Annotated in this window: 48 protein-coding genes and 1 tRNA gene (2 of these 49 cut by a window edge); 17 read left to right on the plus strand and 32 right to left on the minus strand. The window is 64.9% G+C overall.

The window, feature by feature from the left end; all coding sequences use genetic code 11:
* The 6 genes from rodA to HPTL_RS00555 form a co-directional block, all read left to right on the plus strand.
* Positions 1–119 carry the end of a rod shape-determining protein RodA gene (gene rodA, locus HPTL_RS00530; RefSeq protein ID WP_197713715.1) on the plus strand. The gene continues 1,012 nt to the left of window position 1, outside the view, so only the last 119 of its 1,131 coding nucleotides appear in the window; the start codon falls outside the window, past its left edge; it ends in the stop codon at positions 117–119.
* On the plus strand, positions 116–1,069 hold the full coding sequence (locus tag HPTL_RS00535; protein ID WP_119334228.1) for a septal ring lytic transglycosylase RlpA family protein: 954 nt from the start codon (positions 116–118) through the stop codon (positions 1,067–1,069). The genes rodA and HPTL_RS00535 overlap by 4 nt, the downstream gene beginning before the upstream one ends.
* 96 nt (positions 1,070–1,165) lie before the next feature.
* Positions 1,166–2,278, plus strand: coding sequence for a D-alanyl-D-alanine carboxypeptidase family protein (locus HPTL_RS00540; protein ID WP_119336001.1), 1,113 nt, complete (start codon positions 1,166–1,168; stop codon positions 2,276–2,278).
* A complete protein-coding gene (lipB, locus tag HPTL_RS00545; RefSeq protein ID WP_232000040.1) occupies positions 2,275–2,928 on the plus strand; it encodes a lipoyl(octanoyl) transferase LipB in 654 nt (217 codons plus the stop codon). The genes HPTL_RS00540 and lipB overlap by 4 nt, the downstream gene beginning before the upstream one ends.
* A gap of 39 nt (positions 2,929–2,967) precedes the next feature.
* On the plus strand, positions 2,968–3,969 hold the full coding sequence (gene lipA, locus HPTL_RS00550) for a lipoyl synthase (RefSeq protein WP_119334229.1): 1,002 nt from the start codon (positions 2,968–2,970) through the stop codon (positions 3,967–3,969).
* A 6-nt stretch (positions 3,970–3,975) separates the two neighbouring features.
* A complete protein-coding gene (locus tag HPTL_RS00555) occupies positions 3,976–5,976 on the plus strand; it encodes a UvrD-helicase domain-containing protein (RefSeq protein ID WP_119334230.1) in 2,001 nt (666 codons plus the stop codon).
* 109 nt (positions 5,977–6,085) lie between these two features.
* Here the strand turns inward: HPTL_RS00555 and HPTL_RS00560 are convergent, their stop codons facing one another.
* Complete coding sequence (locus tag HPTL_RS00560) at positions 6,086–6,508, minus strand: c-type cytochrome (RefSeq protein WP_119334231.1); 423 nt, start codon at positions 6,506–6,508, stop codon at positions 6,086–6,088.
* Between the two features lie 106 nt (positions 6,509–6,614).
* On the opposite strand from HPTL_RS00560, the gene HPTL_RS00565 reads away from it, so the two are divergent.
* Positions 6,615–6,690 (plus strand) — tRNA-Arg (locus HPTL_RS00565).
* Between the two features lie 4 nt (positions 6,691–6,694).
* A complete protein-coding gene (locus HPTL_RS00570) occupies positions 6,695–7,264 on the plus strand; it encodes a UbiX family flavin prenyltransferase (protein ID WP_269461299.1) in 570 nt (189 codons plus the stop codon).
* Here the strand turns inward: HPTL_RS00570 and HPTL_RS00575 are convergent.
* From HPTL_RS00575 to HPTL_RS11345, 11 genes are all read right to left on the minus strand, one after another.
* Entirely contained in the window at positions 7,253–9,685 is a 2,433-nt protein-coding gene (locus HPTL_RS00575) for an EAL domain-containing protein (protein WP_119334233.1), read from the minus strand. The two genes, HPTL_RS00570 and HPTL_RS00575, sit on opposite strands and share 12 nt — an antisense overlap.
* A complete protein-coding gene (locus HPTL_RS00580) occupies positions 9,682–10,578 on the minus strand; it encodes a phosphate/phosphite/phosphonate ABC transporter substrate-binding protein (RefSeq protein ID WP_119334234.1) in 897 nt (298 codons plus the stop codon). Before HPTL_RS00580 ends, HPTL_RS00575 begins: the two co-directional genes overlap by 4 nt.
* Before the next feature lie 66 nt (positions 10,579–10,644).
* Positions 10,645–11,730 carry an RsmB/NOP family class I SAM-dependent RNA methyltransferase gene (locus HPTL_RS00585; RefSeq protein WP_119334235.1) on the minus strand — a complete coding sequence of 362 codons (1,086 nt, stop codon included), beginning with the start codon at positions 11,728–11,730 and terminating at the stop codon, positions 10,645–10,647.
* On the minus strand, positions 11,705–12,265 hold the full coding sequence (locus HPTL_RS00590; RefSeq protein WP_119334236.1) for a YqaA family protein: 561 nt from the start codon (positions 12,263–12,265) through the stop codon (positions 11,705–11,707). The genes HPTL_RS00585 and HPTL_RS00590 overlap by 26 nt, the downstream gene beginning before the upstream one ends.
* A 24-nt stretch (positions 12,266–12,289) precedes the next feature.
* Complete coding sequence (gene sppA, locus HPTL_RS00595; protein ID WP_119334237.1) at positions 12,290–14,146, minus strand: signal peptide peptidase SppA; 1,857 nt, start codon at positions 14,144–14,146, stop codon at positions 12,290–12,292.
* 89 nt (positions 14,147–14,235) lie between these two features.
* Positions 14,236–14,574 carry a DUF4351 domain-containing protein gene (locus tag HPTL_RS00600; protein WP_119334238.1) on the minus strand — a complete coding sequence of 113 codons (339 nt, stop codon included), beginning with the start codon at positions 14,572–14,574 and terminating at the stop codon, positions 14,236–14,238.
* A 53-nt stretch (positions 14,575–14,627) separates the two neighbouring features.
* A complete protein-coding gene (gene trmB, locus HPTL_RS00605) occupies positions 14,628–15,359 on the minus strand; it encodes a tRNA (guanosine(46)-N7)-methyltransferase TrmB (protein ID WP_119334239.1) in 732 nt (243 codons plus the stop codon).
* A 64-nt stretch (positions 15,360–15,423) separates the two neighbouring features.
* The gene (locus HPTL_RS00610) at positions 15,424–16,245 is read right to left on the minus strand and encodes a thiazole synthase (protein WP_119334240.1); all 822 of its coding nucleotides are present in this window, start codon (positions 16,243–16,245) and stop codon (positions 15,424–15,426) included.
* A 25-nt stretch (positions 16,246–16,270) separates the two neighbouring features.
* The gene (gene thiS, locus HPTL_RS00615; protein WP_119334241.1) at positions 16,271–16,492 is read right to left on the minus strand and encodes a sulfur carrier protein ThiS; all 222 of its coding nucleotides are present in this window, start codon (positions 16,490–16,492) and stop codon (positions 16,271–16,273) included.
* Positions 16,493–17,467 (minus strand): Rpn family recombination-promoting nuclease/putative transposase, encoded by a 975-nt coding sequence (locus HPTL_RS00620; protein WP_119336003.1) that lies wholly within the window; start codon positions 17,465–17,467, stop codon positions 16,493–16,495.
* Between the two features lie 291 nt (positions 17,468–17,758).
* On the minus strand, positions 17,759–18,175 hold the full coding sequence (locus HPTL_RS11345; RefSeq protein WP_197713718.1) for a helix-turn-helix domain-containing protein: 417 nt from the start codon (positions 18,173–18,175) through the stop codon (positions 17,759–17,761).
* 313 nt (positions 18,176–18,488) lie between these two features.
* Here HPTL_RS11345 and HPTL_RS00630 point away from each other — a divergent pair, with 313 nt between their 5' ends.
* Entirely contained in the window at positions 18,489–20,042 is a 1,554-nt protein-coding gene (locus HPTL_RS00630) for an ATP-binding protein (RefSeq protein WP_119336004.1), read from the plus strand.
* Between the two features lie 69 nt (positions 20,043–20,111).
* Here HPTL_RS00630 and HPTL_RS11520 read toward each other — a convergent pair whose 3' ends face one another.
* The 7 genes from HPTL_RS11520 to HPTL_RS00665 all read right to left on the minus strand — a co-directional run bounded on the left by HPTL_RS11520 (position 20,112) and on the right by HPTL_RS00665 (position 31,876).
* Positions 20,112–23,666, minus strand: coding sequence for an EAL domain-containing protein (locus HPTL_RS11520; RefSeq protein WP_170141225.1), 3,555 nt, complete (start codon positions 23,664–23,666; stop codon positions 20,112–20,114).
* Positions 23,667–23,768: 102 nt separating this feature from the next.
* The gene (locus HPTL_RS00640; protein WP_119334243.1) at positions 23,769–24,560 is read right to left on the minus strand and encodes an ABC transporter permease; all 792 of its coding nucleotides are present in this window, start codon (positions 24,558–24,560) and stop codon (positions 23,769–23,771) included.
* Positions 24,553–25,620, minus strand: a complete 1,068-nt coding sequence (locus HPTL_RS00645) for an ATP-binding cassette domain-containing protein (RefSeq protein ID WP_119334244.1) — start codon at positions 25,618–25,620, stop codon at positions 24,553–24,555. Before HPTL_RS00645 ends, HPTL_RS00640 begins: the two co-directional genes overlap by 8 nt.
* Positions 25,621–25,638: 18 nt before the next feature.
* Positions 25,639–26,370: an alpha/beta hydrolase gene (locus HPTL_RS00650; protein ID WP_119334245.1), complete on the minus strand. Its 732-nt coding sequence runs from the start codon at positions 26,368–26,370 to the stop codon at positions 25,639–25,641.
* Between the two features lie 7 nt (positions 26,371–26,377).
* The gene (locus HPTL_RS00655; RefSeq protein ID WP_119334246.1) at positions 26,378–26,701 is read right to left on the minus strand and encodes a (2Fe-2S) ferredoxin domain-containing protein; all 324 of its coding nucleotides are present in this window, start codon (positions 26,699–26,701) and stop codon (positions 26,378–26,380) included.
* Positions 26,702–26,762: 61 nt separating this feature from the next.
* Complete coding sequence (gene gloA / locus HPTL_RS00660) at positions 26,763–27,152, minus strand: lactoylglutathione lyase (protein ID WP_119334247.1); 390 nt, start codon at positions 27,150–27,152, stop codon at positions 26,763–26,765.
* The gene (locus HPTL_RS00665; protein ID WP_170141226.1) at positions 27,152–31,876 is read right to left on the minus strand and encodes an EAL domain-containing protein; all 4,725 of its coding nucleotides are present in this window, start codon (positions 31,874–31,876) and stop codon (positions 27,152–27,154) included. The genes gloA and HPTL_RS00665 overlap by 1 nt, the downstream gene beginning before the upstream one ends.
* Positions 31,877–31,943: 67 nt before the next feature.
* On the opposite strand from HPTL_RS00665, the gene HPTL_RS00670 reads away from it, so the two are divergent.
* The 5 genes from HPTL_RS00670 to HPTL_RS00690 are packed head-to-tail and all read left to right on the plus strand — an operon-like array spanning position 31,944 to position 37,722.
* Positions 31,944–33,104, plus strand: a complete 1,161-nt coding sequence (locus HPTL_RS00670; RefSeq protein WP_197713719.1) for a class I SAM-dependent methyltransferase — start codon at positions 31,944–31,946, stop codon at positions 33,102–33,104.
* A gap of 38 nt (positions 33,105–33,142) precedes the next feature.
* Positions 33,143–34,960 carry an asparagine synthase-related protein gene (locus tag HPTL_RS00675; protein WP_119334249.1) on the plus strand — a complete coding sequence of 606 codons (1,818 nt, stop codon included), beginning with the start codon at positions 33,143–33,145 and terminating at the stop codon, positions 34,958–34,960.
* Entirely contained in the window at positions 34,957–35,817 is an 861-nt protein-coding gene (locus HPTL_RS00680; RefSeq protein WP_119334250.1) for a family 16 glycosylhydrolase, read from the plus strand. Before HPTL_RS00675 ends, HPTL_RS00680 begins: the two co-directional genes overlap by 4 nt.
* The gene (locus HPTL_RS11605; RefSeq protein ID WP_119334251.1) at positions 35,817–36,350 is read left to right on the plus strand and encodes an acyltransferase; all 534 of its coding nucleotides are present in this window, start codon (positions 35,817–35,819) and stop codon (positions 36,348–36,350) included. The genes HPTL_RS00680 and HPTL_RS11605 overlap by 1 nt, the downstream gene beginning before the upstream one ends.
* A 25-nt stretch (positions 36,351–36,375) precedes the next feature.
* Positions 36,376–37,722: an HAD-IIIC family phosphatase gene (locus HPTL_RS00690; protein ID WP_170141227.1), complete on the plus strand. Its 1,347-nt coding sequence runs from the start codon at positions 36,376–36,378 to the stop codon at positions 37,720–37,722.
* A gap of 24 nt (positions 37,723–37,746) precedes the next feature.
* Here HPTL_RS00690 and HPTL_RS00695 read toward each other — a convergent pair whose 3' ends face one another.
* The 4 genes from HPTL_RS00695 to HPTL_RS00710 are packed head-to-tail and all read right to left on the minus strand — an operon-like array spanning position 37,747 to position 42,941.
* Positions 37,747–38,535 carry an alpha/beta hydrolase gene (locus HPTL_RS00695; RefSeq protein ID WP_119334253.1) on the minus strand — a complete coding sequence of 263 codons (789 nt, stop codon included), beginning with the start codon at positions 38,533–38,535 and terminating at the stop codon, positions 37,747–37,749.
* Between the two features lie 15 nt (positions 38,536–38,550).
* Entirely contained in the window at positions 38,551–39,981 is a 1,431-nt protein-coding gene (locus tag HPTL_RS00700) for a multifunctional CCA addition/repair protein (RefSeq protein ID WP_119334254.1), read from the minus strand.
* Positions 39,982–40,959 carry a complex I NDUFA9 subunit family protein gene (locus HPTL_RS00705; RefSeq protein WP_119334255.1) on the minus strand — a complete coding sequence of 326 codons (978 nt, stop codon included), beginning with the start codon at positions 40,957–40,959 and terminating at the stop codon, positions 39,982–39,984.
* Between the two features lie 32 nt (positions 40,960–40,991).
* Positions 40,992–42,941: a lytic transglycosylase domain-containing protein gene (locus tag HPTL_RS00710; RefSeq protein ID WP_170141228.1), complete on the minus strand. Its 1,950-nt coding sequence runs from the start codon at positions 42,939–42,941 to the stop codon at positions 40,992–40,994.
* Between the two features lie 23 nt (positions 42,942–42,964).
* Between HPTL_RS00710 and HPTL_RS00715 the strand changes: the two genes are divergently transcribed.
* Positions 42,965–43,582 (plus strand): 5-formyltetrahydrofolate cyclo-ligase, encoded by a 618-nt coding sequence (locus HPTL_RS00715; protein WP_170141229.1) that lies wholly within the window; start codon positions 42,965–42,967, stop codon positions 43,580–43,582.
* Between the two features lie 40 nt (positions 43,583–43,622).
* Here HPTL_RS00715 and ilvA read toward each other — a convergent pair whose 3' ends face one another.
* Genes ilvA through recA form a run of 8 tightly spaced genes read right to left on the minus strand, consistent with a single transcriptional unit; the run spans position 43,623 to position 50,698 of the window.
* Positions 43,623–45,164, minus strand: a complete 1,542-nt coding sequence (gene ilvA / locus HPTL_RS00720) for a threonine ammonia-lyase, biosynthetic (protein WP_119334258.1) — start codon at positions 45,162–45,164, stop codon at positions 43,623–43,625.
* On the minus strand, positions 45,140–46,099 hold the full coding sequence (gene hprK / locus HPTL_RS00725) for an HPr(Ser) kinase/phosphatase (protein WP_119336006.1): 960 nt from the start codon (positions 46,097–46,099) through the stop codon (positions 45,140–45,142). The genes ilvA and hprK overlap by 25 nt, the downstream gene beginning before the upstream one ends.
* Positions 46,100–46,116: 17 nt before the next feature.
* On the minus strand, positions 46,117–46,572 hold the full coding sequence (locus HPTL_RS00730; protein ID WP_119334259.1) for a PTS sugar transporter subunit IIA: 456 nt from the start codon (positions 46,570–46,572) through the stop codon (positions 46,117–46,119).
* Positions 46,569–46,886 carry a ribosome hibernation-promoting factor, HPF/YfiA family gene (gene hpf / locus HPTL_RS00735; protein WP_119334260.1) on the minus strand — a complete coding sequence of 106 codons (318 nt, stop codon included), beginning with the start codon at positions 46,884–46,886 and terminating at the stop codon, positions 46,569–46,571. Before hpf ends, HPTL_RS00730 begins: the two co-directional genes overlap by 4 nt.
* Before the next feature lie 23 nt (positions 46,887–46,909).
* Complete coding sequence (gene rpoN / locus HPTL_RS00740) at positions 46,910–48,355, minus strand: RNA polymerase factor sigma-54 (protein WP_119334261.1); 1,446 nt, start codon at positions 48,353–48,355, stop codon at positions 46,910–46,912.
* Positions 48,352–49,074, minus strand: coding sequence for an LPS export ABC transporter ATP-binding protein (gene lptB, locus HPTL_RS00745; RefSeq protein WP_119336007.1), 723 nt, complete (start codon positions 49,072–49,074; stop codon positions 48,352–48,354). Before lptB ends, rpoN begins: the two co-directional genes overlap by 4 nt.
* A 4-nt stretch (positions 49,075–49,078) precedes the next feature.
* Positions 49,079–49,579, minus strand: coding sequence for a regulatory protein RecX (locus HPTL_RS00750; protein ID WP_119334262.1), 501 nt, complete (start codon positions 49,577–49,579; stop codon positions 49,079–49,081).
* Positions 49,580–49,618: 39 nt separating this feature from the next.
* Positions 49,619–50,698, minus strand: a complete 1,080-nt coding sequence (recA, locus tag HPTL_RS00755; protein WP_119334263.1) for a recombinase RecA — start codon at positions 50,696–50,698, stop codon at positions 49,619–49,621.
* Positions 50,699–50,833: 135 nt separating this feature from the next.
* Here recA and HPTL_RS00760 point away from each other — a divergent pair, with 135 nt between their 5' ends.
* Both HPTL_RS00760 and HPTL_RS00765 read left to right on the plus strand, forming a co-directional pair.
* A complete protein-coding gene (locus HPTL_RS00760; RefSeq protein WP_119334264.1) occupies positions 50,834–51,985 on the plus strand; it encodes an efflux RND transporter periplasmic adaptor subunit in 1,152 nt (383 codons plus the stop codon).
* Between the two features lie 4 nt (positions 51,986–51,989).
* Positions 51,990–55,103, plus strand: coding sequence for a multidrug efflux RND transporter permease subunit (locus tag HPTL_RS00765; RefSeq protein WP_119334265.1), 3,114 nt, complete (start codon positions 51,990–51,992; stop codon positions 55,101–55,103).
* Here the strand turns inward: HPTL_RS00765 and HPTL_RS11415 are convergent.
* Positions 55,031–56,918 carry the 3' portion of a putative bifunctional diguanylate cyclase/phosphodiesterase gene (locus HPTL_RS11415; protein ID WP_119334266.1) on the minus strand. Its footprint extends 674 nt past the window's final position, so 1,888 of the gene's 2,562 nt are visible here — the last part of the coding sequence; its start codon lies off the right edge, out of view; it ends in the stop codon at positions 55,031–55,033. The two genes, HPTL_RS00765 and HPTL_RS11415, sit on opposite strands and share 73 nt — an antisense overlap.

A 56,918-nucleotide genomic window follows, 5' to 3' on the forward strand; every position in this document is an offset into this window, starting at 1 on the left:
TCGGGGTGCCGTTGCCGTTCGTGAGCTACGGGGGAACGGCGCTCGTCAGTCTCTGTCTCATGTTGGGGGTGACCGCGAGCGCCGCGGCGGAACCGTTACGTGGCGGAGGACGACGATGAATGTCGTGCGACTGGTTGGGATGGTGACGGCTGCGATGGTGTTGGCTGCGTGCGGTTCGCCTCGGGTGAAAATCGACGTGCGCCGCGGCGCAGTGAATACCCCTGCCGTCGAACCTCGTGTCGAACCGTTGCGGCCTGCGAACGCACGGCCCTACACGGTGCTTGGGCGTACCTATTACCCGATGACCGACTTCGAACCCTATTGGGAGGAGGGGATCGCGTCGTGGTATGGGCGCGAATTCCACGGCAGACCGACCGCAAGCGGCGAGCCATATGACATGTTTACTCTGACCGCGGCGCATAAGATCCTACCGATACCGAGCTATGCGCGGGTGACGAACCTGGCGAATGGGCGACAGGTCGTCGTGCGCGTCAATGATCGCGGCCCATTCGTCGAAGGCCGGGTGATCGACCTTTCTTACGCCGCAGCCGAGGCGTTGGGGTTTGCCAACCAAGGAACGGCGCGGGTGCGCGTCGAGTTGCTGTTGCCGGACGAGATCGCCGCGATGCAAAAAGGGGCGGGACGTCCGAAGGCGGCAGCGGAAACCGCGCCGACCGCAGAAATGGCTTCGACAGCCACACCGCTGCGGGTAGTGGCGCGTCCGCAGGCGCGCGACGCAGCGGGCGCTGCGGCACCAGGCCCGGTAGCCGAAGGGGCTGTAGCGGTTGACGCAGCAACGACAGCGGAAACGGGCGCCACCGACGCGCTTTTCTACCTGCAATTGGGTGCGTTTGCGCAAACGGAAAATGCCGAAAATTTCGCGTCCCATTTGCGCGTGCAATTACCGAATTTGCCGGTCCGTTTGCTCAGCGCGGGCGCACTCGTACGGGTGGTGGCAGGCCCGTTTCGCGACGCGACCCTGGCGCAGCTCGCGGCCGATCAGGTCGTCGCCTTTCTGGGTGGGACGCCGCTCGTCGTTTCGGCGCGTGCGCTTGGGGCGCACCCCTGACCCGGCGGGCAAAAAGCGGTACACTTCGGCTTTGGTGTCCAACGGCTTCATCACAAGGAGAAAAGAGCGGTGCGATCAGCGGTTGTCAAAGGGATGATGGGGTTTCTGTTGTTGGTAGCGACGGCGGCGCACGCAGTGTCGATCCAGCTGCCAGCGAAACGGTGGTTCTTGCTCGATTTCACCACCGGTGAAGTGTTGACCGAACAGGGCGCCGACGAACCAGCGGAGCCTGCGTCGATCACCAAAGTGATGACCGCGTATCTCGTCTTCGAAGCGCTGCGCGACGGACGCCTCAAATGGGACCAGCGGGTCCCCGTTTCGGAAAAGGCGTGGAAGATGGGGGGGTCGCGGATGTTCATCGAGCCGCGGCACCAGCCAACCGTCGAGGAGTTGCTGCGCGGCTTGATCGTCGCATCGGGAAACGACGCCGCCGTGGCGCTTGCCGAAGCGGTTGCGGGCACAGAGGAGGCGTTCGTGGCGATGATGAACCAAACCGCGAAACGGTTGGGGATGACGAATACCCATTTCGTCGACGCCTCGGGCTGGCCCGACCCCGAACACAAGACCACCGCGCGCGATCTCGCGCTTCTGGCGCGCGCGCTGATTCGCGATTTTCCGAAGGAATACGCGCTCTTCAAAGAGAAAGAATTTACCTACAACGGCATTCGTCAACCCAACCGCAACCGTTTGTTGTGGCTCGATCCCACCGTCGATGGGATCAAGACGGGGCATACCGAAAGCGCGGGTTATTGTCTGCTTTCCTCCGCAGAGCGGGACGGCCGGCGATTGATCGCAGTGACGCTGGGCAGCGACTCGGACGCGCAGCGGGCCGAGGCGTCGCTGAAACTGCTCAATTACGGCTTCCAGAATTTCGCGCATTTCCGCGTCGCAAAAGGAAAGGAACCCGTCGCGAAGCTTCGCGTCTGGCAAGGGGTGCAACCCGAAGTGGCGGTGGGGTCACCGGATGACGTCGTCGTGACGCTGCCCCGTGACGCAGTCACGAAAGCCACGGCCCATTTCGTCGGGCAGCAACCGCTGATCGCCCCCGTCGAAGCGGGGCAGCAGGTGGGGCGAATCGATATCGTCGTCGATGGCGAGGTACGGCGTTCGGTTCCTGTGGTGGCGCTCGAGGGCGTTCCCCAAGCTGGCTGGTGGGGGCGTACCGTCGATGCCCTCACCTTGTGGTGGCAGAGCCTTTGGCAGCGGTGACCCTACGCGACGAAACCCACTACGCGGCGTGGTGGGGCAGAGTGCCGTACGAAGCGATGTGGCGGCGGATGCAGGCCTATACCGCGGCGTGTGACGACGCGAGCCCCGATTGGCTGTGGTGCGTCGAACACGATCCCGTCTATACCCTAGGGCTTGCGGGCCGCGAAACCCACCTCACCCCCGCGGCGCGCGCGAGCGGCACCCCGGTGGTGCGTTGCGATCGCGGCGGGCAAGTGACCTGGCACGGTCCGGGACAGCTCGTGGTCTACACCCTCTGGGATCTGCGCCGCCGTGGTCTCACCGTTCGGGCGTTGGTGGCGCTCCTTGAGGAAGCGGTGATTCGCTTGCTTGCGGATCACGGGATTCGCGGCGAACGCAAACCGGGCGCGCCGGGGGTCTATGTCGACGGGGCGAAGATTGCGGCGTTGGGACTCAAAGTGCGTCACGGGCGGTGTTACCACGGCTTGAGCCTCAACGTTGCGAACGATCTGGAACCCTTTGCCCGCATCGATCCGTGTGGTTACCCCGGGTTGGCGGTGACGCGCACGGCCGATTGGGGGTGGAACCCGCCGCTCACTGCCGCGGCAGAGGCGCTTGCCGATTATCTGCCGCCGGGGAATTGGACGTGGTGTGCGCCGCCAGCGATCTGATAACCGCAGCGCGGCTTGATTCAGGAAAAGGAAGAGACGATGGCTTTGCAACCCGGGGTGAAATTGCGCAGCGCCGAAAAGACGGCGCGCATTCCTGTGAAGATCGTGCCCAAACCGAAACTGGCGAAACCGGAGTGGATCCGAACGCGCTTACCGGCGGGGACGTCACTCGAACGGTTCCACCGAGTGAAGGAGATTTTGCGCGCGCAGGGGCTGCACACGGTGTGCGAAGAGGCTACTTGCCCGAACATCCACGAATGTTTCGGCAAGGGAACCGCCACCTTCATGATTCTTGGCGATATCTGTACCCGTCGCTGCCCTTTCTGTGACGTCGCGCACGGGCGACCGCTGCCACCCGACCCGCAAGAGCCGGAACGGCTGGCCCGCACGGTCGCGGCGTTGGGGCTGCGCTATGTGGTGATCACGAGCGTCGACCGGGACGACCTGCCCGATGGCGGTGCGGAACAGTTCGTGCGCTGCATCGCGGCGATTCGGGAAGCGAGCCCGGCCACGCGGATCGAAGTGCTGGTTCCCGATTTCCGCGGTCGGATGGATCGGGCACTCACGGCATTTGCCGCGGCGCTTCCCGACGTGATGAACCACAATCTGGAAACCGTTCCCCGTCTCTATCGCGCTGCGCGGCCCGGGGCCGATTACGCCCATTCCCTGCGTCTGTTGGCCGAATTCAAGGCGCGTTACCCCAACGTGGTCACCAAGTCGGGGTTGATGGTAGGGCTAGGCGAAACCGACGAAGAGATCCTAGCGGTGATGCGGGACCTGCGTGCGCACGACTGTGAGATGCTCACGATCGGCCAATACCTGCAACCCTCTGCGGCCCATCTGCCCGTCGAGCGTTTCGTCGCGCCCGAGACCTTTGCCGCCTTTGAACGCGAGGCGCTCGCGATGGGCTTCATGCACGCTGCGTGCGGCCCAATGGTGCGCTCCTCCTATTGGGCGGACCGGCAAGCGGAAGCGGCGGGGGTGGTGGCTACCGCTGCGCAGACACCCGTGGGCGAGCCGATCACGAATTCCGGAGGGTGACGCGCGGTGCGGCTCGACGGGCTCAATCCGGCCCAGCAGGAGGCCGTCCGGTATCTCGACGGACCGTGTCTGGTGCTTGCGGGCGCGGGCAGCGGCAAGACGCGGGTGATCACCCACAAGATTGCCTATTTGATCGAGACGGCCGGGTTCGCGCCGCGCCACATCGCTGCGATTACCTTCACCAACAAAGCGGCGCGGGAAATGCAGGAGCGGGTGTCCAGCCTTCTGGGCGGTCGGGCACCTTCGGGACTGACCGTCTGCACCTTTCACGCGCTCGGGGTGCAAATCCTGCGTGCGGAGAGCGCACGGCTTGCGTTGAAACCGCGCTTTTCGATCCTGGACCCGACCGACGTGCGCACCCTTCTGGCCGAACTGGTGAAAGAGGCCGACCGCGGGTGGCTGCAAGCGCTGCAGGGGCAAATCTCGCAGTGGAAGAACCAAGGCGTTTTGCCCGACGCCGCGGAGGCAGTGGCCAACGACGAACTCACCTCGCAGGCGGCGCGCGTCTATCGCGACTACGAACGGGCACTGGCGGCGTATCATGCGGTCGATTTCGACGATCTCATCTTGAAACCCCTGTTGCTCTTCGAACGCGACCCAGAGGCGCGCGAAGCGTGGCAACGGCGGCTGCGCTATCTGCTGGTCGACGAGTACCAGGATACCAACCGCACCCAGTATCGGTTGTTGCGCGCGCTCGCTGGCGTGCGCGGCGCCTTCACCGCGGTGGGCGACGACGACCAGGCGATCTACGCGTGGCGCGGCGCCGACGTCGAGAACTTGCGCCTGTTGCAAACCGACTACCCGCAGCTCAAGGTGATCAAGCTGGAGCAGAACTACCGCAGCACCCGCACGATCCTCAACGCCGCGAACACGCTGATCGCGAACAACGACAAACTCTTCGTGAAACGGCTCTGGTCGTTGCACGGGGTGGGCAGTCCGATCGTGGTCCGCCCGTGTCGCGACCCCGAAGCCGAAGCAGAGTGGGTGGTGGCAACGCTCGACGCGAAGCGTTTCGAGCTCGGCGCGAAATGGTCCGACTTCGCGATCCTCTACCGCGGCAACCACCAGGCGCGCCTCTTCGAGCAGGCGCTCCGGGCCCACCGGATTCCCTATGTGATTTCGGGCGGAGGATCGTTCTTCGACCGGACCGAAATCCGCGACGCGATGGCCTATTTGCGGCTGCTGGTGAACGAGGACGACGATCCGGCGTTCGTGCGGGCGATCACCACGCCGCGCCGTGGCGTCGGGGCAACGAGCTTGGAAGCGCTTTCCCGTTATGCGGGCGCGCGCCATTTGAGCCTCTTTGCCGCGCTCTTTGAGACCGGTGCCGAGGCGCATGTGCCTGCAGCGCCGCTTGCGGCGATGCGCGAATTCGCGGCGTTCCTCAACCGTTTTCGCTACCGGGCCGAACGCGAACCTGCGGGTCGGGTGGCACGGGAGCTCTTTGCCGCGGTCGGTCTCGACGACCACTATTTGACCACGATGGAACCCCGCGAAGCGGAACAGCGCACCCGTTCGCTCGACGAGTTTCTGGGTTGGATCGAGCGGCGCGGCGAAGCGGACGGCACCGATCTTTTGAACATCGTGCAGACGATCACGCTGATTGCGCGGCTCGAGCGCGACGACGAAACGCCCGACGCGGTGCAACTGGCGACGCTGCACGCCGCAAAGGGGTTGGAGTTCCCCCACGTCTTTCTGGTGGGGGTGGAAGAAGGGCTGTTGCCGCACCAGTCGAGCATCGACGCCGGAGACATCGAAGAGGAGCGGCGCCTGATGTACGTCGGGATCACGCGCGCGCAGCGCTCGCTCACGATCACCTACTGCGAAAAACGACGCGACGGTAAAGAGTGGCGCAGCGTCGAGCCCTCACGCTTCATCGCTGAGATGGGGAGCGACGGCGTGACCGTGAAAGGTCGCGATCACCCCGTACCGAAAGAAGAGGCGAAAGCGCGGCTTGCGCAATTGCGGGCGCTGTTGGAACGGGCGCCCGCAGTTGCCGACGAGTAGCGATTGGGAACGGGCAGGCGCAGTGCTCAGCCGCTAGCCCGCGAGCGGCTTCATGAGGTCACGTGCAGTATGGGTACTACCAGACGCGCGCCGTTTGCGCCGCGTGCCGTCACTCCACAGGCGGCGGCGTGAAGTTCGCGCCGGCCTGGTTGGCCAGATAGGCCACTGCACGCGCGATCTCGGCGTCGGTGAGGTCCGCGGCGCCCCCTTTGGGCGGCATCTGCCCGATCCCGTTCGTTGCGCTTTGGATGAGTGCGTCGAACCCTTTGGCGATGCGCGGCGCCCACGCTGCGGTATCGCCCGTTTTGGGGCTTCCGAGCGCCCCCACTTCGTGGCAGCTCTTACAGACCGCCTGGTAGATCTGCTCGCCGGTGCGCTTGCCGGGTTCGACCGTTTGGAACTTGAGGTTGACCTGCGCAACCGGCAGGATCGCCGCGAGCGTGGCGTTTTCGTCAGGCTTCTGTTCCTGGGAACAGGCAACCGCCAGCGTGGTTGCGCCAACTGCCAGGAAAAGGCGTGCGATGCGATGCATGGTATCGTCCTTGATACGGGAAATGACAATTGGATGCATCGATTATAACGCAGGGCAGATGCGTCTTGCCGAATCTGTGCTATCATGCGCGCTTCACGCAGTACAGGCGCCCGTAGCTCAGTGGATAGAGCGTTGGCCTCCGAAGCCAAAGGTCGCAGGTTCGATTCCTGCCGGGCGCGCCATCGTTTGATTGTTGCCGTGACTGGCGCTTCCGGTGCGATCCTCGCGGAGCGGTTCCTGCTGCGCGCGCGGGAAGTGGCCGAAATCGAACTGCACCTGATCCTGTCGCCCGCAGCGCTCCTCACGGCACAACTGGAACTGGGCAAAAAGCGCCGCGACTGGACCACGCTTGCCGACACCATCTATCGCCACGACGATCTCGCCGCACCGCTTGCGAGCGGCTCTTTTCCCACAGCGGGCATGGTAATCATCCCCTGCAGCATGAAGACGCTTGCCGCGGTGGCGCACGGTTTTTCCGACAACCTCATTACGCGCGCCGCCGAAGTAACGCTCAAAGAGCGGCGGCGTCTGGTGCTCGCGGTGCGCGAAACGCCGCTTTCGCTCGTGCATCTGCGCAACATGATGCTTGCCACCGAAGCGGGCGCAGTGGTGATGCCCCCGGTGCCGGCCTTTTACGCGGGGGTGACGACGATCGAAGCCGCAGCCGACCAGTTCGCGTGTCGGGTGCTCGACCTTCTGGGGTGGTCCCATCCGAATGCAGTGCGGTGGTCGGGGGGGGACGAGCTAGGGGTGTGACAGCGCTGTCCCGGCGCTGTTGCGGCACTGCGGCGGTGTCGGGGTCGGTTTGCCCAGATGGTACCCTTGCGCCGCATCGATTCCCAACCGCTTGAGCAGATCGAGCGTCTCTTGATCTTCGACGAATTCCGCGACCGTGGTTTTGCCCAGCCCACGTGCCACTTCGGCAATCGCACGCACGATCAGGCGGTTGCTTTCGTCCTGCGTGAGATCGCGAATGAATTGCCCGTCGATTTTGACGACATCGGCCGGGATGTATTTGAGATAGCTGAAGGAGCTGAAACCGGTACCGAAATCGTCGAGGCAGAGCGCCGCACCGAGTTTATGCACCAGATGGGCAAAGCGGATCGCCTCTTGGAGGTCGCCGATCGCTGCGGTTTCGGTGATCTCAAAGAGCAGTCGCCGGGCGTGCGGCGGGGCTTGGTGCCATCGGTTTTCCAGCCACATCGCAAACCCGGGGTCGGAGAGCGTGCGGCCCGAAAGGTTCACTGCGATGCGTGGCGCGTCGCGGTGCTCGCTGAGTGTTCGTAATGCGTGTTCGATCACCCAGCGATCGATCTCGCGAATTTTTCCACTCTTTTCGGCAGCGGGGATGAAATGGGTCGGGGAAACCAGACGCGTGGGGTCTTCGGGGTCGCGCATGCGAATGAGCGCTTCGACGTGGGTCAGCGTTCCGTCCAGACGAAACACCCCCTGATAATGGAGCTCGAACAACCCTTCGGCAAGTGCCTGTTCGATCCGCTGGTTCCAGTTGAGTTGGGTGGGGCTTCCTGCTGCGAAGGCGTCGGTGCTGTAGCACCGCCAGGTGTTGCGTCCCGCGTTTTTCGCCTGATACATCGCGATGTCGGCCGCGACGACGAGCTCGTCTGGGTTGCTCCCATGTTCTGGGAACAGGGCAATGCCAAGGCTCACCGTGATCCCGATCCGCTGCCCGTCGAAGTCGAACGGAATGCGCGCCAGGGCGCGGATGATCCGCTCCGCAAGCTGCTGAGGTTCGCTGCGGTTTTGGTAGGCGGGCAACAAGATCGCGAATTCGTCGCCACCCAGCCGCCCGACGATCTCGTTGCTGCGGGTGATCGCGGTGAGTTCGCTGGCGATGCGCGCCAGGAGCGCGTCGCCGGCGCGATGTCCGAAGGTGTCGTTGAGCTGTTTGAATTCGTCGATGTCAAAGAGCAGGAGCGCGGCTGTACGACGTTGGCGGAGCGCTTCGTTGAGTTTCTCTTCCAGCAGTTCGGCAAACCGTCGCCGGTTGTAAAGTCCGGTGAGTCCATCCCGTTCGGCCAGATAGATGAGCTGTTCGGCAGAGCGGCGTTCGCGGGTGATGTCCTCATAGAGCCAGAGGCGACCGATCAACCGTTGGTGGCTGTCGCGCACCGGGAAACAGAGTTGCAGCAGGATGCGTCCGTCGATGAGGTGGATCTCGGTGCTGTCGGAGATCTCTTGCGTACCGGGTACCGTGAGGAGCAATTGGGAGAAGTGGTCCGGTTCGGCGCAGAGGGTGTCGCTGAGCCGCATTACGTCCCGCGCGTTCTGTCCCACGAGCGATGCTTCGGCAGGGATGTGCCAGAGACGCCGCAGCGCGCTGTTGGCGAAGACCACGCGGTCGGAGGTATCGACCAGCAAAACACCGAGACGCATCGCTTCGAGTAGTGCCGTGAGTTGCGCATGCTCGGCTTCGAGGGTGTCGAGCGTCGCTTCGGTTTCGCGCTCGGCAATGGTCAATGCCGTCAGGCGTTCGGCCAGTTCGTCGGCCATGCGGTTGAACGCGTTGCCCAGGCGCGCGATTTCGTCGTGCGTGCCTTCGGGGGCTCGGATACGGAGGTTCCCTGCGGCAATCTGTTCCGCAGTACGCTCGATTGCGCCCAAGCGTTTCGCGACGCGAAAGAAAAAGCCGAGATAGAGCGCGAACGTAAGTAGCGTCGTACCCCCGATCACGAGGATTCCCGTTTCGGCGAAGCGATCGATCAGACCGATGAGGGGTTGGGGCGAGTACCCTACCTGCACGGCACCACTGATGAGCGGCAGGCGGACGTCGAAACGGTTCGGCAACCTCGTTTCGGCCGCAGAGAGTGCTGCTAGGGTTTTCCCGTCAGGAAGCGACGTTTCGGCAGATGCGCCCACGAGCACCAAGCGTTCGTCCGCGCCGTCGAAGATCGCCAAATAGGCGATTTCGCCGTTTTGAACCAATGCTTCGGCAATCTCACGCAGCGTGGGGATGTCGCGCTCCAGGAGCGGACCTTGGAGTGCCGCGGCCAGTTCGAGTTGGAGGGTGTGCAGCCGTTGCAACGCCAACGTGTTCGCGGCGCTTTGCGCTTCACGCCAAAAAAAAGCGCCGAATGCGGCAAAGAGCAGCAGCTGCACGAGGAGGAGCCACGGAACCCAGCGGCTGAAGAGCGAACGACGAAAGATCGGTAGGTTCATGCGTGCCCGCCAGCGACGAGTTGATCGAAATCGGCGACGAACGGGTCGAGCGCGTCCCAGTCCGCGTCGGTGATGGGTTGCAAGGTGCCGTGCCCCAGCCGCGCGAAGACTGCTTGCCCTTCCTGTGCGCTCCAGGCAAGGAGCGCACGGCGTAACTGCGCGAGGCGGGATTCGCCCAAACGGCGGTGGGCGAGATAGAGGAGCGGTGGCGATGGCGGAAAGCGATACAGGATGCGGTAACGGTCTGCCGCCAAGTTGAGCTGCGTGATCGCGGTGACCGAAACGACGGCAGCGTCGGCAAGACCTTGTTGGAGATGGGCGAACGAGTTCGCATGGCTGCCCGTGGGTTCGAGATAGAGATCCCGCCCGATTACCCATCCTTGCTCGCGAAAGAGGCGACGTGCCGCCAACGTGAGGTTGGCCCACGGGTCACTGGTCGCGATTTTCCGTCCCTTGAGGTCGGAGAGGGTGCGAATCGGGCTTTGCGGCAACACGATGAGAAGCGGCTCCAACGGGGTCGAGGGGCGAGCCAGTCCCACCATGCCGTGGCGTTGCTGCGCGATGCGACCGAAGTAGGGGCTGGTGGCGATGAAGTCGTACTCACCGCCCGCGGTGCGGGCGAAGTGCGCCCGATAGTCGGGCGCCGATTCGAGCGTCACGGGTTGCGCCAAGGTCGCGGCGAACCAGGCGCGGATCGGTTCGTAGAGTTGGGCGAGTTTGCGCGCGGAAAGGTAGGGTACGACACCAAAAACCAGGGGTGGGTCGGACGAGCGCGAACGCACCGGAAAGGGTGCCGTGGCCGTGGTCACGAACAGTGCACCCAGCGCGCGCAGGAGGTTGCGGCGGGGCCGGAGGGGAGTGGATGCAGTCGTCGGTTCGCGAACAGTGGCCATGGGTAGCCCCTTTCGTGCGGAGCATCGACGGTGCGATTCTAGCACCAACTGGGTGGTTCCATTTGCTTACGCGTGGGCGTCATCGGCAAGGGTTTGGTGGTGTTTGAAGAGCACCGCGGCAAAGAACCCAGTGAAGCCTTGCGCGGGCAACACGCGGCGGGTATGGCCGAGCTGCGCCGCATGCGCAGGAGTGAGATCTGGGAGACGGCGTGGCGAGCAGGTCGCGGGAATCGCGTCCGACGCAAGTCCCGGTATCGCGCACGGGGGCGACCAGCGGGGGGGTACGACTTCGGCCTCTGGGGCTTCGGCAAGGAGCTGTGCGACCACCCATTCGTTTTCTTCTGGCGCGTAGCTGCAGGTGCTGTAGACGAGCGTACCGCCCGGGGCGAGTGCCTGCCACGCGGCGCGTAGGAGCGCGAGCTGCTTGCGCGCGGCTTCGCGCACCTTGCGCGGTTTCCAGTGCTGCCAGGTGTCGGGGGCCGCAAAACGGATGCGCGCTTCCGACGAACACGGGGCGTCCAAAAGGACGCGCGCGAAGCGCTGCGGCGTTTTGTGCCCGATGGTGCGCCCGTCCGCGAGGTAGGTCTGCGCACAGGTGACCCCCAGCCGCGCCAGTTCCGCGCGGAGTTTGAAGTAGCGCGGTTTCACCGCTTCTACCGCTGCGATGCGTCCGCGGTTGGCGATCGCCGCGGCAATCAGCGCGGTTTTGCCGCCAGGTGCCGCGGCGAGGTCGAGCACTTCTTCTCCCGGCTGCGGATCGAGCAACCAGACGGCCCATTGACTGGAGAGGCTTTGCAGCGTGATCGTGCCGTCCTGAAACGGGGCGCTGTGGGTGAGGGTTGTCCGTGCGTGCGGTTCGGCAACGAAACTCCACGCGGCCAGCGGATGGGGCAGCGGGGCGCCTGCGGCAAAAGCGGGGCGAATCGGCAGCGCGAAGGTTGCGGCGGCGCGGGTCACCGCTTCGCCGTCTGGCTCCGGTTCCCCTTGCGCGGTGCGTAACGGGTTGATTCGCCCGGCAAGCGGTTGCGGTTCCCAAAAGCTCGCCCACCACGCTTCGCGTGCTGCTTCCGGAAGAGTGAGGGCCTCGGTAAGGGCCTCCAGACGCGCGACGAACGGCGCGAGCGGTTCAGGAAAAGAGGCCAAGACCGGCATGGATCACGCCGTAGTAGATGAAAAATCTGGGGATGCGAAAGAGACACGCGGCGGCCACGTGCGTCAAGGGCAGTTGAAGCATTCCCGCCGTCCAGGTGGTGACCGAAAAGGGAAGTGGCGTGGTGGCGCCGAGCACGACCCACCAGAAGCCATATTTGCGCAGCTGCGGCCCGTGCTCGTCACGAAAACGGCCGAAGACGCGGTGGAGCGTCGGAAAGTGTTCGAGCCAGCGGCCGATGAAATAACCTTGGATACCCGCCCAGGCCGAAACCGCTCCGATTCCGAAAACGTAGAGCCACCAGTTGGCTGCCATATGGCTACGGCTGACGACGACGAGCATCGAATCGGGCGGGAAGGGCAGGACGAACGAATCGCCGATCAGGATCACGAGCGCGATCCCAGGGAAACCCAGATGGTTCGCGACCCATTCCGCCGCGGCGACGAGCTCTTTTTGAAAGGCCCAGCCGAGCGCCCCCATGAGCAACAGGAGGCCGACGATCGCGATCACGGTTTTCTTGAGGGTCTCTTCGATCATCTGGGCGGCTCCGATGGATGGCGATCAGGGCGCGACACACAGGCAGTGGGCCCAGACCGGGGGCAGCGCCGTAGTAGGTTCGGTGAGCGAGCGCAACAGCGGCGCAAGCGGGCGCAAGGGGGCAGTGAGCCAGGCAAGCGGTGGTGCCAAAGCGGACGTTTCACTGCCGAAAATAAGGCGACGGACCACTTCGCGCGGCGCAAGTGACGACGTTGGCCAGTGCACTTCTGCGTCCGGGGCGTTGGCGCGTTCGCGGGCGAGCGCGATCGCCGTCTCCAACCCGCCCAGGCGGTCGACCAGCCCAAGCTTTGCCGCAGCGGTGCCCAACCAGACCCGCCCTTCCGCGACCGGCTCGAGCTCCGCTTGCGGAATCCCCCGCCCTTCGCTCACCACGGCAAGGAAACGGCGGTAGGTGTGTCCCACCGAGGCGTCGAGTGCGCGGCGCACCGCATCGGGGAGCGGCCGGCGCGGGTCGAGCGGCGCGGCGAAGGGGCCCGTACGGACGCCATCGGTGGTGAGGTCGAGCTTTTCCATGAGGGGCGCGGCGTTGGGAATGAGCGCGAAGACGCCGATCGACCCGGTGAGCGTCTCGGGGCGGGCGACGATCGCGTCGGCGGCGCTCGCAACCCAGTAGCCTCCCGAGGCGGCAACGCCCGCAAAACTGGCGATCACCGGCTTGCCAGCGTCGCGTACCGCGCGCACTGCGCGGCGGAGCGCTTCGGCAGCAAACGCGCTCCCCCCGGGCGAGTCGATGCGCAGCACCACGGCGCGCACCGTGTCGTCGTCACGGGCCGCTTCGAGTTCGGCCACCAGCCGGTCGCTGCTTGCGGTCGCGTCGTTTCCGTCGTCCATTTCGGTGATCGTCCCTTCGAGCGTGATCACCCGAATTTCGCCATTGCCGTTCGCCAAAAGGCGCTTCGCTTCGTGCGCGGCGTGGTAGCGCTGCCAGGAGACGAAGTCGTGGTCGCGATCGGCGAGCTGGGCTGCGGTCAATACCTGCGTCTGCCAGTCGGTGAATGGAGCAAGGGTATCGACGAGCCCTTGCGCTTTCGCGGCTGCGGCGCCGTCGCCATCGTGCGCGGCCAGGATTTCGTCGAACGCGGCGTGGTAGCGTTCGATTGCTTCTACCGGGCGCTTGCGTGCCGCAGCGATCGCGTCGCGAATCTGGCCCCACAGGCCGAGCATGAGGTCGGTCGCGGCGGCTCGTTCGCGCTCCGACATGTTGGTCCGGGTGAAGGGTTCGACGAACGACTTGTACCGGCCCGCCCGGAAGGCGTGGACGGTGATCCCGACGCGGTCGAGCGCCGCTTTGAAATAGGTGGGTTCCAGCGCCAACCCCGGTAAGAGCACAAATCCTTCGGGGTCGAGCGTCACGGTGTCGGCCACCGACGCGAGGAAATAGCTTTTCTGATCGTAGCGGTCGGCGAACGCGAAGACCGGTTTGCCCGCTTGGCGCAGGCGCCCGAGCGCGTCGCGCAGTTCCGCGAGTTGGGCGTAGCTTGCGCCCGGAAAGCGGCTGAGGTCGAGCGCGACCGCCGCGACGCGCGGGTCTTCAGCGGCGTTATCGAGCGTGGTCAGCAGGGTGCCGAGATGGATCGGCTGCGGATCGTCCCAAAGCGGCAACGGTGTTTCGAGCGACGGGGTTTCGGTAAGCGGTGCGTCGAGCGTGAGCGCGAGCACGAAACGGCTGGGCAGCACCGGCGCTGCGGGCGGCGCGGCGTGCCACGCGAAAAGGAGTGCGACCACTACTGCGACGCCGATTCCGAGTGCGACCGCGCCCAGGACCGCACGCCCGATCCATTCGAGCACCGCGAGAAGGCGCGCGATGAGGCGAATAGGCCAAAGCAGGAGCGCCTTGAAGAGCAAGATGAGTGGTTTCATGCGGCAAATGGCATTATGTGGGTAGAGAAAGGTGGTTGCCGCCGTTGTCGTGTTCGAGGTTCAACGCAGCGGTGGAGAATTTGTGTGCGCTATTCCTCATCGAGCAGCTCTGCCAACGTTTGCGCGTCGAGCACCCGGTCGAGCCAGCGCTCGATCTCCTCGCGGCTTGCGGTGCTCAGGCGCACCTGCACCGCTTCCGGCAGCGGCCCGAAGCGTTTGGTGAGCAGCCGCTGCAAGGTTTGCAGCTCACCGAGGTAGAAACCCTTCTCCTCACCTTGCTGCAACCCCTGCTGCAACCCCTGCTGCAACCCCTGCTGCAACCCCTGCTCCCACCACTCCTTGGTCCAACTCTCGATGCGTTCGGCCAACATCGTATCGACCTCCAGTAAGTCCGAGACGTCAGGCACCTCGACCGTGCCTTTCTCCATTTTACGCCCCGGTGTCGTGCTCTTGGGTCATTGCGGAAACCCCGCCGCGGTCACTACTCAGAGGGTAAGGAATCGACTGGCGCGGCGCGCCGTCGATAGACCAGGTCCCAAACGGGGTGGCCGAGGTTTTGCCCGCGCTGTTCGAATTTGGTGCGCGGCCGCCATGCGGGTCGCGGCTGCGCAAAAGCGCTTGCGGGATAGTCGTTCGTCAGCAGGGGCTCCGCGTCGAGCACTTCGCGCATCCAGTGGGCGTACTCTTCCCAATCGGTGGCGCAGTGCAGATAACCCCCGGGCTTGAGACGCGAAACCATCAGCGCGACAAGCGCCGGTTGCACGATGCGGCGTTTGTGGTGCTGTTTCTTCGGCCACGGGTCGGGGAAGAAGAGGTGGATCGCCGAGAGCGACGATTCGGGGATGACGCGCTCGAGGACTTCGATCGCGTCGTGGCGCAGCACCCGCAGGTTGGTGAGTCCGCGCGCCTCGATCAGTTTGAGGAGGTTACCGACCCCTGGCCCGTGCACTTCGACCGCGAGGAAGTCGATGTCGGGGTTCGCTTCGGCGATCGCAGCGGTAGCATCCCCCATCCCGGAGCCGATTTCGAGGACGACCGGGGCGGTGCGATCAAAGATCGCAGCGAAGTCGAGCGGTGCGTCGGGGTTCCACGCAATGCCCCATTTGGGGTAGAGGGTGGCGAGCGCCTCTTTTTGGCTGGGGGTCATGCGCCCTTGGCGCAAAACGAAGGTGCGAATCGAGCGTTGCGTCAGGCGTTCCGGGGTTTTGGTCATCGTTTCGTCATCTGCGGTAAAGGAAAGACTGCGGTCAGGGGATCAGGGTGCATTCTACCTGCGGTCAGCGCCCGATGAGGCCACTCATCGGGGAGCTGGGGTCGGCGCTGTAGGTTTTGCGGGGCATACGACCTGCCACGTACGCGGCACGGCCTGCTTCCACCGCACGACGCATCGCGTGCGCCATGAGCACAGGGTGCTTCGCGTGCGCGATCGCGGTGTTCATCAGCACCGCGTCGCAGCCGAGCTCCATCGCGATCGCTGCGTCGGACGCAGTGCCGACGCCCGCGTCGACGATCACCGGCACGGTGGCCTGCTCGATGATGAGCCGTAGGTTCCACGGGTTCAAAATTCCCATGCCGGAGCCGATGAGCGACGCAAGCGGCATCACTGCGACGCACCCGATCGTTTCAAGGCGTTTCGCGAGGATGGGATCGTCGGAGCAGTAGGCCATCACGTCGAACCCTTCGGCAACCAATTGTTCCGCCGCCTTGAGGGTTTCGACCATGTTGGGGAAGAGGGTGTTGGGGTCGCCGAGCACTTCGAGTTTGACCAGGTTGTGCCCGTCCAAGAGCTCACGCGCCAAGCGGAGCGTGCGCACCGCTTCTTCCGCAGTGTAGCACCCCGCGGTGTTGGGCAGGATCGTGAACCGTTCGGGCGGCAGAAAGTCGAGCAGGTTCGGTTCGTCCGGGTTTTGCCCCAGGTTGGTGCGGCGGATCGCAACGGTGACGATCTCGGCGCCCGAGGCTTCGACCGCAGCGCGCGTCTCCGCGAAGTCGCGGTATTTGCCGGTGCCGACGATGAGGCGCGAGCGGAATTGGCGTTGTCCCAAAACGAGGGGTTGGTCTACGAATGGAAGCTCGGCTTCAGGGGATTGGGTTCGCATCGGGACTCCTTGACATTCGATGAGGTCAACCGCCACCCACGGCGACGACGATTTCCAAAACGTCACCGTCGTTCAATACGGTGGTCTCATAGGCGCTCTTCGGGACGATCGTGCCGTTACGCTCCACCGCGACGCGCTTGCCCAGCCAGCCGTGGCGGGCAAGGAGGGCCGAAACGGTTGTGCCCGCTGGGACGTGCTGGAGCGTGCCGTTGAGGCGAAGCGTGAGGGTGAGTTCGGTCTTTGTCATTTAGGCAAACACCTCATCAAGTGTTTGCGCGTCGAGCACCCGATCGAGCCACTGTTCGATCTCTTCCCGGGTTGCGGTGCTCAAGCGCACCTGTACCGCTTCCGGCAGCGGCCCGAAGCGTTTCGTCAACAGCCGCTGCAAGGTTTGCAGCTCGCCCAAATAGAGCCCTTCTTCTTTGCCCTCTTCGCGGCCTTGCTGCAACCCCTGCTCCCACCACTCCCTGGTCCAACTCTCGATGCGTTCGGCCAACATCGTATCGACCTCCAGTAAGTCCGAGACGTCAGGTACCTCGACCGTGCCTTTTCCCATTTTACGCCGCAACAGCCGCAGTAACCACCGGGTGAGACTGAAGCGCAGCGGCTTCTGTTCCGGTTCGGCGAGCCACTCGATCAGTTCCTGAACCACACGGCGCATATCCTCGGGGCTACGCGAATGTTCGAGCCGAAAGAGCGCCGCAGCAAGGTTACGCTTGGTGAGCGCCTCGGGCAGATAACGCCCCTCGTCGATCAAGAGGTAGCGCGCTTGTGGCTGCCAGCGTCTGAGCGGCTCAGGCCCGTGCGCGATCAATTCGCCGATCTCCTCGGCGGCGTTCCAGCGGGGCGTGCCGTTATAGAGCACGATCGGCAACACCGGCGGCAACTTCCCCTCAGGCGTCAATTCGTTGCGGCGCACCAGATCCTGATAGAGGAGCCCAAGATAGACGAGCATGCGCAGCGCCATCCAGCGGTCGGGCTGCGCCTGGAACTCCAACAAGAGATAGACATAGAGCCAATGGTTCTCGAAGCGCACCTTCCAGACCATATCCTCGTGGCGCACATCGCCCCTGTCGGAGACGTAACTGGCGTTTACCCGCTCGAGGGTCGAAAAGTCGAGCGTCTGCACCCAAGGCTCGGGAACGAAGCCCACGAGCAGATCGCGCACCATCTCGGGATGGGCAAAAAGGAGCTTGTAGCCAGTGTCGTGTTCTTGGGTCATGGCGCGGTGCACAACAAGAGCAGGCCAGATTCTACGGCAGGTGGCGCGAATGGCACAAGCGGCTGTATTCGTCCAATACCTTTGGCACCCTTTATGGTTTTCCATGAGCCACTGCACCGGCGCCTTGAGGTCGAGGCTGTGGTGTGGCAGCACGGTATTGTAGTCAATGAGCCCGAAGCCAGCGCTTGGAACGCTTCGGCAACCGCTTGGCTGCTCTTTTTGGGAAGCGCCAGCGCAAACGCGCAGCGGCTCACCGGATCGACCAGGGTCAGGATGTAGCGCCGCACGCCGTCATGCACCCGTTCGATCGTGTCCAGCGCCCAGAGGGTCAGCGGCGGCACTTTCAGCCCTTTGGGCTTTCGTGTTTTGCGTACCCGTGGCCGCAGCGGTTTTGCGGGCTCGGGCATCGAGTCGCTTTGGGACGAGACGCATCTTGTCCGGCGCTTCGGCAATGATTCGACCAATGGTCGATACCAAAGGTAGCGTAATGCCTTGTTCCGCACACCACGGTACAAGCAGCCGGTGCAGCCGCTCTTTTCCCAAGTTGGGATAGAGGGTACGCAACTCTCGAATGTGCTTTACCAACTGCGGGTCGCGGTTCTTGCCCCGTTTGCGCTTGGCGATCGGCGGTTTGGGAATGAGCGCCGCAGGGTTATCCCCTGCGGCTTTCAACGCCGCTTTCCAGCGATAGAGCGTGCGACGCGACACGCCAAACGCTTCCTGCGCGGCACTCAGGCCGTGACGCTCCTAAAAGCGCAGTATCCGTAACCGCTCTTGGGCATCTTTCGGTGTCATTTCCCACTTCTGTCCCAATGCCGCCAACCGATAAAAACCTTTGAGCCCATACCCAATGCGTTGTACTTGCAATCTACCACCCCTTACGCAGAAACATGCCAAAGGGGCTTGAACTTATTCAGGTGAGCGGTCTAGCCTGCAAGCTGCCATCTTTTGACGCAGGGTGTTTTCGCTTGCCGTTGCCGTACAATTGCCGGAAGCGCGTTGCGGGGAGAAAGGCCGCGTGATGAACCGGAAAAAACTCCCGATCGGGATTCAAACCTTCGCGAAAATCCGCGAACACGACGCCTACTACTACGTGGACAAGACCCCGTACGCACTTCGTCTCATCGAAAGTGGCACGCATTACTTCCTCTCCCGCCCGCGGCGCTTCGGCAAAAGCCTCTTTCTCGACACGCTTGCGGAACTTTTCGCCGGGAACGAACCGCTTTTTCGCGGGCTTTACATTCATGACCGCTGGGACTGGAATGTGCGCTACCCGGTAGTGCGGCTCAGCTTTGCCGAAGGGCGGCTGCAAACGGCCGCCGCGCTCGACGAACACATCCACGTGCTTTTGAGCGACAACGCCGAACGGCTGGGCATAACCATCGAACCGCCCCCGATGGACACCCACCTGCGCTTCAAGCGGCTCATCGAACGCGCCGCAGAAAAAGCGGGGCAGCGCGTCGTGGTGCTGGTCGACGAATACGACAAACCGATCCTGGACAACCTCACCACGCCAGAGGTTGCGCGCGCGATGCGCGAAGGGCTACGCAACCTCTACTCGGTGATCAAAGGGCAAGATGCTCACATCCGCTTTGCGTTCCTCACGGGCGTCTCCAAATTCAGCAAAGTCTCGATCTTCTCCGGCCTCAACAACCTGCGCGACATCACGGTTTCAGCGGAATACTCCGCGATCTGCGGCTACACCGAGGAAGACCTCGACGCGGTCTTCGCCCCGGAGCTCGAAGGGCTCGATCGCGAACGGATCCGCCACTGGTACAACGGCTACAACTGGCTGGGAGAAGCGGTTTATAACCCCTTCGACCTGCTGCTTCTTTTTCAAGAGCGCGAATTTCGCCCCTACTGGTTCGAAACGGGCACGCCCACCTTTTTGGTCGATGTCCTCATGCAGCGGCGCTTCTTTACCCCGCAGCTTGCGCGCACGCTCGCCTCGGAAGCGCTCCTTTCGGCGTTCGACGTCGACACGATGGCGCCAGAGGCGCTCCTGTGGCAGACCGGGTACCTGACCTTTCACGGACAGCGGCGTATCGGCGCACGCATCGAATACGAACTGGGCTACCCCAACCTGGAAGTCGCCTATAGCCTCAACGATGCGCTGCTCAAAGGGCTGATGGGCGACCCTTCGCTCGCTGAACGGGTAACCCTGAGCGCCTATGAAGCGCTGGTGCGTGGCGAGATTGACGGACTGCGCCAACACCTCGAACGCCTCTACGCCAGCATCCCGCACGACTGGTACCGCAAAAACCCCATCGCCCACTACGAAGGGTACTGGGCCAGCGTCTTCTATAGCCACCTTGCGGCGTTGGGACTCGAACTCATCGCCGAGGACGTCACCCACCACGGCTGCATCGACCTTACCGTGAAGCTTCCGGAGCGCATTTACCTCTTCGAATTCAAAGTGGTCGCAGACGAGCCCGAAGGAGCGGCGCTTGCGCAACTTCGCGCCAAAGGGTACGCCGAAAAGTACCGCGGCCAGGGGGTACCGGTGCATCTTGTGGGGATCGAATTCAGCAAACGCCAGCGTAACGTCGTTGCGGTCGACGCGGTGACCCAATAAGGGCACTTCGACGGAGCAGGGGGCCGCATGGACGGCCAGCGGGGAAAAGGATGAACTCTTTCAAGCCGGTTAGCGCGCCAGCGCCTCCCGGAGCAGCCACGCGAGCAGTTCCTGGCTGGCGGCGCGCCATGCGTTTTGGTCGTTGCGCTCGGCAGCTTCGTGAAGCGCCGCGTGTACCGCATGGATTTCGTGCGCGTCGGGGTAGTAGGTGTTCAAGTAGGCGGTGATTGGGCATTCGGCAAGCGGTTTGAGGCCGAATGCGCCGCGTTCGTGGTTGACTTGCCATTGGTACGCCAGTGCCCCGAGCGGGGTCGTGAGCGGCGCATCGGGGTAGACGCGCAACGGGGCGCGGCGCCATTCGTCGTGCCAGCCGACGAGCTGTTCCGGTGGCATGGGGCGTGCGATGCCGTACCCTTGCGCCACGTGCACACCGACTGCGCGCAACGTTTCGGCAAGGGCTGGGCTTTCCACCCCTTCGGCAATTACCTGCCGTTCGAGCCCTTCGCCGAGCCGTGCCAACGCCCGGATCACGGTGAGGTTGGGGATGGGGTCATGGGCCATCTGGCGAACCAGGATCTGGTCGATCTTGATCACGTCGAACGGCAGTTGCGCAAGCCGCACCAGGCCGCTGTAGCCGGAACCGATGTCGTCGATCGCCAGCTGTACACCGAGTTGCCGTAGCGCCGCGAGCGCTTCGATCGTGTGGTTACCAGCAAGCGGTTGATTTTCGAGGAGCTCCAGCGTGAGGCGTTGCGGCAGGATGGCGTGTGCGGTGAGCGCGGCTTGAACCCAGTGGCTGCATTCGGGGTGGTGGAGTGATGCAAAGTCAAGATTGACGCTCAGGCCGGGCGACACACCAACCTGATCCCAACGCCTGAGCCACGCGAGCCCTTCCGCGAGCACGGTGCGAAAGAGGTGCGGGTAGAGGTCGTCGTGCAGTACGGGAAGAAACTGCGCTGGCGTGAGCGTTTCCGTCCCCAATTGCAAGCGCGCGAGCGCTTCCACTTTGACGAGCCTGCCGGAGGCGAGGTCGACGATCGGCTGCACGGCGATCTGCACGCCGCCGCTCGTCACCGCAGCGCGAATCGCCGCAGCGCGGTCGACGCTGATCGGCGCGGTCTGTAGCGGGTTCATCGTTTCGGTATCGAAATGGGCAAGCGCGTCGTCGCCCGCCCGTTTGAGTGCGTGGAGCCACTGTTGGGCCCAGAGGCTGCTGAACTGGTAGGGGTGGCGTCCGCCGATCAACAGGAGCGTTTCGGGTGTTCCGCGGCGGTCGACGAACGGGACCGCGGCGAAACTCGCCATCTTCGCTTCGATTGCGAGCGCGTGCCACGGCGTGGTGCGCGGGTCGTGGCAGTAGTCGTCGCTCACCGAAATGGTATTGCGAAACCACGCGGTGGCAATCAGGCCTTGCCCTTCGGCGCGACGGCTGTCGAGGCGGGGAACGCGGACAGGGTCGAAGACGGCAAAGAGCGGCGCGAGGTTCATTTTGCCAGAAACCGCGACGAGGTGGAAACGTCCGTCGCTGTCCGGTTGCGCGATCGCCGCGAAGCGGATGCCCGGTAATTTTGCGATCGCATCGCAGAGCGCCTCTTGCCAACTGCTCAAAGAATTGCCGGGTTCCGGGATATCACGCAGCACCAGTGTGAGGTAGGTTGCGCTCGTTTTTTCCATCGCGTCGAGAAAGGTGCGCTCGGCGAACGCGATGCGCAGATGCGCGATGTGCAGGAGGCGAAAGATCTCGCTGCTGCGTAACCCCTGGCGTTGGAGAAAACGCTGCAAGAAGCGTTCACTTTCCGAGTACCCGACGAGCGCCTCGGCGAGACTCAAACCTTCGAGCGCGTGGATCGTTCCCAACAGCGCTGCTTGTTCAGCGATCGCCGAATCCGAGGCTTCAGCGGCAAGCAGCGTGACGAAATGGCGCGCCACAAGCGCACGGTAGTGTGCGAACGCATCCGGGAGTTGGGCAGCCAGCCGTTTGCCGATCGCGGGGTGTTCCGTGATTTCAGAGAGGAGCGTTTCTGTGAACCGTTCCGCCGCGTCCTGAAGCAGTGCGGTATATGCGGCAAGCAGCTGGCGCGCGGCGGGACCGAAGGGGTCATCGATCGTCGGGGCGGTTTCGGTGAACGACGCGTTGGCTTCGCCCGCGATGCGCATCGTCTCTGAGGTCTGACCTTTTTGCGCTTTGAGCGCAAGGAGCGCTTCGTCGGCGCGGCGCAGCAGGGTGTCGAGCTCTTCACCGTGCTGGGGGAAGAGTGCCCAACCGATCCCGTAGCTGATGGGGAGGGTGGTGCCGCCGACTGTGAAGGGTTCTGCGAAATGGCGCAAGAGGCGTTCGCCGAACGCGGTGAGCTCCGCATACGCTCCTTGCGCGGTGAGGCCGGTGAGGAGGATCACGAACTCGTCGCCGCCCAGCCGGGCGACGAAGTCGCTTGTGCGCGTCGCGGCTTTGAGGCGTTCGGCGACGGTGACGAGCAGCGCGTCGCCGACGTCGTGGCCGAAACGGTCGTTCACCGGTTTGAAATCGTTGAGGTCGAAGAGCCCCACCGCAACCCATTCGTTTCGGCGTTCTGCTTGCGCCAGGAGATTGGGGGCGATCGTTTCGAGCGCGTAGCGGTTGGGGCAGTGCGTCAGCGGGTCGGTGCGTGCGAGGCGCTGTTGCGTGACGAGCGCACGCTTGAGTTTTCCGTGGACTACCTGCAGCCGGGTGAGCGCGAAAATGAAGAGGGCAAGGAGCACCCCTTCGACCGTCCAGCGCGGTCTCGCCTCCTGCAGGGTGTGGTCGAGCCAAAGGGGTTCGGCGATGGCGGTGGTGACGCAGTAGGCACCGCGGCAGTGGCGCGCGGAAAGCGTCGATTCCGTCGTCGCTCCTTCGGGGGGGGCAGAGGGTGCAGATTGAGAAGAAGGCGGAGCGGTTGACGAAGCGGAGGGAATCGGCGTGACACGACCCTTTTCGTCGAGCGTTGCGACGACGCGCTGGAAGCGGCGGTCGAAAATGGTGGTGGTGTATAAAAGCGCGGCGTTCTCGACGAGCGTGGGCGCCCGCGCAAAAAGCTGCGCGGCGCGGTAGGGACTGCCGACGTACGCGACGAGTGTCCCGTCCGCCGCGTGGATCGGAAGGCGCATCCCGACCACCGCCTCGTTGAAGCGTGGGGCGAAACGGGGAAGTGTCAGCAGCCCTTCGTGGGCAAGCGGCGCGGTCTCCCCCGGCGTCGCCGCTGGCGCATAGGGCCGAAAGTCGTCGGGCGCGAAGATGGCTTTATGGGGCTGGGCAAAGGTGCTCCAAAGAATCTCTTTGCCATCGGGCGTTTGCACGTTGATCGCGCGCAATTCGGGATGTTCGGCGAGCACGCGGTCGAGCGCCTGCGCGATCGGGGTGGGGATCCGCGCAGGGGCGGTGCCATCGAGGTAGGGGGCAAGGAGCCCCTTGCCGATGAGGGTGAGGTTTTCGAACTGTTCGCGTACGCGCTCGTCGATCGCTGCGCTCTGCGTCGCTGCGGCAACGGCCAAGATTTGCGCGCTGCGCGTCCGCGCGTTTTGCCACCACGCCCATTCGGCGACGGCAAGCAGGGCGAACGCAGCAACAAGGAGCGACCACAGGGCAACGCGCGGGTTTCGCAGCATGAATCCAAAAAAGCACGTGACGATGCCCATTCTACCTGCGTTTTGGGGTTGGGAATCGGCTTGCCGAGGAAAACCCGCGCGAGGGGGGCGGAGTAGGGATCCTCAGGGCAGGAGGCGGCGCGTCAGTCGGCGCAATGCCCAGCGCGTGGGGAGAACGGTCAGAAGCCCCATGAGCACGACTGCCACTGCCAGTGTGGTGAAGGCGGGGGAGCTCCCTGCGGCCAACGGGCGCAGGAGCGCGACCGCGTGGGTGAGCGGCAGCGCCTGCGCGAACGCCACAAGCGGCGCCGGCAACTGCGTGAGGGGAAAAAAGGCGCCGGAGAGGAAAGACATCGGGGTGATGAAGAGGGTGAAGTAGTAGAGGAAGAAGTCGTAACTTTTGGCGAGCGCAACCATCGGCAACGCAAGTGCCGCAAAGGTGAGGCCGGTGAGCGCGACCACGAGGAGGATGAACGGAATCGCGGCAAGCGCGACGAGCCCGGCGGCAGCGGCAACGAGGGTGACCGCACCACCAGCCAGTGTCGCTTTGGTCGCAGCCCAGAGGAGTTCGCCGAGCACGACGTCGGTGAGGGTGAGCGGGGTGGTGAGTACCGCTTCCCACGTTTTCTGCACGTGCATGCGCGAAAACGCGGAATAGAGCGCTTCGAAGCTCGCGGCGTTCATCGTCGCGTACGCGATGATCCCCGGGGCGAGGAAGTTCAGGTACGGTTGGCCGTCGACTTCGGCGATGAGCGCGCCCAACCCAAGCCCGAGGCCGAAGAGGTAGAGGGTTGGGTCGATGAAGTTACCCAAGAGCGACGGCACCATGAGCTTGCGCCAGACCAGCGCGTTGCGCCGCCAGTAGGCAAGCGCGCGGCGGGGGGCGAAGGGAGCGGGGACGGTGGGGTCAGTCATCGCGCAGTTCCCGTCCGGTGAGTTTGAGGAAGAGGTCTTCGAGGTGGCCGCGGCGGATCACTGCGGTGAGCGTGGGGTGGGGTTCGAGGAGCGCAAGCGCCGCTGCGGGGTCGCGTGTGGTGTAGCAAAAGAGGGTTTCGCCTGCGCGCTCGAAGCGCGGTGCTGTGGCGCCGTTCGCTGCAAGGGGGGTGAGGGATTCGGCAAGGCGCCGTTCGAAGGCGTCGATGCCACCCACGGAAGACCAATCGCCGTGGATTTCGAGCACGAAGGGTTCGATTGCGGCGGCAACGAGCGCGTGCGGTGCGCCTTCGGCGACAACGCGACCGGCATCGACGATCACGACACGGTCGGCAAGCCGTTCCGCCTCTTCCAGGTAGTGGGTGGTGAGCAGCATCGCAACGCCCTGTTGCCGCAGCTCGCGCAGCCGTTGCCAGATGAGGTGGCGCGCTTGCGGATCAAGACCCGTGGTGGGTTCGTCGAGGATGAGGAGTTCGGGGTTCGCGACGAGTGCCCGCGCAAGCGAAAGCCGCCGCCGCATGCCCCCCGAAAGCGTCGCGACCGGGGCCGCTGCTTTCCCGGCCAAGCCGACGAACGCAAGGAGCTCGGGGACACGGGCGCGAGCGGTTGCCTCCGGGATGCCGAAGTAGCGGGCGAAGACGATCAGGTTTTCTTCGGCGGTAAAATCAGGGTCGAGGTTGTCGAATTGCGGTACGACGCCCACCCGTTGCCGGGCGGCGACCGCGTCTGCGGGAATGGGGTGCCCCAGGAGGGTCACGTGCCCCGCTTCATACGGGGAGAGGCCGAGCAAGACGCGCAACGCGGTGGTTTTGCCCGCGCCGTTGGGACCGAGCACCGCGACACATTCGCCGGGGTAGACGGCGAAGGTGAGGGCGTCAAGCACGCGGGTGGTGCCGTAATGTTTGACGACGGCAGTCAATGCCGCAAGGGGCGGGTCTGCGTCGGAGGTTGGCGCAGCAGTAGGGTGGGGCGACGGCGCATCGCGTGCGCTGAGCGGGTGTTGGGGCGAACGGTTTGGGGGGAGCGGCGAGCGGGCGGTCATGCGGCGCGGGACGGAAATCTAGACAGGGGGATAGACCGCGAGGGCGTTTTTCACCAGCGTCTTCACCACGTGGAGTTTGCCGTGGAAGAAGTGGTCGGCGCCGGGGACGACCGCGATCGGGCGCGCGGCAGGACGCGCCCAGTCGAGCGCGCGCGCAAGCGGCGCGACGGTATCCTCTTCGCCGTGGATCATCAGGACGGGGAGCGTGGTGGGCAGTTCGGGCGTGGTGTAGACGGTGCCGGAGCCAAGCGCCAGTCCGTGGGGGAGTCCGACCAGCGTGACGTGCCGCAGCGTCAGCGACGGCAATGCCGCACGCCATCGCTCGGGGTCGAGGTTCGGGTTGGCTTCGACCGCGCTCGCCGCTTCACCCAGCAGAATACGCGCGACGCGGGTAGCGACGTACGCGCCGAACGAGAAGCCGCCCAGGTAGAGCACGGGGGGCAGTTCCCAGGTACGGAGGGCCCAGTCGATCAGCGTGAGCAGGTCTTCGGTCTCGCCAACTCCATGGTCGTGTTGGCCGGCGGAGCCGCCAACGCCGCGAAAGTTGGGGCGCAGCGTCACGAGCCCCGCTTCGGCGTGCGCGCGCGCGACCGTGTGGGTGACTTTGTTGGTGTTTGCGCCGCCAAAGAGGGGATGGGGGTGGGCGACGAGCGCCAGCCCCAGCGGGGGTGTTGCGGGGGTATCGACCAGGAGTTCGATCGCCCCGGCGGGGCCAGGTGCGGTGGTTTTTTCGCTTTTGGGGTGTGCCATCGTGCGTTCAGGCTTGCGGGAGCATCAGACGGGCAACGGGGCGGCCGTTCAGGATATGTTCGCTGAGGATTTCGTCGATGTCGCTCTCGTCCAGGTAGGTATACCAGACGCCGTCGGGGTAGACGACGAGCACCGGGCCGAGGTCGCACCGCCCCAGGCACCCGGCTTTGTTGATCCGGACGCCACCGGTGGCGTTGAGTGCGAGCCCAAGCGCTTTGGCGCGGTCGCGCGCGTAGCGCATCATCCCTTCGGCGTCGTGGTTCGCGCAGCAGGTGTCACCAGGGTCGCGTTGGTTGCAGCAGAAAAAAAGGTGGTGGCGGTAGTATGGCATCGGCTCTCCTTCACGTCGCTCGCAAGTGGTGTTTTTCGGCGTGGTCACCCATTCAATGGGGTTATCGATTCTTTTTTTCGATGAATTCGATCTTGTAGCCGTCCGGGTCTTCGACGAATGCGATCACCGTGGTGCCGTGTTTCATCGGGCCGGGTTCGCGGGTGACTTTGCCGCCGAAGGCGCGGACGCGGTCACACGCGGCGTGGATGTCGTCGACTGCGATCGCGATGTGGCCAAAGCCGGTACCCAGATCGTAGTGGTCGACCCCGTAGTTGTAGGTGAGTTCGATCACCGCCTGCTCCGACTCCGGCCCGTAGCCGACGAACGCCAGGGTGAATTTCCCTTCGGGGTAGTCGTTTTGCCGCAACAGTTTCATCCCCAACGCCTGGGTGTAGAACGCGATCGAACGTTCGAGGTCGCCCACGCGGATCATGGTGTGCAGGATGCGCATCAGCAGTTCTCCCGTTTTTCCAGAAAGGTTTGGAATTCGTTCCACGGCATCGGTTTGGCGAAATGGTACCCTTGGATCGCGATCGGCGCAAGGGGTTCGAACCAGACAAGTTGCGCGTGCGATTCCAGCCCTTCGACCACCGCAAGCGCTCCCACCGCACGGGTGAGTTCGAGGATCGCGCGCATGATCTGTTCGCCGGTACCCTGTTGCCCGATGCGGTCGGTGAAGCATTTGTCGATTTTGATCACGTCGGGGCGTAGCGCTTCGAGTCGGCTCAGGTTGGCGTAGCCGGTGCCGAAGTCGTCGATCGCAAGCCGCGCCCCTTTTTCGCGCAGCTGCTTGAGGAACGCCGCGGCGGTGCCCTCCGGGTCCATCGCGAGCGATTCGGTGACTTCGAGGGTGAGGTGGGGCAGCGCCGCTTCGGCCTCTTGCGCCCATCGGGCGAGCGCCGGGTCGCCGAATTGGGCAGGGGAGAGGTTGACCGCGACGCGAAAACCGGGTCGCTGCGCCGCGAGTTGCAGCGCGAGGCGCGCGGCTTCTTGGAGCACCCAGAGTCCGATCGGTCGGATCAGGCCACTTGCTTCGGCAAGGGGGATGAATTCCGCCGCGCTGCGCAAACCTTGGTGCGGATGGCGCCAGCGCAGCAGCGCTTCGGCAGTGGTGACGGTGCGCTCGGGAAGCTGCACGACGGGCTGGAGGAAGAGTTCGAATTCGCCGTTGGCAAGCGCGTGTTCGAGCGCGCGGCGCTGTTCGGCCTCGAAGCGGACTTTGGATTCGATCCGCTCCGAGTAGAAGCGTACCCGGTTCTTGCCGCTCTCTTTTGCCGCGTACATCGCTGCGTCCGCAAGCCGCATCAGGGTTTCGGCGTCTTCGGCGTCGTTGGGAAACGCGGCGACGCCGATGCTCACGGTGACTTGGGCACGGTGGTCCTGGACCACGAAAGGTTGGCGCAGCACGTCGCGGGCGCTTTCGGCGATGCGCTGTGCGGTCGATGCGGTGGCGCTGCCTTCGACGAGGATGAGGAATTCGTCCCCGCCCAGCCGTGCGACGGTGTCGCTTTCCCGGACGCACGTTTTGAGGCGCGCGGCCGTCTCCACCAAGAGGGCGTCGCCGGCGTCGTGGCCGTAGAGGTCGTTCACTTCTTTGAAGCCGTCGAGGTCGAGAAAGAGGAGATAGACCGTTTCGCCTTCGCGGCGGGCGCGGGCGAGCGCCCGGTCGATGCGGTCCCGGGCGAGTGCGCGGTTGGGAAGGCCCGTCAGGGCGTCGAAGTGGGCTTGGCGGTAAATGAGCTTTTCGTTCGCTTTGACGGTGTCGATGTTTTGCCAGATGACGACGTGGAACGTGCCCACGGGGGGTGGGTAGTTTTCGCGGTTGAGGTGCTGCATCACCCAGTGGGTGGAGCCATCGGCGGCGACGATCCGTTTTTCGCACGGCGCGGCGCGCCCTTGGGTGAGGGCCGCCCACTGCTGCGCGTCGGTGAGCGCCGATTCCGGGTGGGTGAATGCGGCAAACGAGCGTCCGACGAGCGTTTCGGCGGTTTGGCCGAGCCATGCGGCAAAGGGGTCGTTCGCGCTGAGGATCGTGCCGTTCGCGTCGAGCAGCGCGATGCCGACGGTGGGATTTTCCCAGACTGCCGCAAGGCGCGCTTGGCCGATCGCCGCCTGTTCGGCGACCCGCTGCGCTTCGGTGACGTCGAGGAGCGTTGCGGCGATCTGTTCGGGCTGGTGGGCGCGCGCGGCGATGCGCACGCCACGCTCTTCGACGATGCGCCAACCGCCTTTGGGGGTGCGCAAGCGGTAGCGCTGCTGCCACGTGGCGCTGTTACGTCGCCATTGGGCGTCGACGGTGGGGCGGGCGTTGGGGTCGATCGCAGCGAGGAAGTGCGACCAGGTGAGCGCTTCCGGGGCGACGCCGAGCCATTCGGCAAGCCGTGGCGACGCGTAGGTGAAGGCGTCGAGCGTTGCCGGGGCCATGAAGAGCGCTTCTTGAAGTGCCGCGGCGATGGTGACGAGTCGCTTTTCGAGTTGTAGTTTGGCGACTTCCGCTTGCTTGAGCGCGGTGGTCTCAAGCAGTTTGAGGACGTAGCCGGCGCGATCGGTATCGGTGGTCCAATGGGTTATGGTCAGCAACCAGTAGCGGGTGCCGTCGTTCAGTTCGACCGATTGGGGTGTTTCGCGCGCCGCGGCAAAGAGCGCGGTGCGGGTTTCGCTCTGCGGCCAGGGGATGCGGTTACGATCGAAGGGGAACGGTTGTCCGATGTGGCGTTCGCTGAGCGCAAAGTGCGTCTCCGCGGCGCGGTTGTAGCGGATGAGCCGCTCCGATTCGTCGAGGACGAGAAGCGGCCCGGTGAGCGCGTTGAGGATCGCTTCCAAGAGTTCGTTGAGCGCGGCCTGTTCGGCAAGACTGCGGTCGAGCCCTTCGTTGAGCGAGCGGAGCTCTTCGTTGCTCGCGTGCAGCTCTTCGTTGCCCGCTTCGAGCTCTTCGTTCGCCGATTGCAGCTCTTCGGTGGTGGTCTGCAGCTCTTCGTAGAGGGCTTGTAGTTCGGCTTGCGCCCGTTCGAGCGCGTCGATGAGCGTTTCGCGCTGTTCTTGTTCGAGAGTCAGGCGGTCGACGGTGCGTTGTAAAACCTTCTCCCGGCGCGTGGCTGGTGCGTCGGTAGCCGCTTCGGCTGCCGGTGCGTTCGCCGAGGAGGCGGTCTCTTCGGTTTGGAGCGGTTCGAAGACGAAGAGCAGGAAAGGGGTTTCTGCTACGTCGAGGCGCGTGGCGTAGAGTTGCACCGCGGGGGCGCCGTCGGCATCGAGGAGCGGAAGGGTTTGTGGCGCGTTGTCGGTAGGGAGCAGCAGTTGGCGCATCACCAGCCGCAACGGCGTGCGCCAACCGTTTGGGATCAGCGCAGGCAGCGTGAAATCGCTTTTGCCCTGCGGCCAGTGAAGAAACGCGCTGCAGTCCCCCAGGATGTGCAACGGGCGTCCCTGTGCGTCGGTGAGGATCGCAGGGGGGGCGTAGCGGGCCAAGAGGGTTTCGTGGAGACGGTGCTGGATTGCCGCTTCGAGCTGCTCTTCTGGGCGCAGTTTGGGGCGCAGCGCTTTGGCGGGTTGCGGCAGGAAGAGCCGCGCGGGAAGCGTGGCACTCAACCAGGTTTTGGGCGTCGGGATTTCATCGCGGCGAAAGATCCGTTGCGGGCCGCTCACCGCTTCGAAGTGTTCGCCGACCTCGGGCGGCAGGGCTTCCGAGCGGCCAAGGAAGAGCAGGCCGCCGGGAACGAGCGCGTAGTGAAACGCTTTCAGGAGCCGCTCGCGGGCTTCGGGTTTGAGGTAGATCAGCAGGTTGCGGCAACTGATGAGGTGAATGTGCAAAAACGGCAGTTCTCGCAACGCGTCGTGACGGGAGAAGACGCATTGGGTGCGAATCCCTTGCTGGACACGCCACAGTGCCCCTTCCCGGACGAAGAAACGTTCGCGCCAGCCGGATGGCAAATGGGCGAGCGCCTCTTCGGGGTAGCGCGCGGCGCGGGCGTGTTGAATTGCCCCTTCGCTGACGTCGGTGCCCAGAATCACGAAATGGCGCTGTTGCCCCAGTTCGGTCAGGCAATCAGTGATGAGGAACGCGAGGGAATAGGCCTCTTCGCCCGTGGCGCAGCCGCAGACCCAGACGCGAAACGGGGTGGTGACGGGTAGCGTCTCCAGTAAGGCTTTGAGTGGGATGCGCAGCGCGGCAAACGCCGCGGGGTCGCGCCAAAACGCGGTGACGCCGATCAAAAGGGTGCGGGCGAGCGCCTCTGCGGCCGTTTCTTGGTGTTCGAGCGCCTCGGCGAAGGTGGCGAGGTCGGGGTAGCCCGAGCGTTGCATCGCGCGCAGGGTTTGGCGCAGCAGGGTTTCGGGCAGGTAAGCGGTGAGGTCGACGCGCAGCAGCGGCGCCACGCGTTCGAGGATGCGGTCGAACGCCGCTTGGTCTTCGGGGGTGAGCGGGGGTTCGGGTTGCGGGGTGGCGCTGGCGTTGGGTGCTTCGTTCTTTTGAACGGGGTTCGGTGGGGCGGGGGCGTTTGGTTGCTGCGCCGCGGCGGGGGGTGTTGCGCCGTTGCCCTGGGCTGCCGCAAGATGGGTGAGCGTTTTGGGGAGGAGCGCAGCCATCGCTTCCGGGGTGTGGGCGGCGGAGTACGCGCTGGTTGCGATCACTGCACGCGGCAATTCGCCGAACTGCGCGCTTTCCGGGGTTTGTACCCAAACGATGCCGCCGGCGCGATGGACCGCAATCGCACCGGCAACGCCGTCGTTGCCCGTTCCCGAGAGCAGGATCTCGAGCGATTTCGCGCCGAAGTGGTGGGCAGCGCTCAAGAGGAGACGGTCAATCGACGGGTGTGGCCCGGGGCGCGGGTAACTGGGGGTGAGGCGCAGCCGTCCGTTACCGAGGATTTCGGCGTCGTGGGTGGCGGGGATGACGTAAACGTGGTCGGGCGCCAGACGCAACGGTGGGGATTGGGGGGAGGCCAGTTGCACCGCGATCGCGGCGCGCGGTTGCAGCAGCTGGGGGAGCAGCGTTTCGTGGTCTGGTGAGACGTGCTGCGCGATACCGTACGCGGTTTTGCCGTCTGGCCGAAACCCGGCAACCAGCGTACGCAGGGGCTCGACCGCGCCGGCTGAAGCGCCGATCACGACGAGTTGCGTGACCTCGAGTTGCGTGACCCGCGGGCGAGATTGGGGCAGGGCAGGCAGAGAACGTTTCATGGGGGCATTTTCCCGAAGTCTGGTTTCATCATAGCAAATCGCGCGCGATTCCGCTAAGATTCGGCGCATGATGCTAAGAGGTGACGCGATGGGGCAGTGGGCGGGGCAGCTGCCTGTCGAGACCGCGGCGCGCAGTGCCGCATTGGCGCAGCGGATCGCAGCGCGGATTGCGGCGGCGGGCGGCTGGGTGCCATTTGCGGATTTCATGCAGTGGGCGCTCTACGAGCCGGAGCTGGGCTATTACGCGCGCCACGACCAAGCGTTCGGACCGCACGGGGACTTTCTCACCGCGCCGGAGATTTCGCCGCTCTTTGGCGCGGTGCTCGCGGACGTGCTGGCGTCCGCGGTGGCGGAAACGGGCTTGGCGGTGGAATTCGGCGCAGGCAGCGGCGCATTGGCAGAGGATCTACTCACCCGGTGGCACGCATTGGGGGTGTTGCCGCAGCGCTACGCGATCGTCGAGGTCTCCGCTGGCTTGGCGGCGCGGCAGGCGGAACGGCTGCAGCCGCTTGCCGAGCGTCTTGGGGTCGAGCTGGTTTGGTGGCAGCGGTTGCCGGAGCGGTTCGCAGCGGCGGTGGTCGCGAACGAGGTGCTCGACGTCTTGCCGGTGCATGTGGTGGGCACACGCGGCGCGGAGACCTTCGAACGTGGCGTGGTGGTCGCCGAATCAGGAACGGAAGCGGCGGCATCGGCCGCACCGCGCTTTGCGTGGGCCGACCGGCCGCTCACGCCTGCGGCGGCATCGGCACTTGCTGGAATCGAATTGCCGCGAAGTGCCGACGGCGAATATCTTTCTGAGGTGGCGCCTGCGGTCCCAGCATGGGTGCGCACCGTCGCCGAGCGCTTGGCGCCGGGTTCGCTGTGGGCGCTGATCGATTATGGGTACGAGCGCGAGATTCTCTACGCGCCGTTTCGTTCCCGCGGGACACTGCAGGGGTATTATCGCCATCGGGTGGTGGAGGATGTGCTGGCGTGGCCGGGCGCGATCGACCTCACCGCGTTCGTCGATTTCACTGCGGTGGTCACGGCGTTGGAAGCAAGCGGCCTCACGGTGCACGAGTGGCGGCGGCAGGGGGATTTTTTATTGCGCCACGGAATCCTGGAGCGGCTCACGGAACGGGCAGAACCCGGTTCGGCGGCGTACGTGCAAGCGGCGCGCGCGGTGCAGCGGCTCATCATGCCGCACGAGATGGGTGAGCTCTTTCAGGTGGTGGTGGCGGGGCGGTAGTCCCCTCTTGTCCAAAGACAACGAAATGCGGGGGAAGCGTGACGCTTTTTGCGGCGGTATTGGGCGAAAACGAAAAGATCTCCGAAGCGGTCGCAGCAGCGCGCCGCCGCATGACGCGGTTCCCCGGTGATCGCTGGCGTGCGGTGGCGCGACCCGGTTTTGCGTTGGGGGTGTGGCAGCGCTGGTTCGGAGAAAGCGCGCCGCCTGACGGCGATTGGGACGTGGCGGAGCGCGACGGTTGGGTAGCGGTGGTGAGCGGTCATGCGGTAGTCGCGCAAGATGCGGCCGCCGCTGGCAGTGTGGCGGGCGCACCGGATGGCACATCGGTCGCGGAATGCGGCGGGGCGGCGATGGGGTTGGCGGCGAGGCTGCTTGCCGATTTCGTTTCGGACCCGATGACCCGTCCGCGGCGGTGGCAGGGGCAGTTTGCGTTCGTGGCTTGGCATGAGGCGACACAGCGCCTTTTTCTGGTGCGCGACCCGTTCGGGATCGAACCGCTCTATTGGGGGCGATTGCCCGGGGGCGGGTTTGCGGTAGCCAATCTGGCGAAGACGCTGGTTGCGATGGGGGTAGCGGATGGGCCAGACGCTTTGGGGTGGGCGTCGTTCTTCCTCTGGGGGAATGTCGATGGGCGGCGGACCGTCTTTTCTGGGGTCGAAGCGGCGCCTCAGGGAAGCGTCGGGGTCGTGACGTTACCGTGCGTCAGTGGTCCTCAGTGGCGGGTCTTCCGTGATCTGCGCACGCTCTGGGCAGTACCCTCTGCGCCCGAGTACGACGAAGCGGCCGCGCAAGTGGCGATTAGCCGCGCAGTGCGCGACGCAGTAGCCGTTGCGACGGCCGACCGGCAGCGTACCGCGCTCTTTCTCTCCGGCGGGATCGATTCGGGGGCGGTTGCAGGGGTGCTCGCGCAGTTGGGACGCGCGGGGACGGCCTATACTCTGGCGTTTGCCGAAATGGCGGGGCAGGGCAACGATGAGCGCCCTTGGGCGGAGCGGATCGCGCGCCATTACGGGCTGACGCATCGGGTCGATCAGGTTGCGGAGCCTGAGTTCTGGGCGACGTTACCCGATTTTCTCGACGCGATGGATCAGCCGACGCTTGACGGGATCAATTTTTGGCTTTCGTGCCAGAAAGCGGCGCAAGCTGGCGAGCGGGTGGTCTGTACTGGCGATGGCGGCGACGAACTGTTCGGGGGTTTTACCAAACTGGTACTTTGGCGACGCGCCGAACGGGTGCTGCGGTGGGTGCGCCGTTTACCTGCTGGCGAACGGGTGCTCGTTGCGCTGATGCAGGGGTATGGCACGCTGCGGCGACGACCGAAATGGCGGTGGGCAGGGAACTATTTCGCGACGCGCGACCATCTCTACTTCATTCCCTACGCCGTCTTCTTTCCCGAGGAGTTGCCCGATCTGTTGGATAGCGTGATGCCGGTTGCGCAGGCACGCGCTTTGTTGACCGAGGGCGCGTTTCCCGAAGTGGATTGCCTCGAGCGCGCGATGCAAATGCGCGACACGTTTCATTCGATGCCAAACCTCTATATGCGCGATGCCCATTGGATCGGTGCGGCGCATGGGGTGCAGTTTCGGCATCCGTTGGCGTCGGTGTCGCTGCTCACCACTGTTGCGCCGTGGGTCTGCGCGTTTCGCGGGCGGCGGGGAAAAACGCTGCTCGCGCAAGCACCGCAACCGCCGCTTCCCCCCGAGGTGGTGGCGCGGCCAAAGGCGGGATTTGCCACGCCGGTGGCGGGTTGGTTGGCGCAGCGGGTTTTCCCGACGATCCCGTTTCCTGCCGTGGCTACGATCGGGTCGGTCGAGCGGCGGTTGGCGTGGTGGCTTTATCAGGAGTGGTCGCGGTGAGTGGGAAGCGGAAGGTTCGGCTGCTCTTCCGTGCGGTGGCGCACGGGATAGCCATTGGTGCGCTCGTTTGGAGGGGGGCGATAGTCCTGGCGCAGCCGCCGGGCAATTGGCGCTTTCTGCCGGAACTGTCGGACGAGTTTTCAGGCGCCACGGTCGACACGGCCCTCTGGCTGACGTTTCTGCCCCATTACACGGGGCGGCCGCCTGGAGTGATCGATCCGGCGCGGGTTACGGTGGCTAACGGCATGGTGCGGCTGGAGACGACGGCTCGGGACAAGGGGCGGTTCGCGACACCGCTCTTACGGGCACGCCAGGAGGTGCGCTACGGCTATTTCGAAGTGGTTGCGCGGCTTGCCCCGTGCCGCGTCAATCAAGCGTTTTGGTTCTACGCCTGGCAGCCTGATGGGACGCGCGAGATCGACGTCTTCGAGATGGCGCCGGGCACGCCGGGCGAAGCACACCGCGTGCACAGTAACCTGCACGTCTATGACGGTGACCCAGCACTCGAGAACGATGGCAACCGACGCTCCTATCCGCAAGTCTGGTCGGCACCCGACTTCGACCCGACACAGGACAATCGCTATGGGTTTTTGTGGTCGCCCACCGAGCTCGTCTGGTGGGTGAATGGTCGTGAGATCCGGCGCGAACCGAACGTCCATTTCCACTGGCCGATGGCGCTCACGTTTACCGGCGAGATCCATCCGCGCTGGTTCGGGGTACCGACAACGCAGGAGTTGCCGTGCGCGATGACGATCGACTACGTCCGGTCGTGGCAGTGGCTCGATGCGGCGGATGGGGTAGGTACGCAGCCGGTGCGTGACGCGGGTCGCGGACGGTTGCGCGGAGGCGTCGAGTAATGCCGCGGTGGCGCAAGGCGCTTGCCTATCTGCGCGGCTGGCTCACGAGTTTGCGCCACTTTTCCCGCCCGGCGTGGGTCTGTCAGGTGGGGCGGGTCACGGTGGTACGCGATCGCGGCACGATTACGGTGGGCGAGCGTGTCTGGCTCTGGCCCGAGGTGAAGCTCGACGCGAGCGCGGTGGCGCGAACGGGTGAAGCGGCGTTGGTGATCGGTGATCGGGTGTCGATTGGTGACCGGACGCAGATCCATTGTGGCGAACGGGTGACGATCGGTGCGGGTACGCTGATCAGTTGGGATTGCGTGATCATGGATCGCGACTACCACGATCCGGACGGTGGTGTGGAGCGTACCGCGCCGGTGGTGATCGGCAAGGATGTCTGGATCGGCTGTCGCGCGATCATCCTCAAAGGGGTGACGATCGGCGACGGCGCGGTGGTTGGCGCGGGCAGCGTGGTGACCCGCGACGTGCCCCCGTGCACGTTGGTCGCAGGGAATCCGGCTCGGGTCGTTCGCCAACTGGGCGAACGGTAACCAAATGGTGCTGGGGAGGGGCGGAATGAATGACGCATTGGCCGCAGCATGGCGCACCGCGCAAGCACGTGTCGCGGTAACCGACGAATGGCGATCGTTTCCTTCCGAGGCGCTCGACCGGCAGTACTATCGACCGCTGACCGCACTGGCACAACGGGCGGCTGCTCCGCAAGTCACCTATGATGGGTTGCCGATCTACCGCCTGTTGCGTGCGGGGGAGCGGGCACTGCTTACCCAAGCGCTCGATCAGGCACGCCGATTCCTGCTGCAGTTGCGCGAACGCGACGACCGGACGCTATTGTTGCACGGGGTGAGCGGGCTGCCGTTGCCGCGCCGCTTCGCGTGGCTGCCAAGCGATCGGTGGGCGATGCCGAAACGGTTGCGGGATCTGGCGGCGGCGCTGAGCGAAGGGTTGCGCGAGATCGCCGCGCAGTTGCCCCACGTTTGGTTCGTAGACGAGATCGCGGTGGCCCAGCAGTTGGGTTATCGTGTGGCGAACCGCCCGATCGTGACGGGGCGCCCCTTTGCCGAGGCGCTCTTTCATCGGCGGCGCTTCGGTTTTGGTCTGGCGGGAACCTACCTGGAGGTGGTCCGTGCTTATGATCGGTTGCGGGGGGTGAAGGTGATCGCGGTCGACTTCGACAACACCTTGTGGGACGGGGTGATGGCCGAAGGGCCGGTGCGCCACTACCGCGACCGGCAAGCGCTGCTCAAACGGTTACAGGAAGGGGGGATTCTGCTCGTTGCGGTGAGCAAGAACGATCCTAAGGCGATCCGGTGGAACGAGATGGTGTTGCAGCCGGAGGATTTCGCCGTGTTGGCGATCGGTTGGGAACTGAAACCCACCACACTGGCCGAGATCGCGGCGCAGCTCAACCTTGGCCTCGATGCGTTCGTATTTCTCGACGACAATCCGACCGAACGGGGGTTGGTCGCCAGCCACCTTCCCCAGGTGCGGGTCTGGGACGCGTGCGACCCGGAAACGTGGCGCACGTTAGCTATCCTTCCTGCGTTGCCGTGGTATTCGCAAACGGCAGAGGCGCGGCAGCGCACCGCGATGTATCGGGTGCAGGCGCTGCGGCAACAGGCGGTGCGCGCCTACGGTGACCAGGGGAGCGACACAGCGGTGCTGGAAGCGTTGCAGCTGGAGATGCGGGTGCACCGCATGCGGGAGCCGGAGTTGGCGCGTGTGCATGAACTGACCGCCCGGACCAATCAGTTCAACACGACGACGATTCGCTACCGGTCCGAAGAATTGACCGACCCGGGGCGTCAGGTGTGGGTGGGGTATCTGCAAGACCGGTTCGGGGACTATGGGTTGGTGCTGGTGTGGCTGCGGGTGGTCGAAACCGCAGCAGACGACGAGGCGTAGCGTTCGCGTTTCCGATTTTTCTATTCAGGTGAGCGCCGCCAGCGCATGCGCGATTTGCGCTGCCGCTTCCTCCCAGTGGGGTTCGAGCATGAATGCATGCCCGGCGTCGGGTAGCGTATAGAGTGGCACGCGGTAGTGGCGTGCCGTGGCTTCGGCAAGCGGCAGCGGGATGATCTGGTCGTGCTCGGCGCCGAAAACTATCCAGGTGGTCGGGTGTTGGCGGTGGTGGCGGGGAAGCGCAAACGCGGTCATGTCCCAGAGCGCGCGCAGCGATTCGGGTTGCGACAGCGCAAGATAGCGGCGTAGCGCTTGCTCTTCCGGCAGGTGGTGAAAGAGCGCTTGCGCAAGCGCCCGGTAGTGGCCCGCTTTTTTGGCGAGAAAGCGGTTCATCTCCATGAGCGTTTGCGGGGTATGGGTGAGCAGATGCCAGAACGACGCAGCAAGGCCAGAGGGGGGGACGCTCGCCAGGAGTACGACCGCTGGGAATGCGCGCTTTTCCAACGCTTTTTGCGCCACGAACCCGCCCATCGAGTGGCCGAGTACGATCGGTGGCGCGGGGAGCTGTTCCGCGGCTTGCAGAAGGTCGGTGACGTAGTCACGGATACCCAAGAGATCGAAAGGTTTGTCGCTGCCCGATTCCCCATGGCCGGAGAGAGAGAGCGCCCAGGCGTCGAACCCGTGCGCAGCGAACCAGGGCAGGAAATGTTCCCAACACCAGGCGCCCGCGTAGGCGCCATGGACGAAAAGCAGGGGCGGGTGGCTCCGGGGACGGCCGTGTGGGGGTTCGTGGCGTAGTTCCAGGGTTCGGGACATCGGCAGACTCGGAGTTTATTGGGGGTGGGTTGGGGAGGCGGGTGAGCGGTTTGCGTGCGGGGTGCCGTCGGGGCGCGTCAGGGCTTTTCCGTTCGCGGCGATTGCCGCGATTCGGGCGGCACGAATCCGCTCGGCGATGCGGCGGGGGTCACCGGCCGCGCTTTGGGCGATCTTCGCGGTGGGAATGGCGCGCGCCGCAGTAAGCGCCTGTTCCCAAAGGGTGCGAACGGGCGCGTAATCGACGACCAAGGGGGGGCGCGCTGTGGCGTCGCATTCGCACGCGGCAAGGAGCTGCGCAAACCGCGCCGGGCGGCGCAATGCGTCGCACCGTTCCAAAACTTTGAGGCGCGTTGCCGGCCGCAGACGCCTTCCTTGGTGGATGAGACCGTGTTCGCGCGCTACCAGCACCGCGAGCGCGCGACAGTCGTTGGGGGCTTTCAGGCGTCGGCTCACCGTTTCGGCCAAACAGGCACCGCGGGCTTCGTGTCCGTAGTGGTGGGGTAGGATTTCGGCGGGTGTTGCGCCTTTGCCCAGGTCGTGCAGCAGCACCGCCCAACGCACCGCAAGAGGCAAACCTTGGCGGGCGCTGTTGCCAAGCGCGAGCAGCGTGTGGGTGCCGACATCCCCTTCCGGGTGGTAGCGTTCGGGCTGCGGCACACCAAAAAGCGCGGCGAGTTCGGGGATGAGCGCCTTAAGGGCGCCGGTCTCTTGCAAGAGTGCGATCATGCGTTGCGGCGCGGCTTCCATGAGGCCGCGCGCGAACTCCTGCCAGACCCGTTCGGGGGTGAGCGCGGCAAGCTCGCCGCTTTGGGCGATCGCCGCGATCAGTTCCCGGGTTTCCGGTGCGACGGTGAACGTGGTGAAGCGGGCCACGAACCGGGCGACGCGCAGCACCCGCAGCGGGTCTTCAACGAACGCGGGGCTCACGTGACGCAGGATCTGGCGTTCCAGGTCCGCTACACCCCCGTAGGGGTCGATGAGCGTGCCATCGGGCGCTACCGCGATCGCGTTGATCGTGAGGTCGCGGCGTGCCAAGTCGGCTTCGAGCGTGACGTCGGGCGCGGCGTAGCAGGTAAACCCTTTGTAGCCACGGCCACTTTTGCGCTCGGTGCGCGCCAGAGCATACTCTTCGCCCGTTTTCGGGTGAAGAAAGACGGGAAAGTCTTTTCCCACCGGTCGGAAACCGCGGGCAGCGAGGGCTTCCGGGGTGGCGCCGACCACGACCCAATCACGGTCATGGACAGGCAGCCCGAGGAGTGCGTCGCGCACCGCGCCACCGACGAGATAGACATCGAGCCCCGCGACCAAGGGGTCGGGGGGTGCGAGCTGCAAGCGGGCGCGCAGCGTTTCACGCGAAGGGGAAGGGGGCGGTAGCGCGGCCGGAGCAGCATTTGCTTCCGCGTCGTTGCGCACGCTGCCGGACGGTTCGGGAAGCGGTGGCACCATTTAGCCTGTATGGCGACGCCGCCACTCGGCGTAATGCGCGCGATAGGTGTCGTGCGCGAGGTATTCGGGCGCAATGGCTTCGAGTGCCGTCGGGGTGAGCCCAAAGGGAAGCGGCGAGCCGTCGACGACGTTGGGCACTTCGAGCGACCGCAGGTTGTCCGGGGTGAGCGGTGGATTGGGAAGAAGGGCCATGAGGCGCGCTTGCAGGAAGGCGAGGCGATCCGGCAACGCGATCACGGGACGCGGATGGCCGGAGAGGCGCGCGGCATAGTCGACGAGCGCTTTGAGGGTATAGACGCGCGGGCCACCCAACGGGTAGCTCTGTCCGATGCTTTCCGGCGTTTCCAGCGCGGTCAACATTACCGAGGCGACGTCGCCGACATAGACGGGTTGGAGTTTCGCGTCGGCTTTGCCGATGGGGAGTACCGGTGCCCAGCGGGCGAGACGGGCAAAGAGGTTGAGGAAGGAGTCGCCGGGGCCGAAGACGACGCTCGGGCGCAGGATCGTCCATTGGGTGGGGTTCTCGCTGCCTGCGGCGTCGAGCACGGTGCGGATCGCAGCTTCGCCTGCGGCTTTGCTGCGCAGATATTCGGATGGCGCAGTGGGCGACGCACCATTGGCGCTGATGTGGATGAAGCGCGAAACGCCAGCGTCGCGGCACGCGGTGGCGAGCCGTTTGGGCCATTCGACGTGCGCTTGGGCAAAATCGGGGCCAAACGGGGCGCCAGGGCGGGAGTGGAGGATGCCGACGAGGTTGACGACAAGATCCGCACCACGCACCAATGCGGTGAGCGCTGGCAAGGTACGTTCTTTGAGTTCGACCACTTCGGCGGTGGGAAGCAGCAAGAGGTTGCGCGCGTTTTGCCAGCGCCGGGTGGGGATGATGAGCCGCCAGCCGCGGGCGGTAAGGCGGTTTGCCAGGTGGCGGCCGATGAAGCCGGTGCCGCCAAAGAGGACTGCAGTGGGTTTGTGGTTCATTGTCTTCTCCCAGGATGTGTCGTTTCTTACCCTTACTGTAGCCGTTCGCTGAGCGCGGCGAGCTGCCGTTGCGCGTCGCCGTAGGGGACGAGCAGTCCACTCAGGGTTTTGGGGTTGCCCAAGCGGTGACTATAGACGACGGTATTGGCAAGCACTTTACGAATGTAGTCGCGCGTTTCCGCCAAGGGCAAGAGTTCGATGTAGCGTAACGCATCCAGGAGTGCGGCGTCCGAGGTCAAGTCGAGGCGCTGCCGCAAGCGGCCGATTCGACCTGGCCCCGCGTTGTAGGCGCCGGTGGCGAGCACGGGGTGGCCGTCGAGTTGTTCGGTCACGATGCGCAGGTAAGTGATCCCGAAACGGAGGTTGGTTTCCGGTTCCAGGAGTTGTTGCGGGTGAAAGCGGCGTTCGTTGCGTTGTTGCGCGACCCAGCGTCCGGTACTGGGCATCACTTGCATCAGCCCCAGCGCGCCGCTCGTCGAACGGGCGTCGGCGCGGAAACGGCTCTCTTGCCGCATCACGCCGTAGGCCCACGCAGGGTCAACCCCTTCCTGGTGGGCGGTGGCGAGCACCTGGGTGCGCCATGGGGTGGGGTAACGCAGCGCCCAGGCGTTGCGCTCCTGACTGCGTTCAAGCAGCCGGATCGCCAAATCGAAACGGCCGTCTTCCGCAAGAAGCGACGCGGCGACGCGCCTTTGCCACGCGGCACTTGCGGATTGCCAGCGTTGCGCGAGCAGGTCGACTTCTCGCTGCGCTTCGACCTCCCAGCTACGGGCCGCAAGCGCGCGAATCGCGGCAAGGTGGGGGTCGCGCGCAATCTGCGCACGTTGCTGAGCAGAAATGGGTGGGCCGTCGGTGATCGCAAGCGGTTGCCCGATCAGTTCGCCAGCGAGCAATCCCCAAAAATCGTCGTCTTGCGCCAACTCCCGAAACAGGGTTCTGGCTTCGTCTTTTTTACCCAGCGCTTTGAGCGTCCAGGCGCGCCAGAAACGCCATTGCCGTGCGTCCCTTTCGCTGGGCGGGAGCTGTTCGAGCAGGTGCCAGGTGGTGAGCCAATCTTCGGCTTGCAACGCGAGGCGGATCTGCCATTCGAGCGGTTCCACCCAGATCGGGCTGGCGGTGAGCTGCTTGGACCAGGTGCGGGCTTGGGGGGTGCCTAGGCTGGCGGCGACCACGAACGCAGCGCGGCGAACGGTTGCCGCAAGGGGTGGTGGCAGTTGGGCTGCTTGCTGCCACACGGTGATCGGGTCGTCGCGCGTTTGCGCGATCAGACGCGCGGCTGCGCGCACCGCAGGCGTGTCCGCAGCCGGAGGAAAGAGTGCGCGCCACGGCGCGGCAGCGTTTTCGCCTTTCAGGAAAAGGGTGACGAGGTAACGTTCGATCAGCGTGGCGTCGTTGACGAGACCGTTGGCCACGGCGTCGCGAAACGCAGCGCGGCACTCGTCGTTGGGTGATACCGTTTCGGCAAGGCGAGTAAGCACCGCTTCGCGCAGCGTGGCGGTTGCGGTGGGTTCGGTGTGTAGCCGTGCTTGAAGGAGCCAGCAGTGGGTGGTGGGGTCGTGCCGTTCCAGCGCTTCGAGATGGCGGCGGGCTTCGGTCCAGGCTTCCTGCGCGATGGCGTTTTGCGCGAGCGCCCGCCGGACACGCACCGCTGCGTCGGTGCCGGCGTGATCGGTCAGGAAGCGCGTGACGGTTTGGGGGTCGAGCGTTGCGTCGTCGCGTAGAATCTGCAGTGTCAGACGCCAGCTGGTGACCGTCGCGGCAAGGGGGCTTGTGCGGGTTTTGGGTTCGAGTGCCAACAGGGTGGCGAGGTCGCCTCGGGCGAACGCGGCGCGGGCTTGTGCCACTGCGTCGGTGGGTGGGGTGGGCCGGTCATGAGGACGCGCAGCCGCAGCAAGCATCGTGGGGGTGCCGATCAGCCAAACGATCAGCACGACCAGAGCAAACGAAGCGACGGAGCGGAACGCGTGGCGTGTGGCACTCATTAGGGCAACGAGGTGCAGGGACCGTGAACGACGAAACACGAACGATTGTACCCGATGGCGCGGATCGCGCGACGATTCGCCGCCATTTCCTGCGGCTACGGCGCGAATTGTCCCGTGAGGATTGGCAGGCGAAGAACGCGGCGTTGTGTGCCCATTTGGCGCAGTGGTGGACCCAGTGGGGCGCGCGGCGCACGCCGCGCTGGGTCGGGCTCTACTGGCCGATGAAGGGGGAGCCCGACGTGCGGCCAGTTTTCGCCGCGTGGCGTTGGCGCGCGCTTCCCGCCGCAGTCGCTCCTCATGCTCCTCTCGTTTTCCGTCCGTGGCAGGATGGGGCACCGATGATCGACGATTGCTACGGCATTCCAACGCCGGAGTGTGCCGAGACGGTTTGCCCTGAGGTACTGATCGTGCCGCTCGTTGCGTTCGATCGTCGAGGTTACCGGTTGGGTTATGGCGGTGGGTTTTACGATCGGACATTAGCGGCGTGGCGTGCCGAGGGGTGGCAGGGCATTGCGGTGGGGGTGGGGTTTGCGTTTGCGGCCCTTCCCGACCTGCATCCCGAAGCGCACGACGTGGCGATGGATGTGGTGGTGAGCGACGCCGGGGTGGTGTTGGACCGCAGCGAAGGGGTTCGACGCTAGCGGCCTACCCTTTAGTGCGCGGGTGGCTCCGTGTGTCACGCTAGCCCGCCGCCAAAAAGAGCGCGTACGCTGGATTGTGGGTCTCTTCTACCCATTCGTACCCCAGGCGGTCGAGGAACGCGCGGAATTCCACCTCTTCTTCGGGTGGGACCTGCATCCCGGCGAGCACACGGCCGTAGTCGGAGCCATGGTTGCGGTAGTGGAAGAGGCTGATGTTCCAGTCGGCGCGAAGCTCCGAGAGGAATTTCATCAGCGCGCCGGGACGCTCCGGGAAGACGAAGCGGTAGAGGCGCTCGTTGCGGATGTGGGGAGCGCGGCCGCCCACCATATAGCGGACGTGGGTCTTCGCCAGTTCGTTGTCGGTGAGGTCGAGCGCGCGCAATCCAGCGGCTTCGAGCTGCTGGATCAGGCTGGCCACTTCGTCGCGGTTGTGGATGGTGACGCCGACGAAGATGTGCGCTTCGTTCGGGTCGGCGAAGCGGTAGTTGAATTCGGTGATGTTGCGGTGGCCCAGGAGTTGGATGAACGCTTTGAACGAGCCCGGCCGTTCCGGGATGGTCACCGCCAACACCGCTTCGCGCTGCTCACCCAGTTCGGCGCGTTCGGCAACGAAGCGCAGGCGATCGAAGTTCATGTTCGCGCCCGAAGCGACCGCAACCAGGGTTTGACCGGTGACCTGGTGGGTGCGTGCCCAGGTTTTGAGCCCCGCCACCGCGAGTGCGCCAGCCGGTTCGAGGATCGCGCGCGTCTCTTCGAACACGTCTTTGATCGCGGCGCAAATTTCGTCGTTGGAGACGACCACCATCTCATCGACATACTGGCGGCAGAGGCGGAAAGTCTCTTCGCCCACCTGTTTGACCGCGGCGCCGTCGGCAAAGAGGCCGACTTGCTCCATCGCGATCCGTTCGCCCGCAGCAAGGGAGCGGGTCATCGCGTCGGCGTCTTCCGCTTCGACGCCGATCACGCGAATATCGGGGCGCAGCGCTTTGAGGTAGGCGGCAACGCCAGCGATCAGGCCGCCGCCGCCCACGCCACAGAAGACGGCGTGTAACGGCTCCGGGTGCTGCCGCAAGAGCTCCATGCCGATGGTCCCTTGGCCAGCGATGACGTCAGGGTCGTCGAACGGATGCACGAACGTGAGTTGTTCTTCTTTGGCAAGCCGCAGCGCGTAGGCGTAGGCGTCGGAGTACGATTCGCCTGCGAGCACCGCTTCTCCACCCCGCGCGCGGACCGCTTCGACTTTGATGAGCGGGGTGGTGGTGGGCATTACGATCACCGCGCGCACCGGTTTGCCGCGCCGTTCGCCGATGGTTTTGGCGGCAAGCGCGACACCTTGCGCGTGGTTGCCGGCGCTGGCGCAGATCACGCCACGGTCGAGCTGTTCTGCGGAGAGATTAACGATCTTGTTGTATGCGCCGCGCAGTTTGAAGCTGAAGACCGGTTGCAGGTCTTCGCGCTTGATCCACACCTGGTTGCCGGTGCGGCGGCTCAGCGTCGGCGCAAACTGCAGCGGGGTTTCGCGCGCGACTTCATAGACGCGCGCGGTGAGGATCCGTTTCAGGTAGTGGGTGGCGTCAAACATCGTCGTGCCTCTTGTTCGAGCAGTTTTTCGTGGCGAGCAAGGAACTCTTGGGTCGAATCGATCCCGCGCAGTTTGAGGACGAAGTTGCGCACCGCAGCTTCGAGAAGTACGGCCATGTTGCGCCCCGGCGCAACGGGCAAAGTGACGCGCGGAACCGCAACGCCGAGGATCTCTTGGTTCTCTTCTTCCATTTGCAGCCGCGGCAACGGGGTGGTTTCCGGGCTGAGGCGCTTGAGGTGGGTGATGAGGCGCAGGCGCATCTTGCGCCGTACCGCGGTTTCGCCGAAGATGGTGCGGATGTCGAGGAGTCCCAGTCCCCGGACTTCGAGGTAGTTTTGCAGCAGTTCCGGGCAGCGCCCTTCGAGTTCGTAGGGGGAGATGCGGGCCACTTCCACCGCGTCGTCGGCAACCAGCCCGTGGCCGCGCGTGACCAGTTCCAGTGCCAGTTCCGATTTGCCCGTGCCCGCTTCACCGGTGATCAGTACCCCAACGCCCAGCACGTCCATCAGCACGCCGTGCAGAATCGTCCGTTCGGCGAGCATGCGCGCGATCTTCAAGCGGAAGCGGTCGATCACTTCGGCGGCAGGGCGTGGCGAGGTAAGGAGCGCAATGTCGTAACGGCAGCACAGCTCTTCGAGCACGTGGGGAACGGTGCTGCCGTCGGCGACGATGATCGCGGGCGGGCGCGCCGCGGTGATTTCGGAGAGGACGTAGCGGATTTTTTCGTTGGGTTGCTTCGCGGACCACGCGAGTTCGGCCGAGCCGACCACTTGCAGGCGTTCGGGGTGGATCAGGTTCAGGTGGCCGACGAGGTCGGCCGGCCAGATGTGGGTGTCGGTGACCCGCACCGTGCGCGTGAGGTCCCCACAGCGGTGCACGAGCGCAAGCGGCTCTGCTAACGCCGCAACGAGCGCCGCGACGGTGGTTTCGCGCACGGCCATCGCGGCGCTCCTTACGCGCGAAACGCGGCGCGCAACGCTTCTGGGGTTTCGGCCGAAAGGATCGCTTCGCGCACCTCTGGACGACTGAGCCGCTCGGCGAGCTCCGAGAGGATTTCCAGGTGCGTTTCTGTGGCTTGTTCCGGCACGAGGAGCGCGACGACGATCGTGACCGGCTGGTTGTCGACGGCGTCGAAGTCTACCGGTTGCGCCAAACGCAGGATCGCGATGCGCGGTTCGGTTAGCCCCGGAACCCGGGCGTGGGGGATCGCGATGCCTTCTCCGAGCCCGGTCGAGCCGAGCCGTTCGCGTTCGATCAGCGCGGCAAAGAGCTTACCTGCGTCACACCCTTGTTCCGCGAACGCTTCGGCAACCTTTTCCAACACCCGCTTTTTGCTCGATGCGTCGACATCGAGCCGTACCTGTGCGGTAGCGATGAGCGATGCAAGCAGATCCATTGTCGTCGTCATTCGGCATCAGGCGCCGCCGGGCCGTTGTGGTGGTTGGTAACGATCTCTTTGTGCTTGCGTACTTGCCGGTCGAGTTTGTCGATCATCGCATCGATCGCGGCGTAGAGGTCGGCGCCGACCGCGTGCGCGTGGATGTCCTTGCCTTTGACGTGTAGCGTGCACTCCGCTTTTTGTTCGTTCTTTTCGACCGACAGGATGACATGGCAGCTGGTGACGTGGTCGAAGTGGCGGATGACATGCTCGAGCTTTTCGCGGGCGTATTGTTCGAGCGCTTCGGTGACTTCGACGTGACGACCCGTGATGTTGAGGTTCATGGAACGGTTCTCCTGAAGTGGTATTAGAGCCTTTTTCGCAATTTCGCTGGCGGAATCGAAAGTGAATCGCGGTATTTTGCCACGGTTCGGCGGGCAATCACAATGCCTTCGGCAGCGAGTCGATCGGCGATCGCGGTATCGGAAAGGGGGCGATGGGGGTCTTCGGCGGCAATCAGTGCGCGAATCCGGCTTTTGATCGCGGCGGCCGAGGTGGCGTCGCCGTCGTCGGTGGCGAGCGCTGCGCTGAAAAAGGTTTTGAGTTCGAAGAGGCCGTTCGGAGCGAGCAGGTATTTGCCGGCGACGACGCGGGAAATGGTCGATTCGTGCAGCGTGAGCGCCTCAGCCACGGTTTTGAGGGTGAGCGGCTGCAAGGCGCGTTCGCCGTAGCGGAAGAAATCGGCCTGGTGGTCGACGATCGTCTGCCCGACGCGCAGCAAAGTGAAAGCGCGCTGGTGGAGCTGTTTGACGAACTGCTTCGCTTCGGCAAGCCGAGTTCGCCACGCTTCCGGGCTCTTGCGCCCGATCGACGCTTGATAGAGCGGCGAGACGACCACGCGCGGGTACGCCGCCGGGTTGAGGTCGACGCGAAAACGATCTCCCTCTGGGGTGACGATCAGGTCGGGTATGACGGTGGGCGCCGTTTCGGTGCTGAATCGGCGCCCCGGTTTGGGGTCGAGCGATTCGACGAGCGCGATCGCCGCTTTGAGTTCCGCTTCGCTGCAGCCCAGGGTTTTGCGTAACCCGGCGTAGTCGCGTTTGGCCAAGAGTTCAAGTGCGTCGCGCACGAGGCGCTCGGCGAGGGTGCGTTCGGGTGACGCCGGGCGTTCTGCCAGTTGCAGTAAGAGACATTCGCTGAGTGAGCGCGCACCGACCCCTGTGGGGTCGAAGCGCTGCAATACTTTGAGCGCGACTTCCAGGGTTTCGGTATCGGCGGGGGGATCGACCCATTGGGCGATTTCCGCCAGCGGCGCGCAGAGGTAGCCGTTGTCGTCGAGCGCCTCGATCAACAGCAGGACGTGTTGCCGTACCGTTTCGGGAAGAAGCGTGAGTTCGGCTTGGGCGGTGAGGTGTTCGGTGAGCCCCTCGGGCGCGACGGCGGTTCGGTAAGGGTCGAACGGCTCGTCTTCCGGGGCGATTCCCGGGGTGACCCCTTCCCAGTAGGCGTCGTATGGGGTGTCATCGGGTACGGATTCGCTCGCTTCGGCGGGCGGGACGGTTGCTTCGACGCGTTCGGTGTCGTTCGGCGCCGCTGGGGTGGCTCCTGCGTGGGTCACTTCGGCGCCGGTTGTCGCGGTTTCTTCCCATTCGTCGGCGCGGATCAGGAACGGATTTTGTTCGAGCGCTTCTTCGATCGCCTGGCGGAGTTCCGCAGCAGGTAGGGTGAGGAGGTGCAGCGACTGCTGCAGTTGCGGCGAGAGGGTGAGCGACGTTTGTGGTTTGAGGGCAAGCCCCGTGCCTAGCGTTTTCATAGGCGGAACTGTTCGCCGAGATAGACGCGGCGGACTTCGCTGTGGGCAACGATCTCGTGCGGGGTTCCGGAGGCGATCACTTGGCCGTCGGCGAGGATCGACGCGCGGTCACAGATCCCGAGCGTTTCGCGCACGTTGTGGTCGGTGATGAGCACCGACACACCTCGGCTTTGCAGGAAGCGGATGATCCGTTGGATTTCGAGGACCGCGATCGGGTCGACTCCGGCGAAAGGTTCGTCGAGGAGGATGAGCCGCGGGTCGGTCGCGAGCGCGCGCGCGATTTCGAGCCGTCGCCGTTCGCCACCGGAGAGGGCCACACTGGGTTGATCGGCCAGGTGGGCGATCCCCAGCTCTTCGAGGAGCGCCATTTCCCGCTGGGCGCGCTGCGGCGCGGGAACGCCGTGCAATTCCAGTACCGCACGGATGTTCTCCCGAACGGAGAGTTGACGGAAGATGCTCGCCTCTTGTGGTAGGTAAGCGAGCCCGTAGCGGGCGCGGCGGTGGATGGGCAGGTGGGTGATGTCGTGCTCCGAGAGCTGGATGCGCCCTTCGTCAGCGCGAATGAGCCCGACGATGAGGTAGAAGCAGGTGGTTTTGCCCGCGCCGTTCGGTCCCAGCAAGCCGACGATCTCGCCGGGCGCGACGGTCAAAGAGACCCCATCGACGACGGCGCGTGCGCCGAAACGCTTGCGCAGGTTTTCGACGATCAAGAGCGACATGGTTTCAGACATCCGGTGGCAGCGCCACGTCTTCGGGCGGGTCGGAGAGGAGCGCGCGGATCGTCTCCCACGAAAAGCCGCGCGCTGCCAGAAAGCGGGCTTGCTTCTGCCACGCCTGCGGGGTCGTGGGCGGGGATCGGAATTTCTTGCGCCAGACCGCAGCGGCGCGTTCGCGCTCGTCACCCAGTTCGGCTTCGGTTTCAGCGAGCGCCTGCGCGACGTCCGCGTCGCTCACCCCACGGGCGTGGAGCCGGTAGGCAATCGCGCGGTTGCCTTGCCGTTCGGCGAGCCGTCGGGCATGGAGCGACGCAGCGCGCCGGTCGCTCAAAAAACCGTGCCGTTCGGCGCGTTCCAGCAGTTCCGCTACGGTCTCCTCCGCTATCCCGCGCCGCGCGAGCGCCGCGGCGAGTTCGGCACGCGTGTATTCGCGGCGGGCCAAGAGGCGCAGCGCGATCGACCACGGTGACGCGCTCGTGTGTGCGGAGGCGGAACGAACGGGGCTCATGCCGCTGGGTCACGAGTGGCGAAAGCGGGCGGCATCCGTTCAGGTCGCCGTCGCATCACTGGGTTCGGCTGCTGCACCATCCTGGGGAGCCGTGCTCCCTTGTGGCAGAGCGTCTGGCGCAGGCAACGGGGGCAGCCCGACCGCGGCGCGGATGCGGTTTTCGATCTCCCGCGCCAGCGCCGGGTTTTGTTTCAGGAATTCGCGGACGTTGTCTTTGCCTTGCCCTAGCCGCTGTCCTTCGTATGCATACCACGCGCCGGTTTTGTCGACGATTTTGTATTGCACGCCGAGGTCGATGATCTCCCCTTCGCGCGAAATCCCTTCGCCATAGAGGATGTCGAAACTCGCCTCTTTGAAGGGCGGAGCCACTTTGTTCTTCACCACTTTGACGCGGGTCTCCGACCCCAGCGCTTCGTCGCCCTTTTTGATCGTGCCGGTTTTGCGGATGTCCAGGCGCACGCTCGCGTAGAATTTGAGCGCGTTGCCACCGGTGGTGGTTTCGGGGTTGCCGAACATCACGCCGATCTTCATCCGGATCTGGTTGATGAAGATCACCATCGTATTGGTGCGGGCGATGCTCGCGGTGAGTTTGCGCAGCGCCTGGCTCATGAGGCGCGCCTGCAACCCGGGTAGAGAGTCGCCCATGTCACCCTCGATCTCCGCTTTCGGGGTGAGCGCCGCGACCGAGTCGATCACGATCACATCGACGCCGCCGGAGCGGACCAACATGTCGGCGATCTCGAGCGCTTGCTCACCCGTGTCGGGCTGCGAAACCAACAGTTCGTCGATTTGAACGCCCAGTTTTTTCGCATACTGCACGTCAAGCGCGTGTTCGGCGTCGATGAACGCCGCTACGCCGCCCAGTTTTTGCGCTTCGGCGATCACGTGCAACGTCAAGGTGGTCTTGCCCGAGGATTCGGGGCCGTAGATCTCGATCACACGACCGCGCGGCAAGCCGCCGATACCGAGCGCGATGTCGAGCCCCAACGAGCCGGTGGAGATCGCTTCGATGTTGCGTTCGACGCGGTCTTGCCCCAGGCTCATCACCGCCCCTTTGCCGTACTGCCGTTCGATCTGCGCGAGCGCCGCCTGTAGCGCTTTGCGTTTTTCTTCGTTCATCACGGGTTCCTGTCGCAATTTTGGTATCGCAGCAATGGTAGCGCGTGGGGCGGGTGCGTGCAAGCACCCAGCTATTGACTTTATGGTCATTTTTTCAGATACTGGCGATCAAGCCAACAAGGGAGTTTGCAGCGAATGAGCATAGGGAAGAAGCGCGGCGCGACGCAGGGCGAAGGGGTACCCGATGCGCTGCGGGCATCGTCGCGACCGATGTCGTCCTTACTGCGGTGTGTCGTGTGGGTGTTTGCCGCAGCGTCGGTATGGGGGCCGCTCGGGAACGCGGCGCAGGCCGAGCAAACGGCGTCGAAGCCGACGGCAGCGGCGGGCAAGGCGTCGCAACCGTTGCCGACGGTGGTCGTGGTGCGCGCGGTTCGCGAAACCGTCGTGGTCGAAACCGACGTCCCGGGGCGGCTTGCCGCAAGCCGCAAAGCCGAGGTGCGCGCGCGGGTGGAAGGGATCGTCGAAGCGCAACGCTACCGCGAAGGGAGCGAAGTGCAGGCGGGGCAGACCCTCTTTGCGCTCGACGACCGCCCCTACCGTGCTGCGCTTCAGGCGGCCGAAGCGCTCGTTGCGCAGCGGCGGGCCGAGCTGAAGCGGCAAGAGGCGCTGGTGCGCCAAGGGTTCGCTTCGCCCCAGACGCTCGACGTGGCGCGCGCCAATCTGGCGGCCGCCGAGGCGCAAAAGACCCAAGCGGCGCTCAATCTCGAATATGCCAAAGTGCCCGCGCCGATCGCCGGACGGGCGGGACGCGCACTGGTGACCGAGGGGGCGCTCGTCGGGCACGGGGAGGCGACGCTGCTCACGACGATCGAGGTGCTCGACCCGATCCATGCGTTGATTACCGAACCGCAGGCGCAGTGGTTGGCGCGGCGCACGCTCGCGCATCTGCCGCCCCCCCGCTTGGTGATCGACGATGCGGTGGTCGCGATGGGCGAATGGATCGTTTCGGATGCTGCGGTCGACCCGGCAACCGGGACGGTGACGTCGAAAGTGGCGTTTCCCAATCCCGATCGACGGTGGTTGCCTGGGATGTTCGTGAAGGTCCGGGTGCCGGTCGCGGAGCGCGAAGCGGTGGTGGTACCGCAACGCGCGCTGGTTTCCAATAGCGCCGGGCTCTTCGTCTGGGTAGTTGCCGACGGGCAAGCGCGGCTGCAACCGGTAACGCTGGGTGGATTTTCGGGGGAGAACGTCGTCGTTGCTTCGGGCCTGAACGGGGGCGAAGCGGTGGTGGTTTCCGGCCAGGCGCGGCTGCAGCCGCCGGGTGGGCCGGTGACGGTGCAGGAGTGAAACGATGGCGCGCTTTTTCGTCGACCGGCCCGTCTTCGCAGCGGTCATCGCGCTCTTGATCACGCTTGCCGGGGCATTGGCGCTCGTCAATTTGCCGGTGGCGCAATACCCGGCGGTGGCGCCGCCGCAGGTGGCGTTTACCGTGACCTACCCGGGGGCGTCCGCCAAGACCGTCGAAGACAACGTCCTCAAGGTGCTCGAACAGGAGATGAACGGGATCGAAGGGCTCCTCTACATGGAGTCGAGCGCCGAACTGGGGCGCGGGACGCTCACCCTCACCTTCGAAACCGGTACCGACCCGGAATTGGCGAGTGTCGAAGCGCAGAACCGCTACCGTCGGGTCGAGGCGCGGTTGCCCGACGAGGTGAAGGCGCGGGGGGTAACCGTGACCAAACCGCAGCGCAACTGGTTGATGATCGTCGCGGTGAATGCGCCGCAAGGCGGCTATTCGGCCGTCGACCTCGGTTCGATCGTCGCCGCGCAGGTCCTCGACCCGATCCGACGTGTTCCTGGGGTTGGAGAAGCGGTGCTCTTCGGGACCGAATACGCGATGCGGATCTGGCTCGACCCCGACCGGCTCCGTGCGTTCGGGTTGACGCCCTTAGCGGTGGCGAACGCGATCCGCGCGCAGAACGTCGATTTGGCGTTGGGCGAAATCGGCCAACTGCCTGCGGTGCCGGGGCAGCAGATCAACGCGATCCTCACCGCGCAAGGGAAACTGACCACGCCGCAGGCGTTTCGGCAGATCATCGTCCGCGCCGAACCGAACGGTGCGCAGGTTCGGTTGGGTGATGTCGCAGAGGTCGAGCTCGGCGCCGACAGTTACGACGTGGTGGCGCGGCTCAATCAGGCGCCGAACGCCGCGATCGGGATCCGCACCGCGCCGGGTGCCAATGCGCTGGAGGTGGCGAACGCGGTGAAAGCGCGGATGCGCGAACTCGAACCCTTCTTGCCCCCCGGCGTCCAGTGGGAGGTGCCGTACGACACCAGCCGCTTCGTCGAGATCTCGATCCGTGAGGTGGTGAAGACGCTCGTCGAGGCGGTGGTGCTGGTGTTCCTGGTGATGTGGCTCTTTTTGGGTAACCTGCGCGCGACCTTGATCCCGATGGTGACGGTACCGGTGGCGCTCGCGGGCGCTGTGGCGGTGCTGTGGCTCCTTGGCTATTCGATCAACGTGCTCACCCTTTTTGCGATGGTGCTCGCGATCGGGATCTTGGTCGACGATGCGATCATCGTGGTGGAAAACGTCGAACGCCATCTGGTCGAAGAGGGGTTGTCGCCGCGCGAAGCGACGGTGGTGGCGATGCGTGAGATCTCCGGCGCGGTGATCGGCGTTTCCGCAGCGCTCATTGCGGTGTTCGCGCCGCTCCTCTTTTTCGGGGGGTCGGTGGGGGTGATCTACCGCCAGTTTGCGGTCACTCTGATCGCGACGATGGTCTTTTCGGCGTTTCTGGCGTTGTCGCTCGCCCCGGCCCTTGCCGCGGCGTTCCTTCGTGCGCCGAAGCGCCACCAACCGCGCGTGTTCGACCGCTTTTTCTTCTGGTTGCGGGATCGCTTCGGCGCCGCGACTGCTGCGATCGTGGTGCGCCCCGTGCGTTGGCTGCTGCTCTATGGGGCGATCGTTGCCGCTGCGGGGTGGCTCTTCGTGAAGTTGCCGACGGCGTTCCTGCCCGACGAAGACCAAGGGTATATCATCGCGGTGGTCCAATTGCCCGCTGGCGCCACGCGCGAACGCACCGAAGCGGTGTTGAGCGAAGTCGAACGCTTTTACCTGGCGCAGCCCGAGGTGGCGCGGGTGGTCGGGGTGCTCGGCTTCTCTTTCTTCGGGCGCGGGCAAAATACCGCGATTGCGTTCGTGCCGCTCAAACATTGGGACGAACGGCCCGAGGCGAGCCAGAGCGCGCAGGCGCTCGTTGCCCGTACCTACCGCGAACTGGCGCCGCGGCTACCCGACGCGCTCATTGTTGCCGTCAACCCGCCACCCATTCCCGAACTCGGTGCGGTGGGCGGTTTCGATTTCCGGTTGTTGGACCGCACCGGCACGGAGCGCGCCGGTCTGTTGGACGCGCGCAACCGGCTGCTTGCCGCGGCAGCGCAAGACCCGCGGCTCTTCGGCGTGCGCCCGGAAGGGCAGGAACCGGCGCCTGCGGTGCGTTTGGCGATCGATCGCGAGCGGGCGGCGGTCTACGGGATCGACCAACAGACGCTCAACGAGACGTTGGCGATGACGCTCGGCACCGCGTACCTGGGGGACTTTCTCATGGACGGGCGTGTGCGGCGGGTGCAGATGAGCGCCGCGCCATCGTGGCGCGCAGCGCCCGAAACGGTGTTGCAGCTCCCGATCATGGGGCGGCAAGGGCAGGTGACGACGCTGGCGGCGATCGCCTCGGCGCAGTGGGAAACCGCTCCGCCGCGGCTCGATCGGTTCAACGGAGTGCCGTCGGTGAAGATCGGCGGGCAGGCAGCCCCCGGCGTCTCTTCGGGCGAGGCGATGGCGGCGATCGCTGCATTGGCGCGCGCGGTGTTGCCCGCTGGCTACGACTTTGCCTGGGCGACCACCTCATACGAAGAGCAGTTGGCCGGTGCGCAAGCGCCGCTCCTTTTCGTCGTCGCGGTGGTGGTGGTCTATCTGGCGCTTGCGGCGCTTTATGAGAGTTGGCGCACGCCTGCGGCGATCCTTCTCGTGGTGCCGTTTGGCGTGTTGGGCGCCGCCAGCGCGGCGTTGTGGCGGGGGCTTCCTAACGACGTCTTTTTCAAGGTGGGCTTGATCGTGATGATCGGTCTATCGGCGAAGAACGCGATCCTGATCGCCGAATTCGCGCGCCAGCGCGAAGCGCAAGGGCAGTCGCGGCTTGCTGCGGTGGTCGAGGCGGCGCGGTTGCGGCTGCGGCCGATTCTGATGACGTCGCTTACCTTCATCCTTGCGGCGGTGCCACTTGCGCTCTCCAGCGGTGCGGGGGCTGCGAGCCGCCACGCGGTCGGCACCGGTGTGGTTGGGGGGATGGTTGCCGCAACCTTTTTGGCGATCTTCTGGGCGCCGCTCTTTTACCGCTTGGTCGCGTCGCGCCCGGCAAGCCAGGTTGTGGCGAATTCGGCAGCCGGAGCAGGGCGGCCGTAACGCCACCCTTGATGCAGAAGCGAGGGGAACGGGGCGAGCGCCGCGGCACAGGCGTCGTCCTCGACCCCTTCGGCGACGACGCGCAGCTCAAAGGTTTCGGCAATCGAGATGATCGCGCGCACGAGCCGGAGTCCTTCGGGGTGTTCGCCCAAGCGGCGGATGAAGCGCTGGTCGATCTTGAGTTCATGCACCGGGAGATCGTTGAGGTAGGCAAGCGACGAATAGCCGGTACCGAAGTCGTCGATCGCCCATTGCACCGCGTATTCGCGGGTGAGGGTGCGCATCTGCGCGATGGCCTGTTCCGGCGCGCTGATCAAGATGTTTTCGGTGATTTCGAGCGTCAAGCGGCTGCCCGGCCATCCGCTTTCGGCAAGCGCCGCAGCCAACTGCGGCGGGAAATCGCCTGAGACGAGCTGACGTGGCGAGAGATTGACCGAGATCGTTCCGGCAAAACCGCGCTCGCGCTGCCACGCTGCGGCTTGCCGCGTGGCTTCCCGCAATACCCAGTTGCCCAAGGTGACGATGAGGTCGCTCTGCTCCGCCAGCGGAATGAACTCGGCGGGCGAAATCGGCCCCAGTTCGGGGTGGTGGAAACGGACGAGCGCTTCTGCCCCTGCCAGCGTGACGCCGTTTTTGAGTTGCGGTTGCCAGACCAGCGCGAGACCGGGCGCGTCGGGGGTCGTGAGCGCACGTTGCAGCGCCTCCAAAATCGCCATCTGGCGCATGAACTGTTGCGCGTCTTGGGCGTCGTACCAGGCAAAGGGCAGATCGTCGCGCTTTGCGCGCGCGAGCGCCAACGACGCCGCGGCGATCGCGTCGCTCGCGCTGGTGAATGCTGCAGTGAGACACACGGCACCTAAACGCCACACCACCGGGGTTTGGTTGGGCCAGTTGGGCGCGCGTGGCTCGGGCAGCACCAGTTCGTTGGGAAGGCACGCCCGCAGTTGCGCCAACCGTGCGGTCGCGGCGGTTTCGGCCCAATCGGAGGTGGGCGCGGTCGCGCGCGGTCGCATGAGCGGAATGAGGAGTGCGAACTCGTCTGCGCCCAACCGCGCGACCACAGATTCCTGGTCGAAAAGTTGGTGGGTGCATCGAGTGAGGGCGCGTGCCGCCGCTTTGAGCAGCGCATCGCCCGCCGCGCTGCCGTAGCGGTCGTTGAAGCGGCGAAACCCTTTGAGGTCGATCGCGACCAACAAACCCGCCTCCCTTTCGGGCGATTGGTGGCACCGTTTGAGTTGGTGCGCGACCGATTCGGTAAACGCGCTGCGGTTCAGCAGTTCGGTCAGCAGATCGTGCGATTCGGCGAAAGCGATCCGTTCGGCCAGGGCCTTTTCGCGCGTGGCATCGAATTCGATCGCGATATAGTGGGTGGTTGTGCCGGTGTCGTCGCGCACCGGTGTGATCACCGCCGCTGCGATGTAGGTTTCGCCGTTCTTGCGGCGGTTGATCAATTCACCTTGCCAGGTTTCGCCACGCGCGAGCGTTTCCCATAGCGAGCGGAAGACCCCATCGGCGGTTCGCCCCGACTTGAGGAAACGCACGTTCTTCCCGCGTACCTCGTCGAGGGAATATCCGGTGGTATGGGTGAACGCCGGGTTACACCACAGCAGATTTGCTTGGGCGTCCGTAATGACAATCGCGGCTGGGCTGGTTTCGAGGGCACGGGCAAGCAAGCGAAGCTCGCTGTGCTGTGCGGCAATTTGGGCATAGGCACGCGCGATATGCACTGCCAGTTCGCTATATTCGCGGGGTTGGGGTAGCGCGGCGATCTGAGCGAACCGTTCGTGCGCTTGGGGCGCTGAAGGGTCGGTTTCG

This window comes from Hydrogenophilus thermoluteolus, assembly GCF_003574215.1.
Classification (GTDB): domain Bacteria; phylum Pseudomonadota; class Gammaproteobacteria; order Burkholderiales; family Rhodocyclaceae; genus Hydrogenophilus; species Hydrogenophilus thermoluteolus.

Bases quoted from the DNA above. Each gene is read 5' to 3' on its own strand.
- HPTL_RS00540 (WP_119336001.1), top strand. From the start codon at position 1,166: ATGGGGTTTCTGTTGTTGGTAGCGACGGCGGCGCACGCAGTGTCGATC.
- HPTL_RS00750 (WP_119334262.1), bottom strand. From the start codon at position 49,579: ATGAGCCCCGTTCGTTCCGCCTCCGCACACACGAGCGCGTCACCGTGG.
- HPTL_RS00535 (WP_119334228.1), top strand. From the start codon at position 116: ATGAATGTCGTGCGACTGGTTGGGATGGTGACGGCTGCGATGGTGTTG.
- HPTL_RS00630 (WP_119336004.1), top strand. From the start codon at position 18,489: ATGAACCGGAAAAAACTCCCGATCGGGATTCAAACCTTCGCGAAAATC.
- HPTL_RS00645 (WP_119334244.1), bottom strand. From the start codon at position 25,620: ATGACCGCCCGCTCGCCGCTCCCCCCAAACCGTTCGCCCCAACACCCG.
- HPTL_RS00650 (WP_119334245.1), bottom strand. From the start codon at position 26,370: ATGGCACACCCCAAAAGCGAAAAAACCACCGCACCTGGCCCCGCCGGG.
- lipA (WP_119334229.1), top strand. From the start codon at position 2,968: ATGGCTTTGCAACCCGGGGTGAAATTGCGCAGCGCCGAAAAGACGGCG.
- hpf (WP_119334260.1), bottom strand. From the start codon at position 46,886: ATGAACCTCAACATCACGGGTCGTCACGTCGAAGTCACCGAAGCGCTC.
- HPTL_RS00585 (WP_119334235.1), bottom strand. From the start codon at position 11,730: ATGCCGGTCTTGGCCTCTTTTCCTGAACCGCTCGCGCCGTTCGTCGCG.
- HPTL_RS00710 (WP_170141228.1), bottom strand. From the start codon at position 42,941: ATGAGTGCCACACGCCACGCGTTCCGCTCCGTCGCTTCGTTTGCTCTG.
- HPTL_RS00700 (WP_119334254.1), bottom strand. From the start codon at position 39,981: ATGGTGCCACCGCTTCCCGAACCGTCCGGCAGCGTGCGCAACGACGCG.
- HPTL_RS00620 (WP_119336003.1), bottom strand. From the start codon at position 17,467: ATGACCCAAGAACACGACACTGGCTACAAGCTCCTTTTTGCCCATCCC.
- ilvA (WP_119334258.1), bottom strand. From the start codon at position 45,164: ATGTTTGACGCCACCCACTACCTGAAACGGATCCTCACCGCGCGCGTC.
- rpoN (WP_119334261.1), bottom strand. From the start codon at position 48,355: ATGAAAACGCTAGGCACGGGGCTTGCCCTCAAACCACAAACGTCGCTC.
- HPTL_RS00560 (WP_119334231.1), bottom strand. From the start codon at position 6,508: ATGCATCGCATCGCACGCCTTTTCCTGGCAGTTGGCGCAACCACGCTG.
- recA (WP_119334263.1), bottom strand. From the start codon at position 50,698: ATGAACGAAGAAAAACGCAAAGCGCTACAGGCGGCGCTCGCGCAGATC.
- HPTL_RS11520 (WP_170141225.1), bottom strand. From the start codon at position 23,666: ATGCTGCGAAACCCGCGCGTTGCCCTGTGGTCGCTCCTTGTTGCTGCG.
- gloA (WP_119334247.1), bottom strand. From the start codon at position 27,152: ATGCGCATCCTGCACACCATGATCCGCGTGGGCGACCTCGAACGTTCG.
- HPTL_RS00670 (WP_197713719.1), top strand. From the start codon at position 31,944: ATGATGCTAAGAGGTGACGCGATGGGGCAGTGGGCGGGGCAGCTGCCT.
- HPTL_RS00705 (WP_119334255.1), bottom strand. From the start codon at position 40,959: ATGAACCACAAACCCACTGCAGTCCTCTTTGGCGGCACCGGCTTCATC.
- HPTL_RS00590 (WP_119334236.1), bottom strand. From the start codon at position 12,265: ATGATCGAAGAGACCCTCAAGAAAACCGTGATCGCGATCGTCGGCCTC.
- HPTL_RS00760 (WP_119334264.1), top strand. From the start codon at position 50,834: ATGAGCATAGGGAAGAAGCGCGGCGCGACGCAGGGCGAAGGGGTACCC.
- HPTL_RS00610 (WP_119334240.1), bottom strand. From the start codon at position 16,245: ATGCGAACCCAATCCCCTGAAGCCGAGCTTCCATTCGTAGACCAACCC.
- HPTL_RS00640 (WP_119334243.1), bottom strand. From the start codon at position 24,560: ATGACTGACCCCACCGTCCCCGCTCCCTTCGCCCCCCGCCGCGCGCTT.
- HPTL_RS00600 (WP_119334238.1), bottom strand. From the start codon at position 14,574: ATGGAGAAAGGCACGGTCGAGGTGCCTGACGTCTCGGACTTACTGGAG.
- HPTL_RS00580 (WP_119334234.1), bottom strand. From the start codon at position 10,578: ATGGCCACTGTTCGCGAACCGACGACTGCATCCACTCCCCTCCGGCCC.
- HPTL_RS00575 (WP_119334233.1), bottom strand. From the start codon at position 9,685: ATGAACCTACCGATCTTTCGTCGTTCGCTCTTCAGCCGCTGGGTTCCG.
- HPTL_RS00695 (WP_119334253.1), bottom strand. From the start codon at position 38,535: ATGTCCCGAACCCTGGAACTACGCCACGAACCCCCACACGGCCGTCCC.
- HPTL_RS11605 (WP_119334251.1), top strand. From the start codon at position 35,817: ATGCCGCGGTGGCGCAAGGCGCTTGCCTATCTGCGCGGCTGGCTCACG.
- thiS (WP_119334241.1), bottom strand. From the start codon at position 16,492: ATGACAAAGACCGAACTCACCCTCACGCTTCGCCTCAACGGCACGCTC.
- HPTL_RS00655 (WP_119334246.1), bottom strand. From the start codon at position 26,701: ATGCCATACTACCGCCACCACCTTTTTTTCTGCTGCAACCAACGCGAC.
- HPTL_RS00730 (WP_119334259.1), bottom strand. From the start codon at position 46,572: ATGACGACGACAATGGATCTGCTTGCATCGCTCATCGCTACCGCACAG.
- sppA (WP_119334237.1), bottom strand. From the start codon at position 14,146: ATGAAACCACTCATCTTGCTCTTCAAGGCGCTCCTGCTTTGGCCTATT.
- HPTL_RS00690 (WP_170141227.1), top strand. From the start codon at position 36,376: ATGAATGACGCATTGGCCGCAGCATGGCGCACCGCGCAAGCACGTGTC.
- lptB (WP_119336007.1), bottom strand. From the start codon at position 49,074: ATGTCGCTCTTGATCGTCGAAAACCTGCGCAAGCGTTTCGGCGCACGC.
- HPTL_RS00665 (WP_170141226.1), bottom strand. From the start codon at position 31,876: ATGAAACGTTCTCTGCCTGCCCTGCCCCAATCTCGCCCGCGGGTCACG.
- HPTL_RS00765 (WP_119334265.1), top strand. From the start codon at position 51,990: ATGGCGCGCTTTTTCGTCGACCGGCCCGTCTTCGCAGCGGTCATCGCG.
- trmB (WP_119334239.1), bottom strand. From the start codon at position 15,359: ATGACCAAAACCCCGGAACGCCTGACGCAACGCTCGATTCGCACCTTC.